Source organism: Spirillospora sp. NPDC052242, from assembly GCF_040679555.1.
Classification (GTDB): Bacteria; Actinomycetota; Actinomycetes; order Streptosporangiales; family Streptosporangiaceae; genus Spirillospora.
The window spans coordinates 1-55,247 of the sequence record NZ_JBFAUZ010000022.1; the positions used below are offsets into that span (position 1 = coordinate 1).

55 protein-coding genes and 1 pseudogene (1 of these 56 running past the window's edge) are annotated in these 55,247 nt (G+C 74.6%); 32 read left to right on the forward strand and 24 right to left on the reverse strand.

Going from position 1 to position 55,247, the window contains the following annotated elements; translation table 11 throughout:
• Positions 1 to 99: 99 nt before the first annotated feature.
• Both AB0L25_RS19125 and AB0L25_RS19130 read left to right on the forward strand, forming a co-directional pair.
• Entirely contained in the window at positions 100 to 429 is a 330-nt protein-coding gene (locus AB0L25_RS19125) for a hypothetical protein (protein WP_500173835.1), read from the forward strand.
• A gap of 194 nt (positions 430 to 623) precedes the next feature.
• On the forward strand, positions 624 to 1,196 hold the full coding sequence (locus AB0L25_RS19130) for a dihydrofolate reductase family protein (RefSeq protein ID WP_500173837.1): 573 nt from the start codon (positions 624 to 626) through the stop codon (positions 1,194 to 1,196).
• A gap of 19 nt (positions 1,197 to 1,215) precedes the next feature.
• On the opposite strand, the gene AB0L25_RS19135 is transcribed toward AB0L25_RS19130, so the two are convergent.
• The 5 genes from AB0L25_RS19135 to AB0L25_RS19155 all read right to left on the reverse strand — a co-directional run bounded on the left by AB0L25_RS19135 (position 1,216) and on the right by AB0L25_RS19155 (position 6,802).
• Positions 1,216 to 2,916, reverse strand: a complete 1,701-nt coding sequence (locus tag AB0L25_RS19135; RefSeq protein ID WP_500173839.1) for a serine/threonine-protein kinase — start codon at positions 2,914 to 2,916, stop codon at positions 1,216 to 1,218.
• Positions 2,917 to 2,997: 81 nt separating this feature from the next.
• Positions 2,998 to 5,181 carry a DUF4132 domain-containing protein gene (locus tag AB0L25_RS19140; RefSeq protein ID WP_500173840.1) on the reverse strand — a complete coding sequence of 728 codons (2,184 nt, stop codon included), beginning with the start codon at positions 5,179 to 5,181 and terminating at the stop codon, positions 2,998 to 3,000.
• Positions 5,182 to 5,227: 46 nt separating this feature from the next.
• Positions 5,228 to 6,223 (reverse strand): hypothetical protein, encoded by a 996-nt coding sequence (locus tag AB0L25_RS19145; protein WP_500173842.1) that lies wholly within the window; start codon positions 6,221 to 6,223, stop codon positions 5,228 to 5,230.
• Positions 6,224 to 6,233: 10 nt separating this feature from the next.
• Entirely contained in the window at positions 6,234 to 6,470 is a 237-nt protein-coding gene (locus AB0L25_RS19150; RefSeq protein WP_500173843.1) for a hypothetical protein, read from the reverse strand.
• Entirely contained in the window at positions 6,467 to 6,802 is a 336-nt protein-coding gene (locus AB0L25_RS19155; protein WP_500173845.1) for an ATP-binding protein, read from the reverse strand. The genes AB0L25_RS19150 and AB0L25_RS19155 overlap by 4 nt, the downstream gene beginning before the upstream one ends.
• A gap of 173 nt (positions 6,803 to 6,975) precedes the next feature.
• On the opposite strand from AB0L25_RS19155, the gene AB0L25_RS19160 reads away from it, so the two are divergent.
• The 3 genes from AB0L25_RS19160 (at position 6,976) to AB0L25_RS19170 (ending at position 8,418) form a co-directional block, all read left to right on the forward strand.
• Positions 6,976 to 7,758, forward strand: coding sequence for a helix-turn-helix domain-containing protein (locus AB0L25_RS19160; protein WP_500173847.1), 783 nt, complete (start codon positions 6,976 to 6,978; stop codon positions 7,756 to 7,758).
• Positions 7,746 to 7,925: a DUF397 domain-containing protein gene (locus AB0L25_RS19165; RefSeq protein WP_500173849.1), complete on the forward strand. Its 180-nt coding sequence runs from the start codon at positions 7,746 to 7,748 to the stop codon at positions 7,923 to 7,925. The genes AB0L25_RS19160 and AB0L25_RS19165 overlap by 13 nt, the downstream gene beginning before the upstream one ends.
• Positions 7,926 to 8,022: 97 nt before the next feature.
• Positions 8,023 to 8,418, forward strand: coding sequence for a DUF397 domain-containing protein (locus AB0L25_RS19170; RefSeq protein WP_500173851.1), 396 nt, complete (start codon positions 8,023 to 8,025; stop codon positions 8,416 to 8,418).
• On the opposite strand, the gene AB0L25_RS19175 is transcribed toward AB0L25_RS19170, so the two are convergent.
• A complete protein-coding gene (locus tag AB0L25_RS19175) occupies positions 8,405 to 9,463 on the reverse strand; it encodes a DUF2867 domain-containing protein (protein ID WP_500173853.1) in 1,059 nt (352 codons plus the stop codon). The genes AB0L25_RS19170 and AB0L25_RS19175 overlap by 14 nt on opposite strands.
• A gap of 114 nt (positions 9,464 to 9,577) precedes the next feature.
• Here AB0L25_RS19175 and AB0L25_RS19180 point away from each other — a divergent pair, with 114 nt between their 5' ends.
• Both AB0L25_RS19180 and AB0L25_RS19185 read left to right on the forward strand, forming a co-directional pair.
• Complete coding sequence (locus tag AB0L25_RS19180) at positions 9,578 to 10,129, forward strand: TetR/AcrR family transcriptional regulator (RefSeq protein WP_500173855.1); 552 nt, start codon at positions 9,578 to 9,580, stop codon at positions 10,127 to 10,129.
• Positions 10,130 to 10,341: 212 nt separating this feature from the next.
• Positions 10,342 to 10,571, forward strand: a pseudogene (locus AB0L25_RS19185) (lytic polysaccharide monooxygenase).
• 10 nt (positions 10,572 to 10,581) lie between these two features.
• On the opposite strand, the gene AB0L25_RS19190 reads toward AB0L25_RS19185, so the two are convergent.
• On the reverse strand, positions 10,582 to 11,424 hold the full coding sequence (locus AB0L25_RS19190) for a glycerophosphodiester phosphodiesterase (protein ID WP_500173858.1): 843 nt from the start codon (positions 11,422 to 11,424) through the stop codon (positions 10,582 to 10,584).
• A 146-nt stretch (positions 11,425 to 11,570) separates the two neighbouring features.
• On the opposite strand from AB0L25_RS19190, the gene AB0L25_RS19195 reads away from it, so the two are divergent.
• The 5 genes from AB0L25_RS19195 (at position 11,571) to AB0L25_RS19215 (ending at position 16,415) form a co-directional block, all read left to right on the forward strand.
• On the forward strand, positions 11,571 to 11,945 hold the full coding sequence (locus AB0L25_RS19195; protein WP_500173860.1) for a VOC family protein: 375 nt from the start codon (positions 11,571 to 11,573) through the stop codon (positions 11,943 to 11,945).
• A 111-nt stretch (positions 11,946 to 12,056) separates the two neighbouring features.
• A complete protein-coding gene (locus AB0L25_RS19200) occupies positions 12,057 to 12,824 on the forward strand; it encodes an ABC transporter ATP-binding protein (protein ID WP_500173862.1) in 768 nt (255 codons plus the stop codon).
• Positions 12,809 to 14,593, forward strand: coding sequence for a hypothetical protein (locus AB0L25_RS19205; RefSeq protein ID WP_500173864.1), 1,785 nt, complete (start codon positions 12,809 to 12,811; stop codon positions 14,591 to 14,593). Before AB0L25_RS19200 ends, AB0L25_RS19205 begins: the two co-directional genes overlap by 16 nt.
• Complete coding sequence (locus tag AB0L25_RS19210; protein WP_500173866.1) at positions 14,590 to 15,798, forward strand: sensor histidine kinase; 1,209 nt, start codon at positions 14,590 to 14,592, stop codon at positions 15,796 to 15,798. The genes AB0L25_RS19205 and AB0L25_RS19210 overlap by 4 nt, the downstream gene beginning before the upstream one ends.
• Entirely contained in the window at positions 15,795 to 16,415 is a 621-nt protein-coding gene (locus AB0L25_RS19215) for a response regulator (RefSeq protein WP_500173868.1), read from the forward strand. The genes AB0L25_RS19210 and AB0L25_RS19215 overlap by 4 nt, the downstream gene beginning before the upstream one ends.
• A 96-nt stretch (positions 16,416 to 16,511) precedes the next feature.
• Here the strand turns inward: AB0L25_RS19215 and AB0L25_RS19220 are convergent, their stop codons facing one another.
• From AB0L25_RS19220 to AB0L25_RS19230, 3 genes are read right to left on the reverse strand one after another with little or no spacing between them, the layout of a single operon-like run.
• Positions 16,512 to 16,817 carry a DUF6191 domain-containing protein gene (locus tag AB0L25_RS19220; RefSeq protein WP_500173870.1) on the reverse strand — a complete coding sequence of 102 codons (306 nt, stop codon included), beginning with the start codon at positions 16,815 to 16,817 and terminating at the stop codon, positions 16,512 to 16,514.
• Positions 16,818 to 16,867: 50 nt separating this feature from the next.
• Positions 16,868 to 17,530, reverse strand: coding sequence for a DNA alkylation repair protein (locus tag AB0L25_RS19225; RefSeq protein ID WP_500173871.1), 663 nt, complete (start codon positions 17,528 to 17,530; stop codon positions 16,868 to 16,870).
• Between the two features lie 34 nt (positions 17,531 to 17,564).
• Positions 17,565 to 18,767: an alpha/beta hydrolase fold domain-containing protein gene (locus tag AB0L25_RS19230; protein WP_500173873.1), complete on the reverse strand. Its 1,203-nt coding sequence runs from the start codon at positions 18,765 to 18,767 to the stop codon at positions 17,565 to 17,567.
• A 63-nt stretch (positions 18,768 to 18,830) separates the two neighbouring features.
• Between AB0L25_RS19230 and AB0L25_RS19235 the strand changes: the two genes are divergently transcribed.
• A complete protein-coding gene (locus AB0L25_RS19235) occupies positions 18,831 to 19,454 on the forward strand; it encodes a TetR/AcrR family transcriptional regulator (RefSeq protein WP_500173875.1) in 624 nt (207 codons plus the stop codon).
• A gap of 18 nt (positions 19,455 to 19,472) precedes the next feature.
• On the opposite strand, the gene AB0L25_RS19240 is transcribed toward AB0L25_RS19235, so the two are convergent.
• A complete protein-coding gene (locus tag AB0L25_RS19240) occupies positions 19,473 to 20,324 on the reverse strand; it encodes an SDR family NAD(P)-dependent oxidoreductase (protein WP_500173877.1) in 852 nt (283 codons plus the stop codon).
• A gap of 61 nt (positions 20,325 to 20,385) precedes the next feature.
• Between AB0L25_RS19240 and AB0L25_RS19245 the strand changes: the two genes are divergently transcribed.
• Positions 20,386 to 20,976 (forward strand): TetR family transcriptional regulator, encoded by a 591-nt coding sequence (locus AB0L25_RS19245; protein ID WP_500173879.1) that lies wholly within the window; start codon positions 20,386 to 20,388, stop codon positions 20,974 to 20,976.
• 97 nt (positions 20,977 to 21,073) lie between these two features.
• Here AB0L25_RS19245 and AB0L25_RS19250 read toward each other — a convergent pair whose 3' ends face one another.
• From AB0L25_RS19250 to AB0L25_RS19260, 3 genes are all read right to left on the reverse strand, one after another.
• Positions 21,074 to 24,007 (reverse strand): GH92 family glycosyl hydrolase, encoded by a 2,934-nt coding sequence (locus AB0L25_RS19250; RefSeq protein WP_500173881.1) that lies wholly within the window; start codon positions 24,005 to 24,007, stop codon positions 21,074 to 21,076.
• 199 nt (positions 24,008 to 24,206) lie between these two features.
• Complete coding sequence (locus tag AB0L25_RS19255) at positions 24,207 to 25,355, reverse strand: NDMA-dependent alcohol dehydrogenase (RefSeq protein WP_500173883.1); 1,149 nt, start codon at positions 25,353 to 25,355, stop codon at positions 24,207 to 24,209.
• 185 nt (positions 25,356 to 25,540) lie between these two features.
• On the reverse strand, positions 25,541 to 26,215 hold the full coding sequence (locus AB0L25_RS19260) for a TetR/AcrR family transcriptional regulator (RefSeq protein ID WP_500173886.1): 675 nt from the start codon (positions 26,213 to 26,215) through the stop codon (positions 25,541 to 25,543).
• Between the two features lie 89 nt (positions 26,216 to 26,304).
• Here AB0L25_RS19260 and AB0L25_RS19265 point away from each other — a divergent pair, with 89 nt between their 5' ends.
• Positions 26,305 to 27,015: an NAD(P)-dependent oxidoreductase gene (locus AB0L25_RS19265; protein ID WP_500173888.1), complete on the forward strand. Its 711-nt coding sequence runs from the start codon at positions 26,305 to 26,307 to the stop codon at positions 27,013 to 27,015.
• A gap of 41 nt (positions 27,016 to 27,056) precedes the next feature.
• Here AB0L25_RS19265 and AB0L25_RS19270 read toward each other — a convergent pair whose 3' ends face one another.
• Positions 27,057 to 28,511 (reverse strand): sialidase family protein, encoded by a 1,455-nt coding sequence (locus AB0L25_RS19270; protein ID WP_500173890.1) that lies wholly within the window; start codon positions 28,509 to 28,511, stop codon positions 27,057 to 27,059.
• Between the two features lie 149 nt (positions 28,512 to 28,660).
• On the opposite strand from AB0L25_RS19270, the gene AB0L25_RS19275 reads away from it, so the two are divergent.
• Positions 28,661 to 29,170, forward strand: coding sequence for a GNAT family N-acetyltransferase (locus AB0L25_RS19275; RefSeq protein WP_500174083.1), 510 nt, complete (start codon positions 28,661 to 28,663; stop codon positions 29,168 to 29,170).
• A 32-nt stretch (positions 29,171 to 29,202) separates the two neighbouring features.
• Here AB0L25_RS19275 and AB0L25_RS19280 read toward each other — a convergent pair whose 3' ends face one another.
• Positions 29,203 to 30,540: an MFS transporter gene (locus AB0L25_RS19280; protein WP_500173892.1), complete on the reverse strand. Its 1,338-nt coding sequence runs from the start codon at positions 30,538 to 30,540 to the stop codon at positions 29,203 to 29,205.
• Positions 30,541 to 30,769: 229 nt separating this feature from the next.
• On the opposite strand from AB0L25_RS19280, the gene AB0L25_RS19285 reads away from it, so the two are divergent.
• Both AB0L25_RS19285 and AB0L25_RS19290 read left to right on the forward strand, forming a co-directional pair.
• Positions 30,770 to 31,630, forward strand: coding sequence for an MBL fold metallo-hydrolase (locus AB0L25_RS19285; protein ID WP_500173894.1), 861 nt, complete (start codon positions 30,770 to 30,772; stop codon positions 31,628 to 31,630).
• A gap of 37 nt (positions 31,631 to 31,667) precedes the next feature.
• Complete coding sequence (locus AB0L25_RS19290) at positions 31,668 to 32,459, forward strand: IclR family transcriptional regulator (RefSeq protein ID WP_500173896.1); 792 nt, start codon at positions 31,668 to 31,670, stop codon at positions 32,457 to 32,459.
• Between the two features lie 25 nt (positions 32,460 to 32,484).
• Here AB0L25_RS19290 and AB0L25_RS19295 read toward each other — a convergent pair whose 3' ends face one another.
• Positions 32,485 to 33,312, reverse strand: coding sequence for an ABC transporter permease (locus AB0L25_RS19295; RefSeq protein ID WP_500173898.1), 828 nt, complete (start codon positions 33,310 to 33,312; stop codon positions 32,485 to 32,487).
• A complete protein-coding gene (locus AB0L25_RS19300) occupies positions 33,309 to 34,298 on the reverse strand; it encodes an ATP-binding cassette domain-containing protein (RefSeq protein ID WP_500173900.1) in 990 nt (329 codons plus the stop codon). Before AB0L25_RS19300 ends, AB0L25_RS19295 begins: the two co-directional genes overlap by 4 nt.
• Before the next feature lie 146 nt (positions 34,299 to 34,444).
• On the opposite strand from AB0L25_RS19300, the gene AB0L25_RS19305 reads away from it, so the two are divergent.
• On the forward strand, positions 34,445 to 35,209 hold the full coding sequence (locus AB0L25_RS19305) for a TetR/AcrR family transcriptional regulator (protein ID WP_500173902.1): 765 nt from the start codon (positions 34,445 to 34,447) through the stop codon (positions 35,207 to 35,209).
• Here the strand turns inward: AB0L25_RS19305 and AB0L25_RS19310 are convergent.
• Positions 35,185 to 36,177: a GlxA family transcriptional regulator gene (locus tag AB0L25_RS19310; protein WP_500173904.1), complete on the reverse strand. Its 993-nt coding sequence runs from the start codon at positions 36,175 to 36,177 to the stop codon at positions 35,185 to 35,187. The genes AB0L25_RS19305 and AB0L25_RS19310 overlap by 25 nt on opposite strands.
• A gap of 76 nt (positions 36,178 to 36,253) precedes the next feature.
• Here AB0L25_RS19310 and AB0L25_RS19315 point away from each other — a divergent pair, with 76 nt between their 5' ends.
• Positions 36,254 to 36,658, forward strand: a complete 405-nt coding sequence (locus AB0L25_RS19315) for a cupin domain-containing protein (protein ID WP_500173907.1) — start codon at positions 36,254 to 36,256, stop codon at positions 36,656 to 36,658.
• Between the two features lie 150 nt (positions 36,659 to 36,808).
• Positions 36,809 to 37,960, forward strand: a complete 1,152-nt coding sequence (locus AB0L25_RS19320) for a glycosyltransferase (protein ID WP_500173909.1) — start codon at positions 36,809 to 36,811, stop codon at positions 37,958 to 37,960.
• Here AB0L25_RS19320 and AB0L25_RS19325 read toward each other — a convergent pair.
• The gene (locus AB0L25_RS19325; protein WP_500173911.1) at positions 37,947 to 38,549 is read right to left on the reverse strand and encodes a TetR/AcrR family transcriptional regulator; all 603 of its coding nucleotides are present in this window, start codon (positions 38,547 to 38,549) and stop codon (positions 37,947 to 37,949) included. The genes AB0L25_RS19320 and AB0L25_RS19325 overlap by 14 nt on opposite strands.
• Positions 38,550 to 38,838: 289 nt before the next feature.
• On the opposite strand from AB0L25_RS19325, the gene AB0L25_RS19330 reads away from it, so the two are divergent.
• From AB0L25_RS19330 to AB0L25_RS19340, 3 genes are read left to right on the forward strand one after another with little or no spacing between them, the layout of a single operon-like run.
• Positions 38,839 to 39,264, forward strand: a complete 426-nt coding sequence (locus AB0L25_RS19330) for a hypothetical protein (protein ID WP_500173912.1) — start codon at positions 38,839 to 38,841, stop codon at positions 39,262 to 39,264.
• The gene (locus AB0L25_RS19335; protein WP_500173915.1) at positions 39,261 to 41,567 is read left to right on the forward strand and encodes an NACHT domain-containing protein; all 2,307 of its coding nucleotides are present in this window, start codon (positions 39,261 to 39,263) and stop codon (positions 41,565 to 41,567) included. Before AB0L25_RS19330 ends, AB0L25_RS19335 begins: the two co-directional genes overlap by 4 nt.
• 44 nt (positions 41,568 to 41,611) lie before the next feature.
• Positions 41,612 to 42,511 (forward strand): aminoglycoside phosphotransferase family protein, encoded by a 900-nt coding sequence (locus tag AB0L25_RS19340; protein ID WP_500173917.1) that lies wholly within the window; start codon positions 41,612 to 41,614, stop codon positions 42,509 to 42,511.
• A gap of 23 nt (positions 42,512 to 42,534) precedes the next feature.
• Here the strand turns inward: AB0L25_RS19340 and AB0L25_RS19345 are convergent, their stop codons facing one another.
• Positions 42,535 to 43,518, reverse strand: coding sequence for a DUF2804 domain-containing protein (locus AB0L25_RS19345; protein ID WP_500173919.1), 984 nt, complete (start codon positions 43,516 to 43,518; stop codon positions 42,535 to 42,537).
• Between the two features lie 118 nt (positions 43,519 to 43,636).
• Here AB0L25_RS19345 and hpnC point away from each other — a divergent pair, with 118 nt between their 5' ends.
• Genes hpnC through hpnH form a run of 6 tightly spaced genes read left to right on the forward strand, consistent with a single transcriptional unit; the run spans position 43,637 to position 50,788 of the window.
• Positions 43,637 to 44,512, forward strand: coding sequence for a squalene synthase HpnC (gene hpnC / locus AB0L25_RS19350; RefSeq protein ID WP_500173921.1), 876 nt, complete (start codon positions 43,637 to 43,639; stop codon positions 44,510 to 44,512).
• Entirely contained in the window at positions 44,509 to 45,426 is a 918-nt protein-coding gene (hpnD, locus tag AB0L25_RS19355; protein ID WP_500173923.1) for a presqualene diphosphate synthase HpnD, read from the forward strand. Before hpnC ends, hpnD begins: the two co-directional genes overlap by 4 nt.
• Entirely contained in the window at positions 45,423 to 46,742 is a 1,320-nt protein-coding gene (hpnE, locus tag AB0L25_RS19360; protein WP_500173925.1) for a hydroxysqualene dehydroxylase HpnE, read from the forward strand. The genes hpnD and hpnE overlap by 4 nt, the downstream gene beginning before the upstream one ends.
• A 17-nt stretch (positions 46,743 to 46,759) precedes the next feature.
• On the forward strand, positions 46,760 to 47,818 hold the full coding sequence (locus tag AB0L25_RS19365) for a polyprenyl synthetase family protein (RefSeq protein ID WP_500173927.1): 1,059 nt from the start codon (positions 46,760 to 46,762) through the stop codon (positions 47,816 to 47,818).
• The gene (shc, locus tag AB0L25_RS19370) at positions 47,818 to 49,782 is read left to right on the forward strand and encodes a squalene--hopene cyclase (RefSeq protein WP_500173929.1); all 1,965 of its coding nucleotides are present in this window, start codon (positions 47,818 to 47,820) and stop codon (positions 49,780 to 49,782) included. The genes AB0L25_RS19365 and shc overlap by 1 nt, the downstream gene beginning before the upstream one ends.
• Before the next feature lies 1 nt (position 49,783).
• Positions 49,784 to 50,788, forward strand: a complete 1,005-nt coding sequence (gene hpnH, locus AB0L25_RS19375; RefSeq protein ID WP_500173931.1) for an adenosyl-hopene transferase HpnH — start codon at positions 49,784 to 49,786, stop codon at positions 50,786 to 50,788.
• A gap of 69 nt (positions 50,789 to 50,857) precedes the next feature.
• On the opposite strand, the gene AB0L25_RS19380 is transcribed toward hpnH, so the two are convergent.
• Positions 50,858 to 52,891 (reverse strand): bifunctional phosphatase PAP2/O-acyltransferase family protein, encoded by a 2,034-nt coding sequence (locus AB0L25_RS19380; RefSeq protein WP_500173933.1) that lies wholly within the window; start codon positions 52,889 to 52,891, stop codon positions 50,858 to 50,860.
• Between the two features lie 238 nt (positions 52,892 to 53,129).
• Between AB0L25_RS19380 and AB0L25_RS19385 the strand changes: the two genes are divergently transcribed.
• Together AB0L25_RS19385 and AB0L25_RS19390 are read left to right on the forward strand one after the other, a co-directional pair.
• Entirely contained in the window at positions 53,130 to 53,786 is a 657-nt protein-coding gene (locus tag AB0L25_RS19385) for a PadR family transcriptional regulator (RefSeq protein ID WP_500173935.1), read from the forward strand.
• Positions 53,783 to 54,292: a DUF1707 SHOCT-like domain-containing protein gene (locus tag AB0L25_RS19390; RefSeq protein ID WP_500173937.1), complete on the forward strand. Its 510-nt coding sequence runs from the start codon at positions 53,783 to 53,785 to the stop codon at positions 54,290 to 54,292. The genes AB0L25_RS19385 and AB0L25_RS19390 overlap by 4 nt, the downstream gene beginning before the upstream one ends.
• A gap of 39 nt (positions 54,293 to 54,331) precedes the next feature.
• Here AB0L25_RS19390 and AB0L25_RS19395 read toward each other — a convergent pair whose 3' ends face one another.
• Entirely contained in the window at positions 54,332 to 54,712 is a 381-nt protein-coding gene (locus AB0L25_RS19395; RefSeq protein ID WP_500173939.1) for a LysR family transcriptional regulator, read from the reverse strand.
• Positions 54,713 to 54,878: 166 nt separating this feature from the next.
• A protein-coding gene (gene eda / locus AB0L25_RS19400) for a bifunctional 4-hydroxy-2-oxoglutarate aldolase/2-dehydro-3-deoxy-phosphogluconate aldolase (protein WP_500173940.1) crosses the window boundary here: on the reverse strand, positions 54,879 to 55,247 show its 3' portion. It continues 252 nt past the right edge of the window; only the last 369 of its 621 coding nucleotides appear in the window; its start codon lies beyond the right edge, outside the window; it ends in the stop codon at positions 54,879 to 54,881.

Below are 55,247 nucleotides of genomic sequence, written 5' to 3' on the forward strand. Positions count from 1 at the left end.
GTCGCCGGCCTCGGGGGCGCCGCCGCCGGGCTGGGGGGGGTGGGGGGCGCCGCACCGCCCGCCCGGCGTCCGCGCCGGGGCCGCGATCGGAGAACGCGCATGCCGAAGAGGACGATCCTGCACGTGGAGTCCGCGGGGCCGAGCCCGGACGTCGCGGCCGAGTACGACCGCTGGTACGACGAGGTGCACATCCCCGAGATGCTGACGATCGAGGGCTTCGTCGCCGCGCGCCGCTTCGTGCCCGCCGGCGACGGCGGCCCGTACATCGCGCAGTACGAGATCGAGGGCGATCCCGGGGCCGCCATGGACCGGCTCAAGGCCGCCGCGGCCGACGGCACCCTGCACCTGTCCGACACCGTCCGGGGGAACCCGCCGCCGCGGATGCTCCTGCTGGAGCTCGTCACCGAGCGGGAGGCGGCGTCCGGCTGACCGCGCGCCCGGCCGTCCTCGACGGGACGGGCCAGGCGCCGTCAGATCTCGTGGTCCAGAGGGCGCGCCGTCCCCGCCGCCCGCGACGGTGAACGGCGGATGAACCGCACCGCCGAAATTGTCGGTGGAGGTTGGTAGCCCTTGCCCATCGGGCACCGATGGGGTGACCGACGGCACACGTTACGGGAGTCCCCATGCGCACCCTGATCAGCACCGCGTTCGTCTCGCTCGACGGGGTCATGGAGGCCCCCGGCGGCGAGCCCGGCTACCGCAACTCCGGCTGGACGGTGAAGGACGTCGACTTCGTCGAGGACGCCTACGAGCTCAAGGCCCGCGAGCAGGAGGAGGCGGCCGCGATGATGCTGGGGCGCGTCAGCTATGAGGCGTTCTCCGCCGTCTGGCCGTCGATGACCGCGGAGTTCCCCCGCTACAACGCCATGCCGAAGTACGTCGTGTCCACGACGCTCGCCGAGGACGCCCTCGTCGGCAACTGGGGCGACATCACGATCCTGCGGTCCCTCGACGACGTGGCGGAGCTGAAGGAGACCGACGGCGGGCCGATCATCGTCCACGGCAGCGCGCGGCTGAACCGGAGCCTCGCCGACGCCGGGCTGATCGACCGCTACCACCTGCTGGTGTTCCCGCTGCTGCTCGGCGCCGGGAAGCGCCTGTTCAGCGACGCCGACAAGGACGCGCAGAAGCTCCGGCTCGTCGAGCACGAGGTCTACTCCAACGGCGTCCAGAAGAACGTCTTCGACGTCGTGTGACCCGTGCGGGCGGCCGGGGCTAGCGCCATTCGGCGGCCGCGAGGATCTTCCCGAGGTTCGGCGTGTTCCAGACGTCCACGACGAGGATCTTCGTGCGGGGCAGGTACCAGATGCGCTCGGTGTAGGTGACGCCGGTCCTGCGGGTCGGGCCGTAGCCGTCCCTGTCGCCGGCCGTGACCTCCCGCGTGTAGCAGGGCACGAGCCATTCGCGGTACTCGGCGCGGCGGTCGCCGATGGGCGCGAGCCGGTTCACGGTCAGCCGGGCGCCCCGGGCGACGTCGACCGCCCGGAGTTCCTCGTGGCCGGGGCAGTTCTTCCCCTCGTCCATGCCGAACAGCGAGGCGAAGGTGTCGGACGTCCGGTACGCGTCGGCGACGTACGCGCCGGGGTCCTCCAGGAAGCTCGGCCCCAGCACGTGGAAGCCGGGGCACCAGGTCTGGCTGGGGAACAGCGACGCCTCGACCGGGCTCTCCCGGCCGCAGTTCTTCAACGTGCTCACGTAGTGCCCGTCGCTCGAAGCGCCCGGCGGAGGGGTTTCGATCCCCCCGCGGAAGTAGGGGAGCTCGAAGGCCTTCCACGCCGCGGGGGCGCGGATCGTGAACTTCCCGATCCGCAGCGGCACGCCCGCCGGGGTCGCCCGTGCGGTGGGGCCGCTCCGCACCGCGGCGGTGTCGCGCGCCGCCTCCGGTCCGGACGTCCGGGAGACGGCGACGCCCCCGGCGGTCACGCCGACGACGGCCGCGCCCGCGACGGCGGCGGCGGTCTTGGTGCCGACCGCGGCGAGCAGGCCGCCCGCCCCCGCCCCCGCTCCCGCCCCCGCCGCCGCGCCCGCCGCGCCCGCCCCGGCCGGGACGAGCCCGGCGGCGAGCGGGAACAGCGCGGCGAACGCCACGGCGGCGCCCGCGAGGGCGCGCACCCCCGCCGACTCCCAGCCGGGCCCGTAGGCGGCGCGCGCCAGTTCGTCCAGCCGCTCGACGAACTCCGCGGCGCCCGCCGGACGCTCCGCCGGGTCCTTCGCCATGCCCGCGCGGACGAGCGGGCGCAGCGGCGCGGGCACGTCCTCCACCGGGACGTCCCCGGACAGGTGCCCGGCCATGATCGTCGCGCGGTCCCCCGGCCCGTACGGGCGGCGGCCGGTGAGGCTCTCGAAGAACACGCAGGTCGCGGCGTAGACGTCGGTCGCGGCCGTCGCGGGCTCGCCGCGCCACTGCTCGGGCGCCATGTAGAGCGGCGTGCCCGCGCCGGACACGGTGCCCGCGGCCCCGGCGACGCCGAAGTCGATGAGCCTGCTGCGCCCGTCGGCGGGGACGATCACGTTCGCGGGCTTGTAGTCGCGGTGCACCACCCCGACGGCGTGCGCCGCGGCGAGCCCGCGCAGCGACCCCTTCAGGACGGCGAGGGCCGCCTCGGGCTCGAGCCGCCCGTACCGTTCGAGGATCTCCTTGAACGAGACCCCGTTCACCGCCTCCATCACGATGGCGAGTTCGTCGCCGTGCTCGACCAGCCGGTACAGCCGCGCCACGTGCGGGTCGTCGACCCGTCCGAGCATCCGCGCCTCGTGCCGGAACCGCTCCCGCGCGTCCGGGTCGGCACCGGCGGGCAGGTACTTGATCGCGACGGGGGTGCCGCGTTCCGCGTGCCGCGCCAGCACGACCCGTCCCTGCCCGCCGCGTCCCAGCTCGCGGACCTCCTCGAATCCGGACACCTGCCACCGCGACACGGGCCGCTCCCGAGGGGCTCGTCGTGAACCTGCACCAGTGCGACGCGGGCCGCGGCGGGAAAGTTCGCCGCCGCCCGCGGGCTACTCCAGCGTCGCGAGGTCGACCAGCACCTCCGAGACGATCACCGGGTCGAGGTCGCCGAGGCGCGGCGCCGCCGGGTCCTCGACGTCGGGCGCCCGCCACCACCAGGCGTCGAGGTCGGTGACGACCTGCACGCGCCGGATCCGCTGCTCGGGGAAGCGTTCCGGCTCGCCCGCCGCGATGCCCGGGTCGAGTTCCACGGCGAGGTGCGCCTTCTCCCCGACCGTCCGGAAGATCCCCGGCTCGACCCCGCTCTCCAGCGGGGACGACCGCTCCCAGTCCTTCCGCGCCAGCCGGAGCACCGGCCCGAACCCCGTCGTGCGGCCCTCGAACCGGACCAGCCGCCGCGCCGCGCGCTCCCGCTCGTCCAGTACCGCCACCGGACGTCCGAGCTGCGGGAACGGCTGCAGGATGCCGTAGTCGGCGAACACCTCCGACCACGCCGGGACGTCGAGGCGCAGCGGGTGCGCGATGCCGATCGACGCGTCCGCCGGGAGCGCGTACGTCCCGTCCCGGACGGTCGCGAACGTGCCGTCCTCGGCGACGCGGAACGCGTCCTCCCCGGCCGTCCAGACCAGCCGCGCCGCGAGGTGCCGCATCAGCGGGTGCCCCACCACGAACGTCCGGAACTCGGCAGCCGTCCAGCGGCGGCCGGTCACCATCGCCGTCTCCAGCCGGACGATCTGGTCGGCGGCGACCGTGCGGGCGTCCTTCTTCAGCGCGGCGAACCGCCGGTGCGCGGCGGGCGCCAGCTCGGGATCGTCCTTCGCGCCCGGCTTGGGGAGCGTCTTGCGCGGCTTCCCGCTCCCGTCCGTCACGTACGGCTTGAGCCCCTCGTCGAAACCGACCGTGAACCGGCGGGGGCCGTAGTCGAGGGTCAGCGTCCCGTCCGTGCCGAGGCCGAGGTCGGGGACGAGCCGGTCGGCGAGCCGCTCCTCGGTGAGGCCGCGCCGCCGCGCCGCGTCCAGCAGCGCGAGCCGCGCGTCCTCGCGGGCCCCGCCGGGGAACGACCGGCGGGTCATGAGGTTCAGCTGCTCCAGCGCGGCGTCGGTGCCGATCCGCGCGAGGACGTCCTCCACCATCCGGCCGGCCTTGGCGTGCTTGCGCGCCGCGATCCACTCCCGGACGAGCGGCGCCGCCCGCCGCACCGTCCCGTCGTCCCCGAGGTCGCCGAGCCGGGCCAGCGCCCACGCGTTCCCGTTCGGCTCGCCCGCCGCGCGCCACGCCTCGAAGACCGCCCACGCAAGGTCCGGGAGCCTCGTGCACGCCGTCCGGACGTCGTCCAGCTCGGGCTCCGGGAGCATCAGCAGCTTCACGAGGTTGCCGAACGCGGCGTCGTCCAGGGGCCCGGAGGCGGTCGCCGGGCGGGGAAGGGACGCGACGTCCAGCCATCGCGGGATGCGCGGCTCCTTGACCGGCACGGCGGGCGCCCCCGCGTCCACCAGGTCCGCCACCGCGTCGGCGGCCCGCTCGCCGTGGACGCGCGCCGCCGCGACGACCGCGTCCCGGCCGTGCTCCTCCGCGACCACCCGCAGCCCGGCGGCGGCCCGGTCCCGCGCCGCCCGGCGCGCGCCGAGCGCGTCGGGCACGAGGAACGGGACGGCGTCCGTCCCGTGCCGCCGCAGCCACCCGCGCGCGGTCTCGCCCGACCACTTGAGCCGGACGAGCCAGTCCGCCATCAGCCGCGCCACCTCGACGTCGAGGTAGGGCCGCAGCACCGCGCCGAGGTCGGCGGGCCGCCGCTGCGCCGCGCGGACCGCCAGGTCGCGCACCCGCGCGCCGTACCGGGCGACGAGCGGCATCAGCTCGAACTCGTCGAGTTCGTCCAGCTTGGCGCCGCCGTTCCGCGACGGCTCCTCGGCGCGTTCCAGGAACAGCGGGAGAAGGTCGCCGAACGCCCGTTCGGGGCCGATCACCAGGGTGTTCGCCTGCTGAACGAAGCGCGTCTCGCCCGACAGGAAGCGCTCCCGAGCCTCGTCCCAGAACGGATGATCGTCCGGGCGCTTCACGAACACCGTCAACCAGGCCCGCTGGAGCCATGCTTCCTGCTCGTCGTCCTCCCACCTGAGCGGACCGGGCCCGGGAGGCGTCAGACCGGTGACGACGACCGGGGCGGACGCACGGTCGCGCGTCCAGGGCGGCTCGACGAGCACGCGCGGAACGGCGGGGGGAAGATCGTCCATGCTGCCCCACGGTAGGGGAACGGACCGACAGCCGCCCGCCCGTCGTTCAGCGCGCGGGGTCGCCGTCCTGCACGGCGACGCCCCGGTAGCCGATGGGGCCCTCGTTGACGCGCTGGTAGTAGCCGAGGAAGCCCGCGGCGCCCGGCTCGAACGCGACGGAACCGGAGTTCTCCCGCTGGTCGCGCCAGGTGATCCGCTCCACCGGCGCGCCGCCGTCCGCCACGAGCAGCCGCAGCTCGCCGGAGGTGTGCCAGCGGCCTCCCCAGCCCTCCTCGGTGCGGAAACGGTGCAGCGCGGCGCCCTCGATGCCCTCCGGGTACGCCCACCGGTCCGCGAGGCGGCCCCGGTACTCGGCCAGCCCGCCGCGCGGGTCGCGGCGGTAGCCGTGGAAGTCGCCCATGGCCGACTGGAAGCTCACCGCCGCCTCCGCCCCGTCCGCACCGCGCCACGAGACCTGCGCCGGCAGCGCCTCCTCGCCGCGGTCGATGTGGACGAGCAGCCGTCCCGACGGTTCCCAGCCATGCGGCCCCGACGCGGGGTCGTGCGCGCGCTGCTCGGTGGCGTAGGCGAACACCGAACGCCGCGCGGCCGCCGCGCCCAGCGCCCGCTCCGACCGGTCCCGCTCATAGACGGAGTCGACGGTGATCCGGTACAGCCACAGCATCGTGCGGGCGTCGACGCCGCTGCGCACCTGCACCCGGTTCCGTCCCGGCCGCAGCCACCGTCCCGGAACGGCGAACACGCAGGTCTGCGGCAGGTCCCCGCCGCCGGGGATCGTCAGGTGCGCCACCAGCGGTTCCCCGTTGACGAGGATGCTCATCGGCGCGTACCCCGGCGACGGCCCCATCTTGGAGACCAGCGCGGTCACCTTGAGCGTCGCCTCCAGGATCTCCTCGCCCTCCTCCACCGTGAACGCGAACCTCACGGACCCGCCGGCGGCGAGCTTGAGGTGGCTTCCGCCGAAGTGGCAGGAGCGGTACTTCACCTCGGCATTGGCCAGCAGCGCGGGATCGCTGGAGAAATCGGCGAACGTGGGCTCCATGGAGCGCTCCTCAAGGGCGACGGCACCGGACGTGGGCGGAAAGTCCCGAAAGATCATTCATCATGCCGGGGAGTTCCGCAGCGGCTTCGGAGCCCGGTGGGACCTCGATCACCGTGATCCAGGCGAGGAGCAGTTCGAGCGACGTCGCCGCGACGAACACCCGCCCGGACGCACGCCACTCCCCGTCCCGCACCGAGAAACCCCACGCCGGGAACGCCCGGTGCAGGACGGGGATGACGTCGGTCACCCGTCCTCCTCGGGCAGCAGCGCCCACACGACCTTGCCGCCGCCCGCGACCGGCTGCGCGCCCCAGTCCTTGACGAGCGCCCCGAGCATCGCCAGGCCCCGCCCGTCCTCGCTCAGGACGTCGACGTCCCGCACCTCCGGCATCGCGTCGCACCCGTCGAGCACCTCCACGACGGTCCCCCGGTCCGCGAGCATGACCCGGACGGTCGCGGTCGCGCTGCCCGTGTGCCGGACGACGTTCGTGACCAGCTCCGACACGACGACCTTCGCGATGTACGCGTCCCGCCCCCACGTCCCGAGCGTGTCCCCCACCCAGTCGCGAGCGGTCTTCACCGCCCCACGTCCGCCGGCACGACGATCGACGCCGGAATCCCCACGGTGACCACCTCCGAATTTTCGTGACTCACCGCACAGACTCCACTCCGAGGCGTAGTGTTACTAGGTAAGCGAAGCGACGCACTCCGATTAATTACTGGCGCTACACATCGCTTAACTGGAGGTTCACTGTGGCCGCTCGTAAGTCTTCCCCTGCCCTCAAATCCTTCGGCGGCGAAGTCGCTCGTCTGCGCGAGGAGGCCGGCATAACCCGTGCAGCACTGGCCGACCTGGCCACGGTCACCCGGTCGTACATCTCCCAGGTCGAGAGCGGCAACACACGCTGCCGCCGCGACTTCGCGGAGCGCCTCGATACAGCCCTCGGCACCGGCCGAACGCTTACCGATGCGTGGGACGAACTCATGCAAAAGGCCAAGTACCCCCGTTGGTTCGTGGACTTCTCTCGCGCCGAAGCCTCAGCTGCACTGCTGCGCAGCTATGGGGAGACGTTCGTGGACGGCTTGTTTCAAACGGTCGATTACGCTCGAGTTCTCTTGCCCAACGAAGCTGATCTTGAGGCTCGCCTCAAGAGGCAACAGATACTTAAGTTCGAACCACCCCCCAAGATCGTGGTGGTCCTGAGTGAGACCGTCCTCGCACGTGAGGTCGGGACGCCTGAGGTGATGCGCAACCAATGCGAACACCTCTTCGAAGCATCTCACTGGGAGAACGTCACCCTGCAAGTCGCTCCCGTAGCGCACTACAAGGGCATCTCCGGGTCCTTCAACATCGCGACGCAACCCACTGGAGAGGAGCTCGTCTACCTGGAGACCTCCGCCGGGGGCATCACGTCGGACGATTCAGGAGATATCTTGCACCTCGTCAGCGCATTCGCGGAGATGCAGGCTCGCGCACTGAGCGTCAGCGACTCCCTTGAGTTCATACGGAAGGCGATAACGCGATGGACACTGTGAACTGGCGCAAAGCCAGACGAAGCAACGAGCACGGTGGGGCTTGTGTGGAACTGGCCAGCTTGGATGGCAGTGTCGGTGTGCGGGACTCCAAGGACCCGGACGGGCCCAAGCTGGTCCTCGACCAGCACGCCTTCCGTGCGCTCGTGAACGACCTCAAGCAGCACTGAGCACTCGCCCCGGCCGCACCCGGCCGGGGCTCTAGCCCGCTCCCCGTGTCCCGCTTACGCTCAACTCATCGTCGGCAACTCGCGAGGACGGGCCAGCATGGACCCCATCACCTGGCGCAAAGCCACCCGAAGCAACGACAAAGGCGGCGAGTGCGTGGAGGTCGCGCGCGTCCGCCCAGGCCACTGGCGCAAGGCCAGCCAGAGCAACGACCAAGGCGGGTCATGCGTCGAAGTCGCACGCATCTCCCCTGAACAGTGGCGCGTGTCCCACTACAGCAACGATCACGGCGGTGCTTGCGTCGAGGTCGCGCGGGTCGGCCCTGGCCAGTGGCGTAAGGCTGAGCAGAGCAACGACCAAGGCCACGAGTGCGTGGAGTTGGCCGCCATGGCGGGTGGCGTCGCGCTGCGGGACTCCAAGGACCCGGACGGGCCCATGTTCGTCCTCGGTCGGGGGGCCTTCCGCTCGCTCGTGGACGAGCTCAAGCAGCGTTGACCTTCGTCGCCGCCTCGCGGAGGAGGCGGGGGGCCAGGGTGCGGTGGACGGCGGACAGCGGGGGCCAGAGCGCCCGGCCGAGGGGGCGGTCGTAGTGCAGGAAGGTGCTGAGCGACGTCCGTTCGCCGGTCGTCTGGACGAGGAGGTTGCCGCTCAGGAACCCGGAGGCGGCCTCGAGCAGGATCCAGCCTTCTCCCCGGTCGGCGATGCGCCATCCGGCGACGGTGTCCGGTGACGGCCCTCGGCTGAGCCGCAGGCCGAGGATGCCCTGCCAGATCAGCCGTTCGCCGGGGGTGGGGACGTCGCCGAACATCGCGCGGGCCCACTGCTCCGGGGTCGCGTCCGTGTCCGTGGCGACGGTGAAGCGGTCGACGTAGTCGATCGCGGGCAGGTTGCTCAGGGCGCGGACGGGCTCGGGGACCTCGCGGGCGCCGACCTCGGCGGTGACGGCGGGCGGGGCGCCGGCCGTCCGGTTCCGCCAGGCGCGTTCCCACTGGCGGGTCAGGGCCGGGTAGACGATCAGGTGGCGGAACGGCGCGATGAGCGCCATGTAGAACCGCCCGAACCGGCCGTTGGGCTTGACCAGGACGGCCATCCGCAGTTCGTGCTCGCCGCGTGCGGTCGGCACCCATCCCAGGTGCATGAGGGTGTGGACGGTCTTGTTCGCGAGTTCGTTGACGGCTTCGTCGCCGAGCCGGTACACGGGGTCGAACGGGCTGTCGCCGGCGGCGGAGGCGTCCACGGTGTCGCGGAGGTCGCCCGGCAGGCGGTCGCGCAGCGAGCGGACCCGCTTGCCGATGCCGTCCTCGGGCGCGTCCCAGCCGAACAGGGCGCCGAGCTTCCAGCGCACCGCGAACAGGAACTTGACGACGGGCGCCTGCTCGGCGAACCCGCCGCGCGTCCGCATCGCCTCCAGCATCGCCGGGAAGTCGTCCGGCCCCGCGCCGGGGGTGCGGAAGGACCACACGTCCTCGAGCCGGAAGTCGCGGGTGATCTCGTGGACCCGCCACGGCTGGTCGGTGTGCGCCGACAGGGGAAGCCTCATGGGCGCTGCCCGCCTTTCTGGACTACCATCCCGATATACGCCTACGTATAAGGCGAGGGTAGACCGGAATATACGGTTGCGTATATCCAGCGGACGGGTGAGGTGGGACACAACGTGGGCGCTGCTCGCACACCGCGCGACAGGTGGGTGGAGGAAGGTCTGCGGGCGCTGGCCGACGGCGGGCCGGACGCCGTCCGGGTGGAGGCGCTCGCCAAGCGGCTCGGCGTCACCAAGGGCGGGTTCTACGGGTACTTCGCCGACCGTGACGCGCTGCTGGAGGCGATGCTGGACGCCTGGGAGCGGGAGAGCACCGACGAGGTGATCGACCGGGTCGAGCGGGAGGGCGGCGACCCGAGGACCAGGGCGCAGCGCGCGGGCATGCTCACCTTCTCCGGCGAGCGGCTGCTCCCCATCGACCTCGCGGTCCGCGACTGGGCGCGGCGCGACGAGGCGGTCGCGGCGCGGCTGCGGCGGGTGGACAACCGGCGGATGGCCCTGCTGCGGGAGATGATCGGGACGTTCTGCGCCGATCCCGACGAGGTCGAGGCGCGCAGCCTGATCGCGTTCTGCGTGGCGATCGGGCACCATTCCCTCGCCGCCGACCACGAGGGCCGGTCCCGGGCCGAGGTCCTCGCCCGCGCCGCCGACCTGGTCCTCGACAGGTAGCGCCGTCCGGGCACATGTCGCCGACGGTCCGTCCGGGCCGTCAGCGGTTGTTCACGTTCTCCCGGACGGCTCGCCGCCGGTTCGGTCGCCGATCTGCACTGGTCGATCCGGGCGTCCGCCGGGGACCCCCCGGGATATTGGTCGCCTCGGGAGGCGGGGTTAGCGTCCCGGGAAACCGATAGGAAAGTCTCCTATCCACTGGACCCGCCGTCATTCCGGCCACGTCGGCGTTCGCGCACGGCTACGTCTCCGCGCCGATGAGCCGCCAGGCGCAGTGCGCGGCCGGGATCGTCGACTGCGGCCCCATCAAGTGGGAGCCGCCACCATGACCCACACGGTCGATCTCGGCGGTGTGAGCGGACGGCAGAAGGTGCTGGCGGTGTGGAACATCGCCGACACCGCCAACGCCTTCTACGCCTGCATCGACGTGAACGTCCGCTGACGGGCCGCCGTCAGCGCTGGGTGAGCGACTGCGGGTAGTCGGTGATGACGCCGTCGACGCCCAGGTCGAGCATGGCGCGCATCCGGCCGGGCTCGTTGACCGTCCACACGTTGACGCCCATGCCGAGGGCGTGGACGCGGTCGACGAGGGCCCGGTCGGTCACCGTGTGCTGCGGGTTGACGTCGTCCGCCCACGCGCTCAGCGCGACGAGCTCGGCGTCGGTCGGCCGCTCCGCGTCCAGGACGCCGATCGGCACCTCGGGCAGCAGCTCGTTGAAGCGCCTGGCGTCCTCGACCACGAACGACTGGACGCCGAGCTCGCCCCGCGCCACGGCCCGGTCGAGGTAGCCGGGCGTGGCGCGCAGCTCGCGGGCGAGGTCCTCCGGCAGGCCGTCGTAGTGACCGCACGGGCTGATCTCGGCGAGCAGCCCGGTCTTGCCGCGGACCGTCCGGACGACCTCGCCCACCGAGGCGATGCGCTCGCCCGCGTAGCGCTCGTGGAACCACGACCCGGCGTCGAGGGTGCGCAGCTCCCGCCAGGTGAAGTCCGACACCCGGTAGGTCGGACGGCCGGGGAAGCGCTCCTCGACGTCGGTGGTGCGTTCGAGGGTGCAGTCGTGGAAGTTGACCAGGCGGCCGTCCTTGGACCGCTGGACGTCGATCTCCACGAAGTCCGCCTTCTGGCGGATCGCGGTCCGGACGGCGGTCAGCGTGTTCTCCGGCGTGATGCCGGACGAGCCGCGGTGGGCGATGACGTCGGCGCCGGCGGGCGCGGCGGACGCCGTCCCGGCGGAGCCGAAGGCGACGGACAGGCCGATCAGGGGGACGAGGGCGCGCAGCGCGAGCTTTCGCATCGGGAGCCTTTCACTCGGTCGGCAACGCGATCACGATGCCGACCGTGTGTGATCGCGCGGCCAACGCGGCGTGTCCGCGCGGAACCCGTCGCGTGTACCGGGGGGCGGGAGTTGCGCGTGCGGTGCGGCTGGGATAGGCACGGCGCATGGCCTGCCGCATCACAGAACTCGTGTTGGACTGCCGCGACCCGGAGGAACTCGCCCGGTTCTGGTGCGAGGTGCTCGGCTACGTGGTGCTGCTCAGGGAGGACGGCGCCGTCGAGATCGGCCCGCCGGACGGGGACGGCGACTTCCGGCCCACGCTGGTGCTCAGCCCGAGCGACGAGCCCCGCAAGGGCAAGCTGCCGCTGCACCTCGACGTCAACGCCACCGACCGCGACCAGGACGCCGAACTCGAACGGCTCCTCGCCGCGGGCGCGCGGCACGCCGACGTCGGCCAGACCGGCGAGGAGCCGTGGTACGTCCTCGCCGATCCGGAGGGAAACGAGTTCTGCCTGCTCCGGCGCCGCGTCGCCGGTTAGCCGCGACCGATCGTCGGTCCCGGCATCAACCGATCGGTCGATGCCGGGATCCACCGCCGCGGTCGCCGCGCGGGCGATCCGGGCCGCGGCGTCCGGCGCGATGCTCGGCACATGGAAACACCACCGCCCGCCGCGCTCACCGCCACCGGGCTCCGCAAGGCGTTCGGCGACCACGTCGCGGTCGACGACGTCGACCTGACCGTGCCCGCCGGATCGTTCTACGGCCTGGTCGGCCCGAACGGCGCGGGCAAGACGACGACGCTGGCGATGGCCGTGGGGCTGCTGCGTCCGGACGCGGGCCGCGCGGAGATCTTCGGCGTCGATGTCTGGCGTTCGGGCGTGGAGGCCAAGGCGCTGGTGGGCGTGCTGCCCGACGGCAACGCGATGCCGGAGCGGCTGACCGGCCGCGAGGTGCTCACCTACCTCGGCCTGCTGCGCGGCCTGCCGCCCGGCGTCGTGGCCGAGCGCGCGGACGAGCTGCTGCGCGTCCTCGAACTCGACTCGGCCGAGCGGACGCTGGTCATCGAGTACTCCACGGGCATGCGCAAGAAGATCGGGCTGGCCGTCGCGCTGCTGCACGCGCCCCGGCTGCTGGTCCTGGACGAGCCGTTCGAGGCCGTCGACCCCGTCTCCGCCGCCACGATCCGGACGATCCTGCGCCGGTTCGTCGAGGGCGGCGGCGCGGTGATCGTCTCCAGCCACGTCATGGCCCTGGTCGAGCAGCTCTGCGACCACGTGGCCGTCGTCTCCGGCGGCCGGGTCGCCGCGGCGGGCCCGCTGGCCGAGGTGCGCGGCGCCGGGTCCCTCGAAGACGCGTTCGTCGACCTGGTCGGCGCCCGCACCGCCGGACGGGAGGGGCTGGCATGGCTCACGTCCTGATCCGGATGCGGCTGGCGGTGCTGCGGCACTCGATGCGCGGCGACCGGGCGGCGACGCTGGCCGGCGGCGTGCTGATCGGGCTGGCGCTGGCGGCGGGCACGATCGCGGTGGCCGTGCTGTGGCCGGAGCTGCTGCCGGCGGCGCTGGCCTGCTGGCTGATGGGCTGGGTCTTCGGCCCGGTGCTGCTCGGCGGCGGCGACGAGTCGCTCCGGCCCGAGTACTTCGCCATGATCCCGGCGACGCCGCGCCGCAAGGCCGCCGCGCTGCTGGCCGGCGCGTTCGCCGGGCCCGCGCCGGCGGTCACCCTCGTGGCGCTGCTCTCGCTGCCCGTGCACGGCGCCCGGTTCGGGTTGCTCGGCGTCCTGGTCGGGCTGCCCGCCGCGGTGCTCACGCTGGTCGTGATGGTGGTGCTGTCCCGGGTCGTGGTGGCGCTGCTGGCGCTGTTCGTCCGGTCCCGCGCCACGGCCGCGGCCGCGGGGGCCGTCATGGGGTCGGCGATCGCGCTGGCCGGCAACGGGTGGGCCCCCGCCGCCGCGCTCGGCGCGGGCGACGGACTGGCGTGGGCCGACGGCCTGCTCAAAGTCCTGCCGTCCGGGTGGGGCGTGGCCGCGGTCGAGTCGTCCTGGCCGGTGGCGCTCGCCGTCCTGGCCGGCGGCGGCGCGGCGGTCGCGCTGCTGCTGTCGGCCTGGGCCGCGCTGCTGGCCCGGCGCGTGACCTCGGCGGCGCGCGGCGGCGTGCCCGCCCGCCGCGGCCGGCCGCGCCCGTTCCCCCTCGCCGGCGGCGCCCGCGCGGTGGCCGCCAAGGAGCTGCGGGCCTGGTGGCGGGACCTGGTGCGGATCCAGCTGCTGAGCGTCGCGTTCTCCTACGCGCTGGTGTTCCCGCTGCTGCTCGTCGCCCTCGACTCGTGGATCATGGTGCCGTTCACCGGGCTGATCGCGGTGGTGATGGCCGCGGGCACGTCGGCCAACATGTACGGCACGGACGGGACGGCGCTCTGGCTGACGCTCATGACGCCGGGCGCCGAACGCGCGGACGTCCGCGGCAGGCAACTCGCCTGGCTGCTGGTGGTGGGCCCGCCCGCCGTGCTGCTCACCCTGGCCGGCACCGCGGTCAGCGGCGAGGGCTGGGCGTGGCCGTGGGTGCTCGGGCTGCTGCCCGCCGTGCTCGGCGGCGCGGCCGGACTGATCGTCCTCGTCGCGGTGGCCTGCCTCGTCCCCGGCACCGACCCGCACAAGCGCGGCGGCAACCCGCTCAGCACCGGCGCCGACGAGGGCGCCGAGACCGGGCTCGTCTGGCTGATGCTGGTCGCGGTGCCCGCCGCGGCGCTGCCGGTGGCCGCCGTGGTCCCGTTCTGGCCGTGGGCGGGCGTGCCGGTCGGGCTGGCGACCGGCGCCCTCGCGGTCTGGGGACTCGGCGCGCTCGCCCACCGCAGGCTCGCCGCGTCCGGGCCGGAGCTGCTCAACCTCATGAAGCACGGCCCCGCGCCCGAGCCGGCGCGCGACCAGGGCAAGCCGACGATGTCCGACCTGCCGCTCAAGCACCGCATCGCGGTCACCTGCTGCTACTCCATCGCGTGGCTGCCGCTGTTCCCGCAGGGGCTGGTGCCGATGGCCTTCAAGATCATCGGTGTCGAGGACCGCGTCTGGTTCCTCGCCCTGCATCTGCCCGAGGTCTGGCAGTGGCCCACGATCGCCTGCATGATCGCCCTCGGCCTGCTGATGTACGGCTACGCCGTCCTGATCCCGATGCGTCTAGGCTCGTCGCCATGACCGACCCCTTCGCCGTGACGACATGGGAACGGCGTTTCGAGCGCTTCGTGGAGTTGGTCCCGTACCTCACGCTGGGCGTCTCGCTGGCGCTGAGCCTCGCCGCGCCCGGCCGGTCGGCGGGCGGAGCCCCCGTCACCCTGGCGCTCGCGGCGCTGACGCTGGCGTGGCTCATCGGCGCGCACACGCTGCTGCCCGACCGGCGGGCGGCGGTCGCCGTCCACTTCGCCGGGGTGCTCGCCACCGCCGCCGCGCTCTCCCTGAACGACCCCGTCTTCCTCATCTACACGATCTCCGGTTTCTTCCTGGCCGCCCGGTTCGCGCCGTCGAAATGGACGTTCGCCGCGGTGGCGGCCACCTCCGTCGTCCTGTACGGCCCGGTGGTCGACTGGTCGCAGGACCCCCTGCAGCTCGCCGCGCTCCACGCCGTGATCGTCGCGGTGCAGACCCTCACGATCGGCGGCGGGCACATCCTGGGCATCCGGCTCGAGGAGCGGCAGCGCCGGTACCGCAAGGCGGTCACCGACCTCGAGGCCACGCTGGAGGACAACGCCGCGCTGCACGCCCGGCTCGTCGCGCAGGCGCGGGAGGCGGGCGTGCTGGACGAACGGCAGCGGATGGCCCGCGAGATCCACGACACCCTGGCGCAGGGCCTGACCGGGATCATCACGCAGCTCCGCGCCGCCCAGCGCGTCCCGGACGGCGCCGAGCACGTCGACCTGGCGCTCTCCCTCGCCCGGGAGAGCCTGGCCGAGGCCCGCAGGTCCGTCGAGGCGCTGCGGCCGCAGCGGCTGGACGACGCCCACCTGCCCGAGGCGATGTCCTCGCTGGCCCGCGACTGGTCCCGGACGTCCGGCGTCGAGCTGCACGTCGAGGTGACCGGCGACCGGGTGCCGCTCAGCCCGGCCATCGAGGTCGCCCTGTTCCGCGTCGCGCAGGAGGCGCTGGCCAACATCGGCAAGCACGCCGCCGCCACCCGGGCCGGCCTCACCCTGTCCTACGCCGGGGACGTCGCGCTGCTCGACATCCGCGATGACGGCAGGGGCATCGACGGGAGCGGCGGCAAGGGATTCGGATTGAGCAGCATGAGACAGCGGGTGCAGGGCGTCGGCGGCACGCTGGAGATCGAGAGCGCGCCCGGCGAGGGCACCGCCGTCAGCGCCACCGTCCCCGCCCTGCAGGCCGGGCCGCCGCCGGACGAGCGATGATCCGGCTGCTGATCGTCGACGACCACCCGATCGTGCGCGGCGGGCTGCGCGCGGCCTTCGAGACCGAACCCGACATCGACGTGGCCGGCGAGGCGGCCAACGGCCGCGAGGGCGTCGAGCGGGCCGCGGCGCTCCGCGTCGACGTCGTCCTCATGGACCTGCGGATGCCCGAGATGGACGGGGTGGCCGCGATCACCGCGCTGCGCTCGTCCCACCCGGAGATCAAGACGCTGGTGCTGACGACCTTCGACGGCGACGCGGACGTGCTGCCCGCCGTCGAGGCGGGCGCCACCGGCTACCTGCTCAAGGACGCGCCCACCGAGGAGCTGCTGCGCGCGGTCCGCGCCGCGGCCGCCGGCGAGCCGGTGCTGTCGCCGTCCGTGGCGGGCCGGCTGATGAACCGGGTGCGCCGGCCGGACCGGGCCGCGCTCACCGGGCGGGAGATCGAGGTGCTGGCCCTGGTCGCGGACGGCGCGTCCAACCGCCAGGCCGCGGCCAAACTGTTCATCAGCGAGGCCAGCATCAAGACCCACCTGCTGCACATCTACGACAAGCTCGGCGTGCGCGACCGCGCCGCCGCCGTCGGCGAGGCCTACCGCCGCGGCCTCCTCGGCTGACCGCCCGGGCGCCCGCCCGGACGGCGCGCCGCGGACGTCACCTCTCGCCCGTAAGCCAATCGTTGGCACTGCCAACGGTTGCGGGACCGGCGGGCGTCAGGGGCGCCGGACGATCGCGGTGCCGGCGTCGAGGTCGACGCGGGTGCGCGGGGGCGCGGCGTCGCCCTCCTCGTCGCGCAGCATCAGCGACGAGGCGCGCTCGTCCTGCCGGTGGCGGTGGGTGCCGTGGAAGAACGCGTCCAGCTCGCCGACCACGATCGACGACACCGGACGGCCGGTCTCGTCACGGCGCCACGGCAGGCGGAACCTGCGGTGCGCCCACAGGCCCGCGTGGTCGAGGGCGGCGAACAGGAGCAGCCCGAGGACGAGCCCGGGGATCGTCATGAACGCGATGGCGGCCATGCCCGCACAACGATCGCGCCCCGCTGCGGGTTGCGGGTCGCGGGTTGCCGCTAGCGGCGGCTCACCATCGCGTTGATCCAGACGGGCGCGTAGGGGGACGTGCAGCCCGGGGAGGTCGGGTAGTCCTTGAGGACCTCCAGGCGCTCGCCGATGCCGATCGCGCGGGCGCGGTGCTCGGCGTGCTCGATCCCGATGTGGCCCAGGCACTCGTTCATGGCCCACTGCAGGCGTTCCGGGGCGTCCTTCATCTCCGCCTCGATGACGTCGAGCAGGCCGGGGAGGTCGAGGCCGTCCGGCTTCTTGCGGACGCGTTCGGTGGTCAGCGCCCACCCGGCGCTCGCGACCACGGGGTCGGGGTCGGCGAACCAGGCCACGCGCAGCTCCTCGGCGTGCCGGCTCTTCTTCACGACGTAGTTCACGAGCCAGTCGTGCACCTTCGGGGTGCGGGCCTCGCGCAGCATGGCGTCCAGCTCGGCGCGCTCGAACGCCTTGGGGCGGCAGATCAGCAGCGCCAGCAGCCGCGCCGCGGTGTCGCCCGTCCCCCAGAGTTCGCGCGCGAGGTCGTGTTGCGTCTTCAGCCGCTTCGCGATCGCGCGCAGCGCGCCCAGATTTACGCCGTGATCGTCACCGTGCCGCTCGTTCACCGCGCGGATCTTCGGGTCGTCGAGCGCGGCCAGCTCGGCCGTCACCTCGGTCAGCGTCGCCTCGGCCACCGCGGCCTCCCGTCCGTTCGCCTGTGGTCTCACCCTACGGCCTGGACGCGGGCGGCCGGAGGTGCGCGGCGAAGTGCCCGACGATCGCGTGCCGGGCGATCCGGCTCGCGAAGCCGCCCCAGTTGAGGTCGAACATGTGCCCGGCGTGGGAGATCTCGACGAGCCGGTTCGGGACGCCCGCCGCGGTGAGGCGCGCGGCGAGGGCGCGGGAGTCCCGCGGCGGGGCGAACATGTCCCGGCCGCCGTGGATCAGCAGGGTCGGGGGCAGCCCCGGACGGACGTGCCGGATCGGCGACGCGGCCCGGTACGCGGCGGGACGTTCGGCGGGCGAGCCGCCCATCATGGTCTCGGTCGCGGCGGCGAGCTCGGCGCCGATCGGCGAGTGCCGCTGCCGCCACGGGACCGCCTCCGACGCCAGGTCGGTGATCGAGTACCACGCGACGACCGTCCTGACCGGCACCGGTTCCGCCGGGCAGCTCGGCGGGATCCGCCCGGGGGCGGTGTAGACGGCCTGCAGGACGGCGAGCCCGCCGGCGGACTGGCCCATGACCGCGATGCGGCCCGGGTCCCCGCCGTACGCGGGCGCGTGCTCGGCGATCCAGCCGAGCGCGCACAGCAGGTCGGCGGCGGGCATCTGCCAGCGGCCGGGCGGCGCCACCCGGTAGTCGACGTCGAAGACGACGTGGCCGCGGTCGGCGAGCCACGCGTCCCAGCGCGGCAGGAGGCTCTGCGGGAGGTCCTCGGCGCCGCCGTGCACGTTGACGACGACCGGCCGCGGACCTCCGCCGGGCCTGGGCCGCCACACGTCCAGTTCGAGGGCCGTCCCGCCGGGACGCGCGTAGACGACGGTCTCGGGTTCGCGGTCGGCGGTGGTGGCCAGGCCCGCGAGGTGGTCGCCGAGCCCGAGGTCCGCGCCGTGGGAGCGCGCGTCGGCCCAGGCGCTCGCGGCGGGGAGCAGCGCGCCGGCGAGGACGAGCGCGTTGGCGGCGGACGCCGCCGTCGCCGCGGCGCGGGACCGCCCGGCGGCGCGCCGCCGGGCGAGCAGGGACAGGGCGAGGCCCGCGGCGGCGGGCACGGCGGCGAGCAGGCTGAACTCCACGAGCAGGAGGCCGAGCTGCCAGGCCGTCCAGGACGGGGGCGGGAGCAGGACGAGCGCCGCCGCGGCGAGTCCGGTCAGCGCGGCGGCGGTCCCGGCGGCGAGGGCGGCACGGGCGGAGCGGGGGGTGCGGGTGGTCATGACACGCAGAATACATTTGTATCGATACGAATGTATGCTCATCGGGTGCGACACAATGGACGGGTGCCGAGATCGGTGGACAGGGAGGCGCGCCGCCGCGACGTCGCGGACGCGCTGTTCCGCATCGCCGCGCGGCAGGGGCTGGGCGGCGTCAGCATGCGCACGGTCGCCGCCGAGGCGGGCTTCTCCCTCGGGGCGGTGCAGCGCTACTTCACGACCAAGGAGCAGATGCTCCGGTTCGCGTTCGACCAGGCCGTCGCGGCCGCGCGGGCCCGGATGGCCCGGGTCCCGGGCGGCACCGGCGGCGACTCCGTGCCCGAACTGCTCCGCCGGGCGCTGCTGGCGTTCCTCCCGGCGGACGAGCGGGGCCTGGCCGAGGCCCGCATCTGGGCCGCGTTCTACGCCGAGGCCGTCGTCCGTCCGTCCTTCGCCGAGGCGCTCGACGAGATCGACGCCGAGGCGCGCGCGAACCTCCGGGCGGCGTTCGCCCGCGGGCAGGAGGCCGGCGACTTCCCGCGCGACCGCTCCCCCGAGGAGCTGGCCGAACTGGTCCTCGTCCTGCTGGACGGCCTCTGGTGGAACGCCGTGCGGCGGCCCGCCGGGGTCCCGCCCGCAGCGCAGCGCGGCATCGTCGACACGGCGGTCGCGCTGCTCACCGCGTCGCCCCGGCAGACCGCACCGCGCTGACGCCCCGGGCGCCCGGCTTCAGGGGGCGACGCCGCCGAGGCGGGCGCACAGGTCCCAGACGGCGTCGCAGGCGCGCTCGTCCAGGACGCTCGCGGGCCACGGGACGCGCTTCGCCTTCGCGTCGACGTAGACGCCGGTCACCCCCTCCATCTCCGGGCTGGACGCCAGGTGGACGCTGGACCGCGCGGCCTTGGCGACGTCGTTCAGCAGCCGGGGCCCGAGCAGCCGCAGGACCGGGACGACCGGCCGGTAGGCGTACGGGAACGCGGCGGCGGTCGCGGCCCGGTTGCCGGGCGTGTAGGCGTGCCCGGGGTAGGCGACGTTGACGCTGACGCCGTCCACGGCGGCGAAGCGGCGGCTCATCGCCATCACGGCGGTCTTCGCGTGGTTGTACTGGGAGAACGTCCAGCCCAGGTAGCGCTTCTCGCCCTGCAGGTTGTCCGGGTCGAGCGGGCCGCCGGGGATGCCGCCGGTGAGGTTGACGACGCGCGCGGCGGGGGCGGCGCGCAGCAGCGGCAGCAGCAGGCAGGTCAGCGTGTAGGGCGCGAGGACGTTCGCCGCGAACGTCGTCTCGACGCCGTCCGCGGTGAGCGTGCGCCCCGCGGTCATGCCGCCGAGGTTGTTGACGAGCACGTCGAGGCGGTCGTGCCGGGCGCGCACCTCGGCGGCGAGGGCGCGCAGGCCGGCGAGCGTGGACAGGTCCGCGGTCACCGCGGCGGCCCCGGGCCCGAGCTCGCGGGCGGCGGCGTCCGCGCGGCCCCGGTCGCGGCCGACGAGGATCACCCGCGCGCCCCGCGCGGCGAGCCCGCGCGCCGTCTCCTTGCCGATCCCGCCGGTGCTGCCCGTCACCAGGACGGTCTTGCCGTTCATCTCATCTCCTTGTCACCGGGTGACATGTTCGCCTCAGCATGCCATGAAGTATCCTCGGTGCGTGAACGGGGAGCGGGTTTCGGGACTGCGGGAACGGACGCGGCGCGCGGTGCGGGCCGAGCTGGCGGAGCTGGCGCTCGGGCTGTTCGTCGAGCGCGGCTACGAGGAGACGAAGGTCGAGGACGTCGCGGCGGCGGCGGGGCTGTCCAAGCGCAGCTTCTTCCGCTACTTCCCGTCCAAGGAGGACGTCGTGTTCGGCGACGTCGAGGACCTGGCCGACGAGGTCGCCGCGGCCGTCCGGTCGCGCCCGGCGGACGAGCCGCCGTGGACGGCGCTGCGGATCGTCCTGCGCGAGTGGGAGGAGCGGATCCACGCGGCGCAGCGGGATCCGGCGGTGCTGCGGCTCATCGAGTCGACGCCCGCGCTGCGCGCGCGCCTGCACCAGCGGCGGGACGAGATGCGCGCGCGGATCGCTGCCGCGCTGCGCGAGCGGCCGGGCGCCGGGCTCGACGCGTTCACCGCCGACCTGCTCACCGGGTGCGCGGCCGCCGCGCTGGACGCCGCGGGCCGCGAGTGGCTCCGCCGCGACGGCGACGCCGACCGCGGCGAGCTGGTCGACCGCGCGTTCGCCGCCCTGGCGCCCGTCCGCTGACGGCCGCGCCGCGCGTCGCCCGCCCCGGCCCTGAGCGGGCGGGACGGGCGAGCGTTTCTCCGGCCGGATCATCCGGCCGGTTCGTTCGGCCGGTGCGTCAGCCGGTCTTCGGCGCCGTCGCGACGTCGAAGACGTGCATGATGCCGCGGTCGGTGCCCTCGGGGAGGACGACCTCGTCGACGACCTTGGCGGGGTCGAGCGGCACGGTGCGGGAGGCGAACACGCGGAACGTGCCGTCGCCCGCCGAGCCGTCGGCGTTGTTGCGGCCCCGCACGGTGACCAGCTCGGTGGCGCCCCCGGACGCGGACGCCGCCCAGTCGGGGAACGCGACCTCCACCCGCTGCGTCGACCCGTCGGTGTACCGCACCGTCGCGGTGCCCGCCGAGGGACCGTTCGTCGCCAGGCCGAGGAACGCGATGCCGGTGGACGGCTCGTCCGGCAGGTCGATCCGCTGGCCGTGCGGGATCCAGTTGTCGGGCTCGCCCGGTGCGGCGTCCGGCCAGGTGAACGCGATGCCCGAGCCGCCGAGCGGGAGGCGGGCGCCCGGCCGGGCGCCCGCCGCGGCGAGGGCCTCGCGCGACAGCGACCAGTCGCTCAGGTCGAGCGAGCCGAGGTTCCCGCGGCCCGCGGGCGTGGTGCCCGCGTTGTTGCGGGCGTCGGCGCCCTCCGTGTACGAGGGCGGCACGTCGTCCGCGCCGGTGCCCCAGTCGCCGGGCGTGCGGGACATCTCGAAGACGAGGTTCCCGCCCGACCGGACGACCTCCGCGCCGACCCACGACGCGGTCTGCGCGCGGCCGTTCACGCGCAGGCCGGTGGTGTAGCGCGCCCCGTCCTCGACGCCGCGCGCCCTGATCCGGATGCGCTCGCCGCCGCCGGCCGGGTCGATGACGATCCGCTCGAACATCGGCGCGGTCGCGACGAGGTCGCCCGTCCCGTGGATCGCCGGGTAGACCCCGAGGTTCGCGAACACGTACCACGCGCTCAGGGACCCCTGGTCGTCGTTGCCCGGCAGGCCCGACGGGGTGGTGTCGTACATCTCGGTGACCGCGCGGTACAGGACGTCCGTCGTCTTGTGCGGCGCCCGCAGCCAGTTGTAGACCCACGGCGTGCCGAACGCGGGCTGGTTCGACAGGTAGTTGCCGGTCTTGGTGTACGCGCCCGCGTCGAGGTCCTCCATGAGGACGTCGAGCGCCTTCGTCGACGCCTCGATCCCGCCGCGCTTCTCGATCAGCGTCGCGAGGTTGTGCGGGACGTGCCAGCCGTACTGGTACCCGGTCGACTGGTTGAACTGCCCGCGCCCGGCGGCGTCGTCACGGACGCGCAGGTCGAAGCCCCGGTCGAAGCCGGTGCGCTCCCGCGGGCGGATGTGCCGGGTCTCGGGGTCGAAGACGTTCATCCAGTTCTGGGCCCGGCCCATGAAGAACGCGTGGGACTCGGCGTCGCCGAGGCGTTCGGCGAGCCGCGCGATCGCGAAGTCGTCCACGGCGTACTCCAACACGCGCGAGGTCGCGAAGTCGCCCTTGCGGTTCTCGATCATCCCGGTGGCGAAGTACTGGTAGCCGTCCGTCCGGGTGGTCCGCGTCGCCGGGAGGACCTGCGTCCCGACCATCGACCGCAGCGCGGCCTCGCGGTCGTAGTCGGTGGCGCCCATGTCGTCGAGGGTCGCCACGATCACCTGGAGGTTGTCGCCCTGCATCCGGGCCGCGCCGGGCGCCCAGCCGCCCGTCTGCTCGGTCAGCAGGACGATCGACCGGTTGATGTCGCTCGCCACCTTCGGGAACGTCATCGCGATGAGCTGCGCCTGGCTCCGGTACATGTCCCACCCGGACCCGGCGAAGTTCATGTAGAAGTGCCGGCCCTTCCCGACCGTGTGCACCTTGCCGTCGTACCCGAGGTACTCGCCGTTGACGTCGTCCCGGACGTTCGGGTGCAGGAACGAGTGGTAGAGCGCCGTGTAGAACTTCGTGCGCGCCTCGTCGGAGCCGCCCCGCACGTCGATCGTGCCCAGCGCGTCCTTCCAGAGGCGCGCCGCCTCGTTGCGGACCTTGCCGAAGCCCGACCGCCCGACCTCGGCGTCCCGGTTCGCGGCGGCGTTCTCCACGCTGACGAAGCTGAGCCCCGTCTTCGCCGTCACCTTCGCACCGTCGGCAAAGGTGATCCAGGCGCCGTTGTCGTGCCGGTAGTCGACGTTCGTGGCGTCGCCCGCCTTGCGGACGTGCGACCGCCCGGCGGTCATCTCGCCGTCCTTCCACACCCCGTACGACGCGAACGGCTGGTCATAGGTGGTGGAGAAGTACGCCCGGTAGTGGTTGCCGTTGTCGCAGATGTCGGCGCCGTGCATCCACCCGCTGACGGTGCGGGTCTCCGGGTCGATCGTGACCTCGCTGCCGTACGTGCGGTTGTTCGGCCCCGACACGTCCAGGATGAGCGTCGCGTCGCCGCTCGCCGGGAAGTCGAACGTGCTCACGCCCGTCCGGGCGCTCGCGGTCAGCTCGGCGGTCACCCCGTTGTCCAGGCCGACGCGGTAGTAGCCGGGCTCGGCCTTCTCGTTCGCGTGGTCGAACTTCAGGTAGTACTTCTTGATGTCGTCGGACGGGTTGGACGGCAGCACGCCGTCGACGAGTTCGCCCGCGTAGGGGATCGTCGGGAACTCGTACCCGCCGTAGCGTCCGGTGCAGCCCGAACCCGAGTACCGCGTCATCCCGAAGCCGCGGATGAGGTCGGCGGTGTACTCGTAGCCGCCCTTCTCCCCCACCAGCGCGGGCCCCGGCTTGTAGGTCGTGGGGCTCGGCTGCACCATCCCGAACGGCACCGAGGCGCCCGGGTAGGTGTTCCCGTAGGCGTCGTTGCTCTTGTTCTGGGTGGTGTCCATCTCGGTGCCGATGAACGGGTCGACCGCCTCGAACGCCGGCAGTTCGGCGGCCAGGGCGGGGGGCGGTGCCCCGAGGAGCGTCAGCGACACCGCGCCGGCCAGCGCCCCGGCGGTCAGCGCGGATCTGCGCCGTCCCCGCGCACTTCTCCACAAACGCATGCTCGTTCCCTTCGTGAGGTCAACCGCGTCAGCCTGGTGCGCGAAGACGATCGCCGCCGGACGGACGGCCGACGCGAAGATCAACAACGGGTGACGGGAACGCGGGCGGGCGCGGGCGGCGCCGGAACGGCCGATCCCCCGGCCGCCGGGGACCGGCGGCCGGGGGATCGGCGGGACGCCCGTCCGGCGGGCGGCCGGATCAGTACATGATCACGCCGCGGAGGTTCTTGCCGTCGAGCATGTCCTGGTAGCCCTGGTTGATCTCGTCGAGCGTGTAGGTGTTCGTCATCAGCTCGTCGAGCTTCAGCTTCCCGTCCTCGTACAGGCGCAGCAGGCGCGTGATGTCGCGGCGCGGGTTGGAGTTGCCGAAGATGCAGCCGACCAGCTCCTTGCGCTGCATCGCCAGGTCGAACAGGTTGAGCTTGACGTCCTCCTGGACGATCGGCGCGACCGCCGTCACGACGCCGCGGCCGCCCTTGGAGACCATCCCCATCATCGGCTGGATCAGCTCGCCGGTGGCGACGCCCGTCGTGAGGATGACCTTGTCGGCGTTCGCGCCCCAGGTCATCTCCGCGAGCTTGGCCGCGGCCTCCTCCATCGACGACGCCGCGTGCGTCGCGCCGAACGTCGACACGGCGGCCTCGGCCTTCCAGGCGACCGGGTCGACCGCGATGACGTGCCGGGCGCCCGCCATCGCCGCGCCCTGCACGGCGTTCATCCCGATGCCGCCCAGGCCGATCACCACGACGGTCTCCCCCGCCTGGACGTTCGCCGCGTTGACGGCCGAACCCCATCCGGTGGTGACGCCGCAGCCGAGGAGCGCCGCCTTGTCGAGCGGGATCCACGGGTCGATCTTGACGCAGGACGCCTCGTTCACCACGGTGTACGGGGCGAACGTGCCGGTCAGGCACATGGTCCCGAGGTCCTCGCCCTTGGTGGAGTGGTGCCGCGACGTGTTGTCGCTGATCTGCCGTCCGCCGAGCAGGACGGAACCGTAGTCGCACAGGTGCTGGCGTCCCATCGCGCACGACGGGCACCGCCCGCAGGACGGGATGAACGACAGGACGACGTGGTCGCCCTCCTGCAGGGACGTGACGCCCGGGCCGACCTCGACGACCTCGCCGGCGCCCTCGTGCCCGCCGACGCACGGGAACTGGTTCCAGCCCATCAGGTCGGCGATCTCGGGGTCGAGGACCATGTCCCCGGTGCGCAGGTGCTCGTCGGAGTGGCACAGCCCCGCCGCCGTGAGCTTGACCTTGACCTCTCCCGCCTTCGGATCATCGAGCTCGATGGTCTCCACACTCCAGTCGGTGCGGGGTTCCCTCAGGATTGCCGCTCGCGTCTGCACTGGCGCCTCCTCCGATCCGGGGCCCTCTTACCGACGCGCCGGGCGCGGGGCCACGGCGCCCCCGGTAACTAGACGCTTATGACTTTAGCGAATTTTGCATAGAATGTCGTTCGGTCTTACAGTAGAATTGGATTATTCTCGACGGGCCGTCATGACCCGGTGGTCATCTGATGGCCGCCCGGTGGTCATCGAGAGCGCGCGAGCCGCTCCTCGAGGCCGTCCAGCACGAGTTCCAGCCCGTACCCGAACTCCTCGGCGTAGGAGTATCCCGGGACGAGCGCGTGCTCGGTGATCAGCTCGGCGAGGTGCGGGTACCCGCCGTCGGGCATCGCGTCGAGGAGTCCCCCCGCGACGTCCTCGACCTCGTTTTCCGCCGGGAACGGCAGGCTCGTCTCGGTCAGGACGAAGCCGTACACGTACGCGTCGATGACGGAGATCGCGTGCGCCGTCAGCGCGATCGAGAACCCGGCGCCGCGCAGGCAGCCGAGCACCGTGTCGTGGTGGCGCAGCAGCGCCGGGCCCGGCGTCGTCCGCGAGTCGAGCAGCCCGAGGGCCCAGGGATGGCGCGCGAGGACGTCGCGCGCCGACGCCGCCCGGTCGCGCATGGCCTCCCGCCAGGGCCGGTCCGGGTCGGGCAGCGCGATGTCCGCGAAGATCCGGTCGACCAGGGCGTCGAGCAGCGCCTCCTTGCCCGCGATGTGGTGGTAGAGCGACATCGCCTCCACGCCGAGTTCCTTCCCGACGTTGCGCATGCTCACGGCCGTCGCGCCGCCGGCGTCGGCGACCCGCACCGCCGCGTCGACGATCTTCTCGCGGGTGAGCGCGGGCCGATCGCCGCGCCGCCCGGATCCGGTGGCCACAGTCGGGCACCTCCGCTCGTCCCGATCCTTATTTACAGGTGTAAGTCTCCATCGTATGGTCGACTTACGACCGTAAGGAGAAGGCGAACATGGACGAAGCGATGGACCGGCCGGCCCGCATCTGCGTCGTCGGCGCGTCCGGCAAGCTCGGCCGCTACATGGTGCGGCACTGCCTCGACCGCGGGTACGAGGTGGTCGGCGTGTGCCGGGAGCAGAGCGTCGGCAAGCTGGCCGACGTCGCCGACCGCATCACGATCCGCCCCGGCCGCACCGACGACCGGGAGGTGATCCGCGAAGCCGTCGAGGGATGCGACGGGGTGCTCACCGTCCTCGTGCCGTGGGGCGTCCGCGGGTACTCCACCGGCACCGCGCAGGCCGTCCTCGACCACGCCCGGCCCGGGGCGCGGCTGGTCTTCTCGTGCGGCTGGCACATCTCCCGCGACGGGCTCGACCGGTACCCGCTGCGGACGCGCGCGGTCGTCGCGCTGTTCACCGTGCTCGGCCGGCTGGCGCGCCTCGTCGACGTCCGCGACCAGGTCGCGGCCTGCCGCCGGATCTTCGACAGCGACACCCGCTGGACGGTCGTCCGGGGCAGCGACCTGGAGGAGGGGCCGAGCGAGGGGCTGCCGGTGTGGAGCAGGCACGTCGGCGACCCGGTGCTGAAGAGCAACCGCACCCGCCGGACGGACTTCGCGCTGTTCATGGTCGAGGCCCTGCGGGACGACTCCCTGGTCGGCGAGGCGCCGGCGATCGTCGGCCGCGCCTCCGCGTCGGCCAGGGCCCACGCGGAGGCGGCCTGAGGCGCCCGGCGGCCGGGCGGCGGCCCGCCGGGCGCTCCCGTCTACCGCGTCGTCCGGACGAACGCGGCCGCGCGTCCCGGCGCGTCCGGCTCGGCCCACGCGCTCACGAACGCGCCGCCCGCCGCGACCAGGCCCATCTGCTCGCCGAGGAAGTACCCGCGCGGGCTCGCCTCGTCGGGGATGCGCGGGGCCTCGCGCATGTCGAAGGACTCCCGGGTCAGCCGCGTCTCCCGCCACGGCGCCCCCGCGTCCGCGCACGAGCCCGTCCGGGCGGGACGGCACGTCGCCAGCCAGCGGTCGGTGCGCAGCGGCGCCGCGGCGTCGTCGTGGCGGAAGTCGGAGTAGGAGACGGCGACCGTCCCCCCGCGGCCGACCTCGACGGAGACCGTGAACGCCTGCCGGTTCGGCACCGGCACGGTCGCGGGCGTCCGGTTCGCCTGGACGGGCTCCGACCAGGTGCGGCCGCCGTCGCCGGACGACACCAGCGCGACGCCGTCCGCGGCGCCGCCGGTGAACCGCGCGTCCTGCCAGACGGCGTACAGCCGCCCGGTGCGCCGGTCGACGGCGACGTCCGCCAGGATGCTCGTCGTGTGCGAGACGTCCTCGCCCGACACCGGGTCCTTGATGAGGACCGTCGTCTCCATGTCGCCCACCTTCCGCGGCGCCGACCACGTCTCGCCGCCGTCCGCGGACCGCACGACCTGCACGCTGTACTCCGTCAGCCCCGGGCCGCCGCCGAACCGGACGTGCGTGTGGAAGTCCAGCAGCGTGCCGTCGTCGAGCGCGACCAGCCGGTGCCCGGTCACCATCGTCCCCTCGGCGGACGCCACGGTCACGCGGGGCGCCCCCCACGTCCGTCCGCCGTCGGTGCTGCGGGCGATCCAGCCGTCGTTGTTCGTCCGCGCCTCCGCCGGGAAGCGGGCGCCGGCCACGTACAGGACGTTCGGGTCGCGGGGGTCGGGGACGGCCCCGCTGCCGTACACGCCGCCCTGGGCGGGGTCGTCCTCGTGCGCGACGAACGCCGGGCGCGTCCACGTCCGGCCCCCGTCGTCGGAGCGGACGGACAGCGCCGCGGACTCCGCGTAGTCGTCGGTGAAGACGCCGCCCGTCACGACGAGCCCGCCGTCGCGGGTGAACGTCACCGCGGGGTCGTCCACGTAGTCGAAGCGCCCGCCGGAGCAGCGGGTGAGGCCGGGCAAGACGGACCGCGTCCAGTGGCGGCCGCCGTCGCGGGAGACGGCGACGACCGCGCCGCGGTGGTGATCCTGGGGCCACACGGCGGCGAGGCGGCGGGGGTCCGCCGGGTCGGCCGCCAGGGCGGGCTCGACGGCCCCGGCGGCCATCTTCCCGTCGATCGCGCCCGCGGCGCAGCCGGCGAACGGGCTCGGCCCGGACAGCCGCTGCGGGCCGGGCCCCGCCACGGCGGCCGCGGCCGTCCCGGACAGGGCCAGCGCGGGGACCAGGAGAGCGGCGAGGACGAGCGGTGCGGGTCGCATGGTCGACTCCTTCCGAAGGGTGCCGCCATCGTCCGGAGCCGGCACCGCCCCGGTCGTCCCCCGCCCGGCGCAACCGCCCGTACCCCGCGGGAAGCAACCGGTGCCCGCGTGCGTACGCCCGCGCCGTTCACGTATCGTTACGGTTCATGATCGAGTTGCGGGGCGCGTCCGTCGTGCTGCGCCCGACCGTCCCCGAGGACGTCCCGGCACTGGCCGCCATCCGCGCCCGGCCCGAGGTGCGCGCGCGGTGGGGCGGCGGCGCCGACCTGGAGGCCGACGTCGCGGCCGACCTGCAGGACCCGGACGTCACGCTGTACACCGTCCGCCTGGAGGACCGGATCGTCGGCATGGTGCAGTGGTACGCCGAGGACGACCCGGAGTACCGGCACGCGGGCATCGACCTGTTCCTCGACCCCGCCGTGCACGGCGGCGGCCTCGGCACCGACACCGTCCGCACGATGGCCCGGCACCTCGTCGACGACCACGGCTTCCACCGCCTCGTCATCGACCCGGCGGCCGACAACGCCCCGGCCGTCCGCTGCTACGAGAAGGTCGGCTTCCGGCCGGTCGGCGTCATGCGCCAGTACGAGCGGGGCCCCGACGGCACCTGGCACGACTGCCTCCTCATGGACCTCCTGGCGGACGAACTCGTCCGCTGAACCCGCCGGGGCACCGGCCCTCCCCCGGTGCGTCACCCGATCGCGGTCAGGTCGCGGGTGCGGCCTTCGCGGGTGAGCAGCAGCGCGGCCCCGGCGGCGGCGAACGCGAGGATCCAGATGCCCCCGAGGAGCGGCAGCCCGCCGCCGACGACCAGCGCCGCCGCGATGGCGGGCGTGAAGCCGGCGCCGAGCGTGGAGGCGGTCTGGTAGGTCAGCGAGGCGCCCGTGTACCGCATGCGGGTCGGGAACAGCTCGGCGGTGAAGGCGCCGAACGGGCCGAAGATCACGCCCTGCAGCGCCTGCCCCAGGACGACCGCGCCCGCGAAGCCCCAGACCGTGCCGGTGTCGGCCAGCCACAGGATCGGGTAGGCCGCCAGGGCCGCCGCGATCATGCCGGCCAGCATCACCGGGCGGCGGCCGACGCGGTCGCTGAGCCGGGCGCTGACGATCACGACCGGGATCATGACGGCCGCGGCGGCGGCCTTGGCGTTCAGCACGCCCGTCTTGTCCGCCCCGGCGTCGACGGCGTGCGACACCGCCCACACGGTCACGATCCCGGCGAGGGTGTAGACGCTGGTCCCGGCCAGGATGCCCAGGGCCAGGTTCTTCGGGTGCCGCGTCAGCACCTCGACCAGCGGGAGCCTCCGCTTCTCCGCGGTGTCCTGGAGTTCCTGGAACAGCGGCGTCTCGGCGACCTTGAGCCGCACCACCAGGCCGACGCTGACCAGCGCGACGCTGAGCAGGAACGGTATCCGCCAGCCCCACGACATGAAGTCGTCCTCGGGGAGCAAGGTGCAGGCGCTCACCACCAGCGTGGCCAGTGTCGCGCCCGCCGGGGCGCCCATGTTCGCGAAGCTCGCCGCGAACCCGCGCCGGCCGCCGGGCGCGTGCTCCAGGCCGACGAGCATCGCGCCGCCCCACTCCCCGCCCACGGCGAGGCCCTGCACGATGCGCAGCACGACCAGCAGCACCGGGGCGGCGACCCCGATCTGCGCCGTGGTGGGCAGGAGGCCGATCAGGCAGGTCGCGACGCCCATGGTCACCATGGACACGACCAGGACGTTCTTGCGCCCGAGCCGGTCGCCGAAGTGACCGAAGATCGCGCCGCCCACCGGGCGGGCCGCGTACCCGGCGGCCAGCGTCCCGAAGGACGCGAACGCCGCGACGCCCGCGCCCGCCCCGGCGAAGAAGACGTCCTGGAACACGATGGCGGCGGCCGTCGCGTACAGCAGGAAGTCGTAGTACTCGATCAGGCTGCCGATGAAGCTGGACGCGAGGATGCGGCGCATCGCCGGCGTGTTCAGGCTGTCGGCCCGCCCGGCGCGCGGCGCGGGGTCCGGACCGGGGGCGGTCCGCCGGAGTGAGGTCATCGTCGTGCCCGTTTCTGCTGGGTGCTGGTCGCCCGGCCGGTCGCCGGACGCATCGCCGGCCCCGGTACCCGGGCCCGCCGTGTGAGGTGGACCACGGCGTGCGGTACAGCGTCACACCCGGCCCGCCGTGCACCCCAGCCTCGCGTTCCGTTCAACGGAAGACGCGGATGGTCCCCGGGACGGCGGCTCCACCAGTGTCTTCTCCACACGACACCGAGGAGGGACGCACGTGACGGACACCACCGTGACGCTGACCGGAACGGGGACCCCGCTGCCGGTCCCCGGCCGCGCCGGGCCGGGAACGCTGGTGCGGCGGGGGGACTGGGCCGCCCAGGTGGACGCGGGCCGCGGCACCGTCCTGCGGCTCGCCGAACTCGGGCTGGGGTGCCCGGACATCGGGCTGCTCGCGCTCACCCACCACCACTCCGACCATCTGGTCGGCGTCGCCGACCTCGTGCTGACGCGCTGGGTGCAGGGCGCCTTCGACCCGCTCCCGGTGCTGGCCCCCCAGGGCCCCACCGCCCGGTTCGCCCGCCGCCTCCTCGACGCCTGGGCCGACGACATCGAGATCCGGCGGCGGCACACCGGGCGCCCGATGCCGCAGGGACCGGACGTCCGCGCCTTCGACCCGCCCGCCGCGCCGGCCGTCGTGTGGCGGTCGGCGGACGCGGAGGTCTCCGCGGTGTCGGTCCGGCACGAACCGGTGGAGCCCGCGGTCGCCTACCGGTTCGACACCCCGTCCGGCGCGGTCGTCGTCAGCGGCGACACGCGGGTGTGCGCCGAGGTCGAGACGCTGGCGCGGGGCGCGGACGTGCTCGTCCACGAGGCGTGCCGCGGCGCGGTCGTCCGGGAGCGGGGCAAGCGGTTCATCGCCGACTACCACGCCGACACCGTCGAGCTGGGCGCCATGGCCGAGCGCGCGGGGGTCGGGACGCTGGTCCTCACCCACCTGGAACCGGCGCCCCGCACGGACGAGGACGCCGCCGCGTTCGCGTCCGAGGTGCGGCGGGGCGGGTACACCGGGCGGCTGCTCGTCGGGGAGGACCTCCTGACGGTGCCGGCGGGCGAACCCGCAGTTCAGCCGGGCTAACCTGGGGCTCGACCTCGCGAACCGACGGAAGGTGGACATGCCCGGGCAGATCCGGGAGCCGGGACGGACGGTGACCAGCCGCGTGCTGGCGGTCCTGGACGCGTTCGGGCCCGACGACACCGGGCTGTCCCTCGCCGAGCTGTGCCGGCGCACCGGCCTGGCCCCGTCGACCGCGCACCGGCTCGCCGCCGAACTCGTCGCGTGGGGCGGGCTGGAACGCGGCGACGACCAGCGCTACCGGATCGGGCTGCGGCTGTTCGAGATCGGCATGCGCGCGCCCGGCCGCCGCGGCCTCATCGAGGCCGCCCGCCCCTTCCTTGAGGACCTCTACGAGGTCACCCACGAGAACGTGCACCTCGCCGTGCGGGACGGCCACCACGCCATCTACCTCGACAAGATCACCGGCGTGCGGGCCGTCGGCGCCCCGGCGCGCGCCGGGGACCGGCTCCCGCTGCACGCGACCGGCATGGGGAAGGCGCTGCTCGCCTTCGCCCGGCCGGAGCTCACCGCGGAGATCGTCCGGGCGGGGCTGACGCGCTACACCCCGCACACCCTCACCTCGCCGGAACTGCTGCGCCGCGCGCTCGCCCGGACGCGGGAGCGCGGGTTCGCCGTCGCGGTGCAGGAGTACTCGCTCGGGACCGTCTCCGTCGCCGCGCCCGTCCTGTCGGCCGACCGGCGGCACGCGCTCGCCGCGATCTCCGTCGTCGTCCACAGCTCCCGCGCGAACATCGACCGGCTCGGGCCGGCCGTCCGCACCGCCGCCACGGGCGCGGCCCGGCACTTCTCCCGCCCGGCGGGCAGGGGCTTCGGCACGCGGGGCGGGTGAGGTCCCCGCCCCGCGCACCGGCCTCCTACCGGCTGAGGTTCTGGTAGCGGCGGACGGCCAGGGGCAGGAAGACCGCCGTGATGACGATCGGCCAGACGATCGCCATCAGCAGGGCGTTCTGCTCGATCCAGGTGTCGCCGACCGCCGCCGGGTTGCCGAACAGCTCGCGGGACGCCGTCACCGTCGACGAGACCGGGTTCCACATCGCGATCGCGCCCAGCCAGTCCGGCATCAGGGACGGCGCGACGAACGCGCTCGAGATCATCGCGAACGGGAACGCCACCGCGAACAGGCTCCCGGCGGCCTCCTCGTTCGGGATCAGCAGGCCCAGCAGGATGCCGATCCAGATCAGCCCGAAGCGCAGCAGCAGGAACAGGCCGAAGGCGGCGAGGGCCGGCAGCGGCCCGCCGTCGGCGCGCCACCCGATCACCAGCGCCGTCAGGAACAGCACGAGCAGGTCGAGGCTCGCGCCGATCAGGTCGCCGACGCCGCGCCCGGTGACGACCGCCGACGGCGCCATCGGCATCGACCGGAACCGGTCGGTGACGCCGCGGGTGTTCTCGTACACGACGGCGTACGCGGTGTTCATGAACCCCATCGCCATCGTCATCCCGAACATGCCCGGCATGAGGAACTCGCGGTAGTCGCCGCCGCCGGGGACCGACATCGCGCTGCCGAACACGTACCCGAACAGCAGCACCGACACGATCGGGAAGCCGAGCTGCCAGGCGATGTTGCTCGGCTGCCGGACGTAGTGGGTGAGGCCCCGCAGGACGATCGTCCAGCAGTCCGCGAAGGCCCAGTAGAGCCGGTCGCCGAGGGTCTCGTCGGCCGTCCTGTCCTGCACGCTCACGCCTGCGCCCCTTCCTTCGCCGTGCTCCCGGTGCCGCTCTCCTCGTCGGCCGGATGCCCCGTGAGCCGCAGGAACACCTCGTCCAGCGTGGGCCGCCGCAGCCCGATGTCGGCCACCGCGACGCCGTCGTCCTGCAGGGTGCGGGCGACCTCGGTCAGCGCGGCCACCCCGTCGGTCACCGGCGCGTGCACCCGCGCCGTCGCCGGCTCGACGCCCGGCTCGGCGGCGGTGACGCGGGCGATGACGGCCGCCGCCGCGGACAGATCCGCCGGGTCGCGCACCACCACCTCGATGCGGTCCGCGCCGACGAGCCGCTTCAGCGCGTCCGGGGTGTCGTCGGCGATGACCCGGCCCCGGTCGAGGACGGCGATGCGCCCGGCGAGCCGGTCCGCCTCGTCCAGGTACTGGGTCGTGAGCAGGACGGTCGTGCCCTGCTCGACCAGCGACCGGACCGCGTGCCAGACCTCGTTGCGGCCGCGGGGGTCGAGCCCGGTGGTCGGCTCGTCGAGGAACAGGACGTCCGGCGCGAGGATCATCGCGGCGGCGAGGTCGAGGCGGCGGCGCATCCCGCCGCTGTACTCCTTGATCCCCTTGTCGGCGGCCTCGACCAGGTCGAACCGCTCCAGCAGCTCGTCCGCCCGCGCCGCCGCGCGGGCGCGCCCCAGGTGGAACAGGCGGCCGAACATCCGCAGGTTCTGCCGTCCCGTCAGGACCTCGTCCAGCGCGGCGTGCTGCCCCGCCAGCCCGATCCGGCGCCGGACCCGCCGGGGGTGCGCGGCGACGTCGACCCCGGCGACCTCGGCCCGTCCGCCGGTCGGGCGGACGAGCGTGGTCAGGATGCGCACGGCGGTGGTCTTGCCCGCCCCGTTCGGCCCCAGCAGGCCGTAGACCGTGCCCGTCGGCACGGCGAGGTCGAAGCCGTCGAGCGCGCGTTTGTCTCCGTAGTGCTTGCGGACCCCCTCGCAGAGGATCGCGTTCTGCGGCATGCCTTCTCCCGCCTACTTCGCGTATCACATACGCTAATTCGCGTACAGCATACTCGAAGTGTTCGGGGGCGCAACGGGATTCCGCGCGGCCCGGGACGGTAGCGTCGGTCTCCGGCACACCGCACACGGGAAGAGCAGGACGAACGATGACGACCGCCAACGGCGACCACCGCGACCCCGAACGCAGCCTGAAGCTGCTGTGGGACGACCGCGCCCGGCCGCCCCGCGGACGTCCGCCCGCGCTCACCCTCGACGCGATCGTCGCCGCCGCCGTCGCGACCGCCGACGAGCTCGCCGGCACCGAGGGCGTCGAGGCCCTCACCATGCGCGCCATCGCGACCCGCCTCGGCGTCGGCACGATGTCGCTCTACCGCTACGTCCCGGGCAAGGGCGAGCTCCTGGACCTCATGCTCGACCGCGTCATCGCCGACTACGAGCCCGACCACGGCGACGGCGAGCGCGGCTGGCGCGAGGTCCTCGCGGCCGAGGCCGACCGCCAGTGGCGGCTGTGCATGGACCACCCCTGGTACCCGTTCGTCGACCAGAGCCGTGCGATGCTCGGGCCCAACTCGCTGCAGGGCCTCGACCGCATCCTCGGCCTGCTCCGGCGGCTGGGCGTCGACGACCGGTCCCTGATGATGATCGTCGGCGTGCAGAGCGACTACGTGATGGGCGTGGCGCGCAGCTACCTCAACGAGCGCCGCGCCGTGGAGCGGACCGGCCTCAGCGCCGAGGACTTCTGGGCCGCGCAGGCGCCGACCCTGGAGAAGGCGATGCTCAGCGGCCGCTTCCCGACCATGGCCGCCCTAGATGAGAACACCTTCGACTGGTCCTACGAGCAGCTCTTCGAGTTCGGCCTGAACCGCCTGCACGACGGCTTCGCGTCCTACTTCGAGGAGCGCACGGGCTGACCCGGGGACCGCGGCGCGGGCGCGCCCGGTTCGGCGCGGGCGTACCTGTCGCGGTACGCGGACGGGGTGAGGCCGGTGTGGCGGCGCATCTGGGCGCGCAGGTTCGCGGACGTGCCGAGGCCGCTCGCACGCGCGACCGCGTCCAGGCCCGGTTCGCCGCGCTCGATGAGGCGGCAGGCTAGCGCGACGCGCTCCCCGGTGAGCCACGCGAGCGGGGTGGTGCCGAGCTCGGCCCGGAAGCGGCGGTGCAGGGTGGCCGGGCTGACCGCCGCCCGCGCCGCCAGGCCCGCGACGGTGAGCGGGCGGTCGAGGCGCTCGCGCGCCCAGGCCAGGACGGGCGCGAGCGACGCGTCCGGGACGTCCGGGAGCGCGCGCTCGACGAACTGGCGCTGGCCGCCGTCGCGGTGGCCGGCGAACACCAGCCGGCGGCTCACCGCGTTGGCGATCTCCGCGCCGTGGTCGCGGCGCACCACGTGCAGGCACAGGTCGAGGGCGGCGGCGCTGCCCGCGGACGTCAGCACGTCGCCGTCGTCGACGAACAGGACGTCCGGCTCGAGGCGCACGTCCGGGAACCGGGCGCGGAACGCGTCGGCCCAGCGCCAGTGGGCGGTGGCGCGGCGGCCGTCCAGGACGCCCGCGGCGGCCAGGACGAACGCGCCGGTGCACAGGCCGACGAGGCGCGCGCCCCGGGCCTCCGCCCGCCGGACGGCGGCGAGCACGGCGGGCGCCGGATCGGCCTCCGGATCGGGCCGGTTCGGGACGATCACGGTGTCCGCGCGGTCGGCGGCGTCCAGGTCCGGGACGCCGGACATCGTGAAGAACGCCTCGTGCATCACGGCCCGGCCGCCCGGAGCGCAGAGCGTGAAGTCGTACCACGGCCGCCCCAGCTCGGGACGGCGCAGGCCGAACAGCTCGGTGACCACGCCCAGCTCGAACGGGTTCGACCCGGCGTCGACGATCATCGCCACGCGATGCGAGGATCCTTGCGGCATACGCCATTTCTAGCACTCACACGAGCGTCCGGCCCGGCGGCAGGGTGATCGCATGAACGACCGACCCATCGACCTGAACGCCGCGCTCCGCACCTTTCACGACCTGTGGAGCCCCCGCATCGTCACGCGCGTGAACGACTACGACGTCCGCATCGCCAAGGTCGGCGGCGACCACGTCTGGCACGCGCACGACGACACCGACGAGTTCTTCCTCGTGCTCGACGGCGAACTCGCGATCGCCCTCCGCGAGGAGGGCGCCGAACGGACGGTCGTCCTGCCGAAGGGCGCGGTCTTCGTCGTCCCGCGCGGCGTCGAGCACCGCCCGTCCGCGCCCGGCGGGGCCTCGATCCTGCTGTTCGAGCCGTCCGGCACCCTCAGCGTCGGCGACCGCCACGACACCGTCCCCGCCCACGTCGACGCCACCACCGGCCACACCCTCCCCACCTCCGCTACCTGACACGGATCCCGTCGACGCGCACGCCGCCGGGCGCGTTGCGCGGTGCGCCGGGTGGGGGGAAACGGGCGAAAGCCGCACCGATCCGGCGGCCCGCCCGGCTTCGGCGGCCGGGTGCTTGGACGGGGCGGTCCGGCGTGCGACGCTGCGGCCGTGGAGATCCTGGACGTTCTCGCGGTCGCAGCGCTCGCGGGGTGGGCGTATCTCGCCGCAGGTCACGGCGGGTTCTGGCGGACGGGCCCGACGGCGCCGGAAGGGGCCGAACCGGGCGCGTGGCCGGACGTCGTGGCGGTGGTGCCCGCGCGGGACGAGGCGGCGGTCCTGCCGGAGACGCTGCCGACCCTGCTCGCGCAGCGCTACCCCGGCCGGTTCCGGGTGGTGCTGGTCGACGACGGGAGCACCGACGGGACGGCCGGCACCGCGCGGCGGCTCGCCGCGGGGGCGGCGGTGCGGCTGGACGTGGTCCGGGCGGCCGAGCGCCCGGACGGCTGGGCGGGCAAGGTGTGGGCGATGCGGGAGGGCCTCCGCGCAGCGGGCGAACCGGAGTTCGTCCTGTTCACCGACGCCGACATCGCCTACGCGCCCGGCACCGTGGAGCGGCTCGCGCGGGACGCCGCCGCCGGGGACGGGCGCGACCTGGTGTCGCGGATGGCGACGCTCGGCACCCGCACCCCGTGGGAGCGGGCGCTCGTCCCGGCGTTCGTGTACTTCTTCGCGCTGCTGTACCCGTTCCGCCGCGTCGCCCGGACCGGGGCGCGGACGGCCGCCGCCGCGGGCGGCTGCATGCTGGTGCGCCGGGCCGTGCTGGAGCGGGCGGGCGGGCTCGCCGCGATCCGCGGCGCGCTGATCGACGACGTCGCGCTGGGGCGGCTGGTGAAGCGGGCCGGCGGCCGGTGCCGCCTCGACCTGGACCGGGACGTCGTCAGCCTGCGGCCCTACCCGCGCCCGGGCGACCTGTGGGACATGGTCGCGCGCAGCGCCTACGACCAGCTCCGCTACTCCCCCGCGCTGCTGGCGGGCACGGTGCTGGGCCTGCTGCTGCTGTTCGCGGTGCCGCCCGCCGCCGCGGCGGCCGGGATCCTCGCGGGTGACCCGGCGGCGGCCGTCCTCGGGGCCGCCGCGTGGACGGTCATGGCGGGCACGTACGCGCCGATGCTGCGCCACCACGGGCTCTCGCCGCTGCGCGCCCCGGTCCTCCCGCTCGTGGCGCTGGCGTACGCGGCCATGACCGTCGACTCGGCGCGCCGGCACCGCACGGGGCGCGGCGGCGTCTGGAAGGGGCGCGTCGCCGTCAGGGCGCGGTGAGCATCGCGATCGCCGTGTCGATCACGCCGCGCTGCGCGGTCAGCGGGGTGCCGGGCGGGCGGCGGACCGCGCTCCACCACAGGCCGTCGAGCAGGACGAGGATCAGCTCGGCCAGCTCCTCCGGAGGCCGGTCGGCGGGGAGTTCGCCCGCCCGCTGGGCCAGCGCGATCGCGGTGCGCAGGTTCGCGCGGGCCTCGGCGTCGAGTTCGTTGAGGGCGTCGGCGAACGCGGGCCGGACCGCGGCCTCGGCGTGGAACGCCGCCCAGATCCGGGCCTCGGCGAGTCGGCTCTCGTCGGCCGGCAGGTACCCGAGCATCGCCCGGCGCAGTTCCTCGGGGAACGCCCGGCCGCCGGGCGCGGCGCGGATCGCGGCGAGCCGCGCCCGCGCGGCGTCCGCCGCCCGCTCGAACGCGAACCGCAGCATCTCGTCCTTGGTCTGGAAGTAGCGCTGCACCGCCCCGAGCGAGAACCCCGCCTCGGTCGCGACCGTCCGCATGCTGACGCCGTCCAGCCCTTCCCGCGCGGCGATGCGGAACAGCGCGTCCGCGACGACGCGGCGGCGGGCCTGCTTGTCCACCGTCCTCGGCACGTCCCCATTCTGCCGCACCCATGGAGGGATAATTGCGGCGGCGCGTTCACATTGGCCTTCAGCGTTTTGCGGTGATCGGCGGAGCGGGGTCCCCGTCCGCGCTGATGGGCGCGCCCCTCGCACGTCGTCGCGGTGACCGCCGCCCGCGAAGCGCCCCTTTTCGGCGCCTTGACGCGTGGTTTTCGGCCATTACGGATCGAGCCGTTCCCGGCCGGTCGGCGTTGTATCTTGATGATCCTGAAGATTGGGGTCTGCTATGCGCCGAGTGGTCGGATCGCGGGCCGTTCTCGTGGCGACGGGCATACTCGTGCTGGGGATCGGCGGGCTCTTTTTCGCGCTGGGCCTGGACGACGCGGACAAGCTGGGCAGCGTGGTCGCGGCGGTGGCCGCGATCGCCGGTCTGGGGCTCACCGTGGTCGGGATGCTGCGCCGCGGCGGGACGTCCGGCGGTGACGGGACGGGCGGGACGCCCTCGGGCGGTGTCAGGGTGCACGGATCGACCGTCGGCGGGTCGGTCGCCGACGTGGGCCGGGTCGGCGGGAGCGTCCGGCTGGGCGGTTCGCGGGCGTCGCGGGGCCGCGCGCCGCGGGACGTCCCGGAGCCCGCGGACGGCGCGGCATCGGAGGACGGGATCTCGGTGCGCGGGTCCCGGGTCGACGGCGACGTCTTCCGGGCCGGGTCCGTCGACGGCGATCTGGAGACGCGTCCCGAATGAGCGACCGTCCGGACCGCGGCCGCCGCCGGCGGCGCCGGGGCGCCTCCCGCAGGGCGAAACCCGAGGCGCGGCTGTCCCTGGAGGGCTCGACCGTCCAGGGTGACGCGGTGGCGGTCGGCTTCGTCGGCGGCGACTTCGTCGTGGGCGTGCCGCCGGAGGCCCGGACGGACGCGGCGGTGCGGCGGCTCGCGGAGGCGGTGCGGCACCGGTGGACGGCCGAGGCCAAGATCCTCACCCCGCGCGCGCCCGAACGGCTGCGGCTGGCGTGGGCGAGCACGGGCCGTCCCGTGCAGTCCGCCGGAGCCGCGCGGGACGACCTGCGCGGCGACGTGTCCGAACTGGCCGAGCGGTTCCGGGAACTGCCGGTGCGGCACCTGGTCGTGCTGGGCGCGCCGGGCGCGGGCAAGACCGTGCTGGCGATCCGGCTGATGCTCGACCTGGTGAACCCGGACGACCCCGGCGAACCGGTCCCCGTGCTGCTGCCCCTGTCGTCGTGGACGCCGGGGCCGCCGCTGCACGACTGGATGGCGGGACGCCTCGCGGAGGACCATCCGTTCCTCGACACCGAGACCGCGGCGGACCTGCTCCGAGCGCGGAAGGTCATGCCCGTCCTGGACGGCCTCGACGAGCTCGCCCCGCACCTGCGGGCCACGCTCGTGGAACGCGTCGACGGATGGGCGGACGACGAGCGGCCGCTCGTCCTCACCTGCCGGGGTGACGAGTACGAGAGGACCGTCCGCAAGAGCGGCAGCCCGCTGAGCCGGGCGCCGGTCGTGGAGATCGGCGACGTCCAGGCCGAAGACGCCGCCGCCTACCTGCGGGCCGCCGCCATCGGCGGGGACGCCCGCTGGGACGCGCTGCTCGCGCGGCTGGCGGACGACCCGGACGGGCCGGTCGGGAGGGCGCTCTCCACGCCGCTCATGGTGGAGCTGCTCCGCACGGCCTACCGGTCCCCCGCCACCGACCCGGCAGAGCTGCTGGACGCCGAGCGGTTCCCGTCCCGGGAGGCGATCGAGGGGCACCTGATCGACCGGTTCGTCCCCGCCGTCTACGCGCCGGCGCAGCGGCCCGCGTACCGGGCCGACCGGGCGCGGCGGTGGCTGGGCTTCCTCGCCCGGCGGATGCGGCGGCACGGCACGACGGACCTCTCCTGGGGGGAGATCTGGACGCTCCCGTCGGCGCTGCTGCTGACGCTGCCGTTCGCGCTGGCCGGCGGCCTGGTGTTCGGCTCGATGTTCGGCACGGGCCGGGGCCTCGGCGCCGCCGCGCTGTTCGCGCTGGTCGCCGCCGGGTCGCTGATCCCGGGAGCCGCGGCGCCGCTCGCCGGCGGGCGGGACCTGACGGACCCGGTGGCGCTGCTGCGGCGGCTGCGCGGCGGCTCGGCGGGATGGGCGCTGCTGGTCGCGGTCGCCGCCGGGCTGCTCATCGGGACGTGGTTCGGCGCGGGCCTGGACGCGAGCGCGGGCAAGACGACCGGGTACGCGCTGGGGCTCGCGGCGATGTTCGCCGCCGGCGCGCTGGCGAGCACCGCGTGGGGCACGTTCGTGCTGTCCCGGACGTGGTTCGCGCTGATCGGACGGCTGCCGTTCCGGCTGGTCGGCTTCCTGCGGGACGCGCACGAGCGCGGCGCGCTGCGCCAGGTCGGGGCGGTCTACCAGTTCCGGCACGCGCTGCTGCGCGACCGCCTGAGCCGCGACGTCGCCGAGGAGGAGCGCGTCCCCCGCGAACCGGAGCGCGCCGGGGGCCGGCGCCTCCCGCACCGGTCGATCCCCTCCGCGAGGGTCGGGCTGCAGGTGGCCGGGGTCCTGCTGGTCACCGTCCTGCTGACCGGGTCGTTCGCGTCCGCGTCGCTGCACTACCGGTCCGGCGACCGGCCCACCGAGACCGCCGAGAGCACGGCCCCGGACGTCCAGGGGACGCACGTGATGGTGCGGTTCCAGAACTGGACGCTGCCGCCCGGGGCGACCCGGACGACGGAGTTCACGGTGGCGTCCGGCGACGAACGGCTCCCGCTCGGCGAGCTGTCCAGCATCGTCGACCTGCCGCGGGCCTGCACCGGCGCCGCCGTCGAGTTCACGGCCGCCGTGGAAGGCCGCACGGTGACGCGGGTCGTGCTCCGCCGGCACCCCTTCCACCTCGACGCGGACACCGTGCGCAGCGACGACCTCCCCGACGAGGCGAAGAACCTGACCGTCTCCCTCAAGCGCCTCGACGACACCGACTGCACGGTCACGTTCGCCTGGCAGGAACCCCACGTCGCCTACGACCACCTGCTGAACGTCCGCGAGTTCCTGCGATCCTGAGCGGCCGCGCGCGACCCGGCCCGGTGATGGCAGGCTTGACGATCGTGGACGAACTCGCACGGAACGCCGTGAACACGTGGGGCGATGTCGGGCGGCGGTGGCTGGACCGGCTGCCCCGGCTGGTGAAGGAGGTCGCGCGCGACTGGGGCCTGGACGTCGGGGACACGTTCGTCCTGAGCTACCACTGGGTCGCGGCCGTCCGGCGGGAGGACGGGACGGCGGCGGTGCTGAAGCTCGGGCCGGCCGAACCGGGGCACCTGGCGCACGAGGCCGCCGCGCTCGAGGCGTTCGGCGGGCGCGGCGCGGTGCGCCTGCTCGCGTACGACGCGGAGCGCGGGGCGCTGCTGCTGGAGCGGGCCGAGCCGGGGACGATGCTGCGGGACCTGGTGCCGGCGCGCGACGGCGACGCGACGGCCGCGCTCGTCGAGGTCATGCGGCGGCTGCACCGGCCCGCGCCGCCGGGCTGCGCGCTCCCGGCGGTCGCGGACGAGGGCGCCGCGTTCGCCGAGCATCTGCGCCGCCACCCCGGGGACGATCCGCTGCCGCGGCACCTGGTGGAGCGGGCCGGGCGGCTGTTCGGCGAGCTGTGCGCGGACTCGGACGAACGGTTCGTCCTGCACGGGGACCTGCACCACGACAACGTCCTGCGGGGCGGCCGGGAGCCGTGGCTGGCGATCGACCCGCACGGCCTCGTCGGCGATCGCGGCTACGAGATCGGCCCCGTGCTGTACAACCCCGATCCCTGGGAGCGGGACGAGCGGCTGGCCGACCTCGTGCCCGCGCGGATCGAGCGGCTCGCGGACGGGCTCGGGATGCCGCAGGAGCGGGCCGTGGCGTGGGGTTTCGCGTCGTGCGTGCTGTCGGAAGTGTGGGAGGCGCAGGGCGGCGAGCCGAGCGGCCGGGCGCTGGACGTGGCGCGCCTGCTGCTGCCGCGACTGTCCTGAACGCGAGATCGTCCCGGTGGCCGTCACCAGCGCTGGCGGGCCTCCTCCGCCCAGCCGGTGAGGCCGTCGAGGTCGATCCAGGCGCCGTCGTCGGTGCGGGCCCGGCCGGTGAACGTGCCGAAGCACTGGTGGGTCTCGCTGCCGACGACGCCCAGTTCGGTCTTCGCGACCTTCTCGTGGAACGGGTGGAACTCGGCCTCCACGCGCGGGCCGGTGATCGTCCAGGGGCGGAGCCAGTCGGCGCGGTCGTACGCCCAGTCGAGCTCGTCGCCGATCTTGTGCAGGCGGCCGTTGACGAACAGGGCGTTCTCCGTCATGCCGGTGCCGTCGGTCCACTGGCCGCCGAGCTGCAGGGCGAGGCCGGGCGCGGCGGCCGCCGCCCAGTTCCACGTCATCCGGTACGGCCACTTGCCGCGCCCGTGGTCGAGGACGGCGAACGCGTCGTCCGCCTTCACCTCGACGAGACCGGACGGCAGCCGCAGCGTGCCGTGGACGGGGCGGCCCACGTCCTTCACCGTGTACTGGAAGCGCTTCGCGGTCCACGGGACGACGACGCCGAGCGACTCGTGCCCGTCCGGCACCGGCACCTTCAGGTCGAGGTCGACGCCGATCGCGGGCGCGACGGCCCGCAGCCGGGTGCCGTCCGGTTCCTCGCGGGTGCCGACCGCGACGCCGCCGCCGCGCACGGACGCGGTGCCGCCGCCGCTGCGGTCGGGGAAGGACGCGCCGCGCGCGAACGGGACGACCGCGTCCCGGGACAGCTCCTCGCCGGTCTCGCGGTCGAGGACGTACACGCCGTGGACGCCCGCGTAGTCGAGCGAGGACGCGACGAGCCCCACGATGTGGCGCGGCGTGACGATCCCCCAGTACTCCCACCGCTTGGCGCGGCCCCAGCCGCGCAGGTTCGCGCGGTGCAGGGGGCGGCGCGTCCAGCCGACCGCGGCCGGGTTCAGCCGCCCGTCGGGCAGGCAGAGGTCGACGGGCCGGACGATCTCTCGCTCGCGCATCCCCCGAGGTTATCGGGGGCGCCGCGGGTGCGGCCGCCCGGTCCGACACGCGCGCGATTCAACAAGTCCATACCTTGATCAGAGTTTTTCTGGTGCCGCGCGCGCTCATCTCACAGTGGTGATCACTGATTCGTCCTGGAACGCCGAGGAGCACGACCGGGCGCTGGCCGCGCTCGCGGCGCGGGAGAACTTCCCCGTGGCGGCGCGGCTGCTGCCCCGGCGGCACCGGGCCGATCTGCTGGCGGTGTACGGGTTCGCCCGGCTCGTCGACGACATCGGGGACGAGGCGCCGGAGGAGCGGCGGGGCAAGCTGCTGCAGCTGGTGGACGACGACCTGGACCGCGTGTACGCGGGCGTCGCGCCCGAACTGCCGCAGCTCCGCAGGCTGGCGCGGACCGTCCGCGCGCGGGCGGTCCCGCAGGACCCGTTCCGCCGGCTCGTCCAGGCGAACCGGCAGGACCAGACCGTCCACCGGTACGAGACGTGGGACGAGCTGGCCGCGTACTGCCGGCTCTCGGCGGACCCGGTGGGACGGATCGTCCTGCACCTGTTCGGCGCGGACGGCCGGGGGCTCGAGGAGGCGTCCGACCGGATCTGCACGGCGCTGCAGGTGATCGAGCACTGCCAGGACGTCGGGGAGGACTTCCGGCGCGGGCGGGTGTACCTGCCCGCCGCGGACCTGCGGCGGTTCGGCTGCACGGACGACGACCTGGGACGGACGAGGACGCCGACGCGGCTGCGGGGCGTCGTGGCGCTGGAGGCGGCACGGGCCCGCGACCTGCTGGACCGGGGGGCGCCGCCGCTGCTGGCGGGGCTGTCGGGGTGGGCGCGGTTCGCCGTGGCGGGGTACGTGGCCGGGGGCCGCGCGGCGCTCGCCGCGCTGGCGCGGGGCCGTTACGACGTCCTGTCGCACACGCCGCGTCCGCGCCGGGCCGCACTGTTGGCCGCGTGGTCGGCCGGTTGGGCACGCGCATTGGAGAGGGGTGAGCGATGACGGTCTCGGAGGCGTGCGAGCGGTCCGAGCGTGTGGTGGAGGCGTATCGGCACTGCGAGCGGGTGGTGCGTGAGGAGGCCCGCAACTTCGGCTACGGGATCCGGCTGATGCCCGTCCCGAAGCGGCGGGCGATGAGCGCCGTCTACGCGTTCGCGCGCGGGGTCGACGACATCGGGGACGGGCCGGAGCCGGCGTGCGTGCGGCTCGACCTGCTGGACCGGTCGCGGGGCCGGATCGCGGCGGTGCGGGACGTCCTGGAGCGGCGGGCGGACGCGGCGGTGCTGGAGGGGCATCCGGTGCTGACGGCGCTCGCGGACGCGGCGGCCCGCTACCCGATCCCGCTGGAGGCGTTCGACGAACTGATCGACGGCTGCGAGAGCGACGTGCGGGGCGCGGACTACGAGACGTTCGACGACCTGCTGCGGTACTGCCGGCAGGTGGCGGGGACGGTCGGCCGGCTGTCGCTCGCGATCTTCGGGTCGCAGGGGCGGCTGCGCGCGGAGGCGCTCGCCGACTCCCTCGGCATCGCGTTACAGCTCACCAACATCCTGCGGGACCTGCGCGAGGACCGGCTCGCGGGACGCATCTACGTGCCGACCGAGGACCTCAAGCGGTTCGACTGCACGCTGGACCTGGACGACTCGGGCATGTTCGTCGACCCGCCGTGGCGGCTGAACGAGCTGGTGGCGTTCCAGGCGGAACGCGCGCGGACCTGGTACGCGGAGGGCATGCGGCTGCTGCCGCTGCTGGACCGCCGCAGCGCCGCCTGCACCGCCGCCATGGCCGGGATCTACCGGCGGCTGCTGGAGAACATCGCGGCGCGGCCCGCGACCGCGCTGAACACCCGGGCGTCCCTGCCGACGTGGCAGAAGGCGGTCGTGGCGGCGCGCGCGCTGACGGGGGTGGAACGGTGAGCGTGGTCATCGTGGGCGGCGGCCTCGCCGGCATCAGCGCCGCGATAGCGCTGCGCGAAGCGGGCGTCCCGGTGACGCTGCTGGAGGCGCGGCCGTGGCTGGGCGGCGCGACGCACTCGTTCGAGCGCGGCGAGCTGAGCGTCGACAACGGGCAGCACGTGTTCCTGCGCTGCTGCACCGCGTACCAGGGGCTCCTGCAGCGGCTCGGCGCCGACCACCTCGTCGACGTCCAGGACCGGTTCGACGTGACCGTGCTGCGGCCCGGCGCGGCGGCGGCGCGGCTGACGCGGTCGCGGCTGCCGGGCCCGCTGCACCTGCTGCCCGCGCTGGCGGGCTACGCGCACCTGACGCCCGGCGAGCGGCTGCGGGCGATGCGCGCGGCGGCGGCGCTGCGGCGGCTCGACCCGGAGGACGAGCGGCTCGACCGGATCGCGGCCGGGCCGTGGCTGGCGTCGCGGGGGCAGGGCCGGTGGGCGCGCGAGGCGCTGTGGGGGCTGTTCATCACGGCGGCGCTCAACGCGGAGGTGGACGACGCCGCGCTGGGGCTGTCGACGCTGGTGTGCCGCCGGGCGCTGTTCGGCCGCGCGGACGCCGCCGACATCGGCGTCCCGGTCGTCCCGCTGGAGGAGCTGCACGGCGGCCCGGCGCTGCGCCGGATCGCCGAGATGGGCGGCACGGTCCGGCTGAAGGCGAAGGTCGAGGCGGTCACCGCCGACCCGAAGGTGGTGGTGGACGGCGTCCCGATCGCGGCGGACGCGGTGATCGTCGCGGTGCCGCACGACGCGGCGGCGAAGGTGCTGCCCGCGGAGGCGCTGCCGGAGCCGCTGCGCTGGCGGGAGCTGGACTCGAGCCCGATCGTCAACGTGCACGTCGTCTACGACCGTCCGGTCATGGGCGAGCCGTTCGCCGCGGCGGTGGGCTCGCCGGTGCAGTGGATCTTCGACCGGACGGGGGTGAGCGGGCTGCGGGACGGCCAGTACCTGGCGATCTCGCTGTCGGCCGCCGACCGCTGGATCGACCGGCCGACCGCGGAGCTGCGCGACCGGTTCGTCCCGGAGCTGGCGCGGCTGCTGCCCGCCGCGCGGGACGCCCGGGTGCGGGAGCTGTTCGTGACGCGGGAGCGGCGCGCGACGTTCCGGCAGCGTCCCGGCAGCGGGGCGGTGCGCCCGGCGGCCGCCACGAGGGCCCCGGGACTGTTCCTGGCCGGCGCGTGGACCGACACGGGCTGGCCCGACACCATGGAGGGAGCAGTGCGCAGCGGCCTGACCGCCGCTCGGCTGGTCCGCCGCCACCTGGAGGGGGTGAGGGACCGGTGACGACCGTTCCGGTCTCGATGACCGATGTCCGGGGGCTGGTCGACGGGGCGCTGCGCGCCGCGGTCGGCCGCCTCGACCCGCGCACCTACCGGGTCGCGGCCTACCACCTCGGCTGGGCCGACGCGGAGGGGCATCCGCGGGCGGCCCCGGCGGGCAAGGCGCTGCGGCCCGCGCTGGCGCTGCTGTCGGCGCGGGCGGCGGGCGCGCCGCAGGAGAGCGCGCTGCCGGGCGCGGTCGCCGTCGAGCTGACGCACGCGTTCTCGCTGCTGCACGACGACATCATGGACGGCGACCGGACCCGCCGGCACCGGCCCGCGGCGTGGGCGGTGTTCGGCGAGGCCGACGCGATCCTCGCGGGCGACGCGCTGCTGTCGCTGGCCGGGGAGGTGCTGCTGGAGGCGCCCGGGCAGGGCTCGGGACGCGCGGCGCACTCCCTCGCGACCGCGACGCGGCGGCTCATCGGCGGGCAGGCCCGCGACCTGGAGTTCGAGTCGCGCCGCAGCGTCGGCCTGGACGAGTGCGTCGCGATGGCGTCGGACAAGACGGCCGCGCTGCTGGCGTGCTCGTGCGCGATCGGCGCCGTCCTGGACGGGGCGCCCGAGCCGCTGTGCGCCGCGCTCGCCGAGTTCGGCGCCGACCTCGGCATCGCGTTCCAGCTCGTCGACGACCTGCTCGGCATCTGGGGCGACCCGAAGGTCACCGGCAAGCCGACCATGTCGGACCTGCGGTCGCGCAAGCTGTCGCTGCCGGTCGTGGCCGCCCTCAACGCCGGGACGCCGGAGTCGGAGCGGCTCGCCGAGCTGTACGCGGCGCCGCCCGGCGCCGACGACGCCGACGGGGAGGCGGCCCGCGACGCCGCCCGCGACGTCGCCGCGGACGCGGCCGACGCGGAGCTCGCCCGGCTGGAGGAGGCGGCACGGCTCGTGGAGGCGGCCGGCGGCCGGGCCTGGGCCGAGGCGGAGGCGGGCCGCCGCGTCGAGCGCGCCGCGGCCCGGATCGCGTCGGCGGGCCTGCCCGCCGCGGTCCGCGAGGAGTTCCTGCACATCGCCGACTTCGTCACAGGACGGGATCACTGATGACGACGACAGAACCGACGGAAAGCACCGGGACCACACCGAAACCGAAGGCGAAGACGAAGCCGCCGAAGCCGAAGCCGCCGAAGCCGAAGACGGCGGCCGAGGCCGCGGCGGCGGTGCGGACGCCCGCCGAGGCGCTCGCCGCCGCCCGCGACCGTCTGCTCGCCCTCCAGTCCCCCGAGGGCTGGTGGAAGGGCGAGCTCCAGACGAACGTCACGATGGACGCCGAGGACCTGCTGCTGCGCGAGTTCCTCGGCGTCCGCACCGCGGACGACACCGCGGAGGCGGCCCGCTGGATCCGCTCGCAGCAGGCGGCGGACGGCACGTGGGCGAACTTCCACGGCGGCCCGTCCGACCTGTCCACCACCGTCGAGGCGTACGTGGCGCTGCGGCTCGCCGGGGACGCCCCCGACGAGCCGCACATGGCGCGCGCGTCCGCGTACGTCCGGGAGCAGGGCGGGGTGCCCGCGACGCGGGTGTTCACGAGGTTCTGGCTGGCGATGTTCGGCGAGTGGTCGTGGGACGACCTGCCGGTGCTGCCGCCGGAGATGATGTTCCTGCCGCGCTGGTTCCCGCTGAACGTGTACGACTTCGCGTGCTGGGCGCGGCAGACGATCGTCCCGCTGACGGTCGTCGGGTCGCTGCGGCCCGCCCGCCCGCTGCCGTTCGACCTGCCGGAGCTGCGGGCCGCGCGCACCGCGCGTCCGTCCGGGCGGCGGGGGCTGCCGGGCTGGGACGAGGCGTTCCGCGCGCTCGACCGGGCGCTGCACGTGTACGAGCGGCGCCCCGTCCGGGGGCTGCGGGAGGCGGCGCTGCGCCGCGCCGCCGAGTGGATCATCGCGCGGCAGGAGGCGGACGGCTGCTGGGGCGGCATCCAGCCGCCGTGGGTGTACTCGCTGATCGCGCTGCACCTGCTCGGCTACCGCAACGACCACCCGATCATGAAGCGGGGGCTCGCCGGCCTGGAGCGGTTCACGATCCGCGACGGCCGGGGCCGCCGCCTGGAGGCGTGCCAGTCGCCCGTGTGGGACACGGTCCTGGCGATGAACGCGCTCGCCGACGCGGGCGTCCCCGGCGACGACCCCGCGCAGCGGCGCGCCGCCGCGTGGGTGCTCGGCGAGGAGATCCACGGGCCCGGCGACTGGTCGGTGCGGCGCCCGGGGCTGCCGCCCGGCGGGTGGGCGTTCGAGTTCGACAACGACGTCTACCCCGACACCGACGACACCGCCGAGGCGATCCTCGCGCTCGACCGCGTCGGCGGCCCGGACGCCGAGCCCGCGATCGAACGGGCCGTCCGCTGGATGGCCGGGATGGCGTCGAAGGACGGCGGGTTCGCCGCGTTCGACGCCGACAACACCCGCGGGCTGTGCCGGCGGCTGCCGTTCTGCGACTTCGGCGAGGTCATCGACCCGCCGTCCGCCGACGTCACCGCGCACGTCGTCGAGGCCCTCGCGCGGCGCGGCATGGCCGACTCGCGCACCGTGAAGCGCGCCGTGGTGTGGCTGCTGAAGGCGCAGGAACGGGACGGCTCGTGGTTCGGCCGCTGGGGCGCGAACCACGTGTACGGGACGGGCGCGGTGGTGCCCGCGCTGATCGCGGCGGGGGTCCGGCCGGGCAAGCCCGCGATCCGCCGCGCCGTCCGGTGGCTGGAGCGCCACCAGCGGGCCGACGGCGGCTGGGGCGAGGATTTGCGCTCCTACGACGACCCGGGATGGATCGGGCGCGGCGCCTCGACGCCGTCGCAGACCGCGTGGGCGCTGCTGGCGCTGCTCGCCGCCGGCGAGCGCGGCCCGGCCGTCGACCGCGGCGTCCGCTGGCTGGTCGACCACCAGCGGCCGGACGGCACGTGGGACGAGGACCACTTCACCGGCACCGGCTTCCCCGGCGACTTCTACATCAACTACCACCTGTACCGGCTGGTGTTCCCCGTCAGCGCGCTCGGCCGGTACGTCCGGGAGGCCTGACATGGGCATGCCACTGCGCCAGAGCCTGCGCGTCGGCGGGTACGTCCTCAAGAACAAGCTCGCCCGGCGGGACAGGTTCCCGCTGCTGCTCGAACTGGAGCCGCTGTTCGCGTGCAACCTCGCGTGCGCCGGATGCGGCAAGATCCAGCACCCGGCGGACGTCCTCAAGCAGCGGATGCCGGTCGAGCAGGCGCTGGCCGCCGTCCGCGAGTGCGGCGCGCCGATGGTGTCGATCGCGGGCGGCGAGCCGCTCATGCACCCGAAGATCGGCGAGCTGGTCGGCGAGCTGGTCCGGATGCGGCGGTACGTGTTCCTGTGCACGAACGCCGCGCTCATCCCGCGCAAGATCGACCAGTTCGAGCCGTCGCCGTACTTCGCGTGGGCCGTGCACATCGACGGGCTCCGCGAACGGCACGACGCGTCCGTCTGCAAGGACGGCGTGTTCGACGAGGCCGTCGCCGCCATCAAGATGTGCAAGGAACGCGGGTTCCGCGTCACCACTAACACGACCGTGTTCAACACCGACACCCCGCAGACCGTCATCGAGGTGCTGAACTACCTCAACGACGACCTGGGCGTCGACCAGATGATGATCTCGCCCGCCTACGCGTACGAGAAGGCGCCCGACCAGGAGCACTTCCTCGGCGTCCAGGAGACCCGGTCGCTGTTCCAGAAGGCGTTCGCGAACGGCAACCGGAAGCGCTGGCGGTTCAACCACTCGCCGCTGTTCCTCGACTTCCTGGAGGGGAAGGTCGACTTCCCCTGCACGGCGTGGGCGATCCCGTCGTACTCGCTCAAGGGCTGGCAGCGTCCCTGCTACCTGATGGACGACGGGTACGCCGAGACGTACCGGGAGCTGCTCGAGGAGACCGACTGGGACGCCTACGGCCGCGGCCGCGACCCGCGCTGCGCGAACTGCATGGCGCACTGCGGCTACGAGCCGACGTCGGTGTTCGCGACGATGGGCTCTCTGAAGGAGTCGCTCCGCGCCATGCGCGCCGTGTGACGCACCCGAACGAGGCCCCGCCCCGGACGTCCACTCCGGGGTGGGGCCTCTCGCTGTCGGGACGCGGGCTCACCCGAGACGGGGCTCGGGTTCGGGGGGTTCGGGTTCGGGGGGCGGGGAGGCGGCGGTCGGGGGGGCGGTGCGGAGGTCGTCGATGACGGCGCCGATCGCGGCGGTGAGGGCGTCGGCGTCGTCGACCAGGCCCGGATCGAGCGAGACGCCGAAGCACAGCTCGCGGGAGACGCCGAGCGCGGCGACGGCGAGGGGCGCGCCGGGCGCGAGCGGGACGACCGGGTAGACCGCGGCGAGCGGGGCGCCCGCGAGGCGCAGCGGGCCGCCCGGCCCCGGCAGGCTCGACACGATGCCCTGCAGGAAGCGCTCGCTGTAGGCGGCGCGGGCGAACCGGGCGTGCAGCGGCACCGGCATCAGCCGTCCGACCTGGCGCATCACGAACCACGCGGCGAGCGCGCGGGTGCCCGACCGCAGCACCTTGCAGCGGCGGGCGATGTCGGCGAGCCGCGCGGTCTCGGGCATCGCGCCGATCGGCAGGTCGACCATGACGGCGCTGGTGTGGTTGCCCTCCATCGCGCCGCCGGGCGCCCGCATCATCAGCGGGACGGCGACGCGGCACGTCCCGCGCGCGTTCTCGCCGGGACGGGCGGCGCGGTGCAGGCCGCCCGCGACCGCGCACAGCACCACGTCGGTCACCCGGACGCCGTGCCGGCGGGACACGTCCCGGACGAGGTCGAGCGGCAGGTGCAGGGTGCCGAAGCGGCGCTCGGGGGTGCCGGCGGCGGGCAGACGGGCGGGCGGGGCGACGTCGATCGCGAGCTGGCCGAGGCCGACCGCGGTGCCGACGGCCGCGGTGAGCGCCGTCCGGACGCGGCCGCGGCGGGGCGCGGCGGGGGGCGGGTCCTGCGGCGGCTCCATCAGCGCGGTGGCCTGCGCGACGACGCCGACGCCGTCCGCGACGACGTGGTGCATGAGGAACACGACGGCGGTGCGGCCCGGTTCGGCGCCGCGCACCAGCAGCATCCGCCACAGCGGCCGGTCGCGGGGGAACGGCTCGGCCTGCACGCGGGCGATCACCTCGCGGAGCCCGTCCATGCCGTCGACGCGGTGCTCGGCGACGTGCCAGTCCCAGTCGAGGGCCGGGTGGTCGCGCCAGACGGGCCGCCGCCAGCGCCCGGCGCCGTGCGGGCGCTGCCGGAACCGGGGCAGCCGGTCCATCCGCTCGGCGACGAGCCGGATGAGGTCGGCGCGGTGCAGCGGGTCGCGGGACGTGTCCAGCATGATCACGCCGCCGGTGTGCTGCGGCGCCCGCTCGGTCTCGACGGCGAGGAAGAACGCGTCCGGGGCCCGGACGCGCTCGGCCGACGGGCGCGTGAACCGTTCGGCCGCGTACACCGACACGGCCACGAGCGGGACGGCCGCGAGCGCGTCCACCAGGAAGTGGTTCGCGGTCGCCATGATGACGTACCCGGTGACGATGATGTGGACGGTGTTGAGCGCCTGCACCGACCGGTGCGCCTTCACGCGCGCGAGCTCGACGCCGACCCACAGCGTCCACGCCATGTGCAGGGACGGCAGCGCGGCGAACCGGTCGGCGTGCTCGACCAGCGGCGACCCCCACGACCCCCAGGTGCCGCCGAGCCGGACGGTGTCGACGAAGCCGAGGTCGGGCATCAGCCGGGGCGGCATCACCGGGTACAGCGCGAAGCACGCGAGCGCGATGACGTTGAGCAGGACGAACGCGGTGCGGGCCGTCCGGTACCGGTCGGGGTGGCGCACGAACAGCCAGACGAGCAGCGCCAGGGCGCTCGCCACGTAGGTGATCGCGTACTCGTAGTTGGCCAGGACGCGGACGAGGGACTGGTCCGCGAGCCACTCGTTGAGGGCGAGCTCCACGTCGAGGTGCAGCGCCCGCTCGAGGTCGTACAGCGTCTCCCCGTGCGCGCGCGCGAGCCGCGCCCGAGGCTCTTCGGGCAGCATCGCCACGAGCAGGTACAGCGCGAACAGCGCGAGCCCCAGCAGCACCTCGCCGAAGGCGTGGGCGCGGGCGGCGTTCCCGTCCCGGGTCAGGACCGCATCGCGCGCCGTCACGGCTTCGTGTGTCCCCATCGTCCCCCCACAATCCGCCTGTTACCCAGGTTTTCCGAGGTCAGACGGCCGTGACCGGAATCGGGGATCTTGTCCGCCGGCGCCCGGACGGACGCCCGGACGGGCCGGGCGCGGAAATCCGCGGGAACAATCTGGCCGTACCGTACGTCTTCGATATATCGTTGTCGTATCGCGAGAGCTCAAAGAGAGATCTCAGAAGGCGGTGAAGAACATGCGTCACATGCACGGAGGACCGTGGGGCAGGGGCGACATGCCGGGTTTCGGCCCGCTGTTCGGCGGCGGACCCGGGTTCGGCCCGTGGGGCCCGCCCGGCTTCGGACCCGGCGGACCCGGCGGACCCGGTCCGCGCCCGCCGTGGGCGCACGGCCGGCGCGGCGGCCCGTGGGGCCGGGGGCCCAAGGCCCGCAAGGGCAACGTCCGCGCGGCGATCCTCGCGCTGCTCGCCGAGGAGCCCCGCAACGGCTACCAGATCATCCAGCAGATCGCCGAGCGCAGCGAGCACGCCTGGCGGCCCAGCCCCGGCGCCGTCTACCCGGCCCTGCAGCAGCTCGCCGACGAGGGCCTGATCGCCGGGGAGGAGAGCGGCGGACGCCGCGCCTACCGGCTCACCGACGCGGGCCGCGCCCACGTCGAGGAGCACGCCGACGAACTGCGCGAGCCCTGGGCGGCGATGGCGTGGGACTTCGGCGAGGGCGTGCCCGAACTGTTCAGGCAGGCCGCGCAGACGGGAGCCGCGGTCATGCAGATCGTCCACTCGGGGCGCCCCGAGCAGCTCGACCGGGCGCGGGACGTCCTGTCCCGGGCGCGCCGCGACCTGTACCGGATCCTCGCCGACGACGCGGACCCGGGCCCGGACGCCGCGGAGGAGGGGCCGTGAACGACGCACCGCGCACCGACGCACCGCACACCGAGGCGCTGCGCATCGGCGACGCCGAGCGGGACGCGGTCGTCGTCGCGCTGCACGACCACTTCGCCGCGGGACGGCTCGACCGCGCGGAACTCGACGAGCGCATGGACGCCGCGCTGGCCGCGAAGACGCGCGGCGACCTGCGCGCGCTCGTCCGGGACCTGCCGCCGCCGCACGGTCTCCCCGAGGCCGCACAGGACCGGCCCCGGCCCGCGCCCGTCCCGGGGCAGGTGCCGTGGGGACACCCCGGCCTGATGTACGCGGGCCCGCACCGCGTGCACCGGGACGGGCACCGGCACGGGCCGCCGTCCCCGGCGTTCCCGCTGCTGCTCGGCGTCTTCCTCGTCCTGACGTTCACGGTCGGCGCGGGCACGGGCCTCCTCGCCGTCCTCGGCGTCGCGATGGTCGTGTGGCTCGCGCGGGCGGCCCGCCTCGCGGCGACCGTCCGCCACGCGCACCGCGCCGACTCGCGCTAGGCGGCCGCCCGGCCGTCCGCGCTCCGCTCCGGCCGCCGGTCAGGCGGCCGGGAGGCGGGTGCAGGGGGCCGGGACGGCGTCGCGCAGCGCCCGCAGGCCCAGTTCGACGATCGGGTTGCCGCGCCCGCCGCGGCGGACGCAGGTCAGCAGCCGGCGCCGCGGCACCGCGTCGCCGACCAGCGGCACCCGGACGGCCCCCTCGGCGACCGTCTCCTCCCAGCGGGCGAGGAGCGCGTCGGCGTGCCCGACGAGGACGAGCGCGGCCGGGGTGAGCCGCACCCGGCGGCCCTGCGGTTCCAGCAGCGGCGCCTTCAGCTCGCGGCCCGGCTCGCGGAGGTGGTGGGAGACGGCGGACGGCGTCAGGTGCATCGCCTCGGCCGCGGACGTGACCGTCCCGTACCGGTGGACGAGCCGCAGCATGTGCAGGCGCCACCACCCCCGTTCACGGGGGCATCGGGCTTGGCACCACCCAAGCCAGCGCCTCGGCCACGCGCCCACCTGGATACACACTGCGCATGGACCTCGTGCCGGACGGGCCCGGCGGGTCGCGCCTGACCGCCGGGCCCTGCCCGCACGCGCCCTCCGGCTAGCGGAGGGCCGCGGCCTCTTCCGCGAGCTTGCGGATCGTGTCCCAGTCGCCGGACCGGACGGCGTCCGCCGGGGTCAGCCACGTCCCGCCGACGCACCCGACGTTCGGCAGCGCGAGGTAGTCGGCGGCGTTGCCGGGCTTCACCCCGCCGGTCGGGCAGAACCGGACCTGCGGGAGCGGCCCGTTCAGCGCCTTCAGGTACGGGATGCCGCCGGCGGGCTCGGCCGGGAAGAACTTCATCGCGGTGACGCCCGACTCCAGCAGCGCGATCGCCTCCGAGGCGGTCGCGGCGCCCGGCAGGAACGGCAGGCCGGTCGCGGCCATCGCGGTCTGGAGCCGCTCGGTGCAGCCGGGGCTGACCAGGAA

Bases quoted from the DNA above. Each gene is read 5' to 3' on its own strand.
- AB0L25_RS19175 (WP_500173853.1), bottom strand. From the start codon at position 9,463: ATGAGGCTTCCCCTGTCGGCGCACACCGACCAGCCGTGGCGGGTCCAC.
- AB0L25_RS19230 (WP_500173873.1), bottom strand. From the start codon at position 18,767: ATGACCACCCGCACCCCCCGCTCCGCCCGTGCCGCCCTCGCCGCCGGG.
- AB0L25_RS19200 (WP_500173862.1), top strand. From the start codon at position 12,057: ATGGAAACACCACCGCCCGCCGCGCTCACCGCCACCGGGCTCCGCAAG.
- AB0L25_RS19305 (WP_500173902.1), top strand. From the start codon at position 34,445: ATGACGACCGCCAACGGCGACCACCGCGACCCCGAACGCAGCCTGAAG.
- AB0L25_RS19140 (WP_500173840.1), bottom strand. From the start codon at position 5,181: ATGGACGATCTTCCCCCCGCCGTTCCGCGCGTGCTCGTCGAGCCGCCC.
- AB0L25_RS19265 (WP_500173888.1), top strand. From the start codon at position 26,305: ATGGACGAAGCGATGGACCGGCCGGCCCGCATCTGCGTCGTCGGCGCG.
- shc (WP_500173929.1), top strand. From the start codon at position 47,818: ATGACGACGACAGAACCGACGGAAAGCACCGGGACCACACCGAAACCG.
- AB0L25_RS19270 (WP_500173890.1), bottom strand. From the start codon at position 28,511: ATGCGACCCGCACCGCTCGTCCTCGCCGCTCTCCTGGTCCCCGCGCTG.
- AB0L25_RS19220 (WP_500173870.1), bottom strand. From the start codon at position 16,817: ATGGCCGCCATCGCGTTCATGACGATCCCCGGGCTCGTCCTCGGGCTG.
- AB0L25_RS19315 (WP_500173907.1), top strand. From the start codon at position 36,254: ATGAACGACCGACCCATCGACCTGAACGCCGCGCTCCGCACCTTTCAC.
- AB0L25_RS19190 (WP_500173858.1), bottom strand. From the start codon at position 11,424: ATGCGAAAGCTCGCGCTGCGCGCCCTCGTCCCCCTGATCGGCCTGTCC.
- AB0L25_RS19280 (WP_500173892.1), bottom strand. From the start codon at position 30,540: ATGACCTCACTCCGGCGGACCGCCCCCGGTCCGGACCCCGCGCCGCGC.
- AB0L25_RS19385 (WP_500173935.1), top strand. From the start codon at position 53,130: ATGCACGGAGGACCGTGGGGCAGGGGCGACATGCCGGGTTTCGGCCCG.
- AB0L25_RS19170 (WP_500173851.1), top strand. From the start codon at position 8,023: ATGGACCCCATCACCTGGCGCAAAGCCACCCGAAGCAACGACAAAGGC.
- AB0L25_RS19240 (WP_500173877.1), bottom strand. From the start codon at position 20,324: ATGAACGGCAAGACCGTCCTGGTGACGGGCAGCACCGGCGGGATCGGC.
- AB0L25_RS19205 (WP_500173864.1), top strand. From the start codon at position 12,809: ATGGCTCACGTCCTGATCCGGATGCGGCTGGCGGTGCTGCGGCACTCG.
- AB0L25_RS19395 (WP_500173939.1), bottom strand. From the start codon at position 54,712: ATGCTGCGGCTCGTCCACCGGTACGGGACGGTCACGTCCGCGGCCGAG.
- AB0L25_RS19195 (WP_500173860.1), top strand. From the start codon at position 11,571: ATGGCCTGCCGCATCACAGAACTCGTGTTGGACTGCCGCGACCCGGAG.
- hpnH (WP_500173931.1), top strand. From the start codon at position 49,784: ATGGGCATGCCACTGCGCCAGAGCCTGCGCGTCGGCGGGTACGTCCTC.
- AB0L25_RS19165 (WP_500173849.1), top strand. From the start codon at position 7,746: ATGGACACTGTGAACTGGCGCAAAGCCAGACGAAGCAACGAGCACGGT.
- AB0L25_RS19290 (WP_500173896.1), top strand. From the start codon at position 31,668: ATGCCCGGGCAGATCCGGGAGCCGGGACGGACGGTGACCAGCCGCGTG.
- AB0L25_RS19365 (WP_500173927.1), top strand. From the start codon at position 46,760: ATGACCGATGTCCGGGGGCTGGTCGACGGGGCGCTGCGCGCCGCGGTC.
- AB0L25_RS19125 (WP_500173835.1), top strand. From the start codon at position 100: ATGCCGAAGAGGACGATCCTGCACGTGGAGTCCGCGGGGCCGAGCCCG.
- AB0L25_RS19145 (WP_500173842.1), bottom strand. From the start codon at position 6,223: ATGGAGCCCACGTTCGCCGATTTCTCCAGCGATCCCGCGCTGCTGGCC.
- hpnD (WP_500173923.1), top strand. From the start codon at position 44,509: ATGACGGTCTCGGAGGCGTGCGAGCGGTCCGAGCGTGTGGTGGAGGCG.
- AB0L25_RS19345 (WP_500173919.1), bottom strand. From the start codon at position 43,518: ATGCGCGAGCGAGAGATCGTCCGGCCCGTCGACCTCTGCCTGCCCGAC.
- AB0L25_RS19300 (WP_500173900.1), bottom strand. From the start codon at position 34,298: ATGCCGCAGAACGCGATCCTCTGCGAGGGGGTCCGCAAGCACTACGGA.
- AB0L25_RS19215 (WP_500173868.1), top strand. From the start codon at position 15,795: ATGATCCGGCTGCTGATCGTCGACGACCACCCGATCGTGCGCGGCGGG.
- AB0L25_RS19335 (WP_500173915.1), top strand. From the start codon at position 39,261: ATGAGCGACCGTCCGGACCGCGGCCGCCGCCGGCGGCGCCGGGGCGCC.
- AB0L25_RS19250 (WP_500173881.1), bottom strand. From the start codon at position 24,007: ATGCGTTTGTGGAGAAGTGCGCGGGGACGGCGCAGATCCGCGCTGACC.
- AB0L25_RS19210 (WP_500173866.1), top strand. From the start codon at position 14,590: ATGACCGACCCCTTCGCCGTGACGACATGGGAACGGCGTTTCGAGCGC.
- AB0L25_RS19130 (WP_500173837.1), top strand. From the start codon at position 624: ATGCGCACCCTGATCAGCACCGCGTTCGTCTCGCTCGACGGGGTCATG.